We start from the raw sequence: 55,631 nt of genomic DNA, 5'->3' as shown, positions 1-55,631 counted from the left end.
TGCTCGAACCAGTATTTGGCGACCATGCCTGCATAGAAGCTGGTCCCGCAGGCGACGATGGTGACGCGCTTGATACCCGACAGGTCGAACTCGGGAATGGGCAGTGCGACCTTGCCCTCCAGCCGCTGCAGATACGAGCGCAGCGTCTGGGCGACGACGATCGGCTGCTCGTAGATTTCCTTCTGCATGAAGTGGCGGTGATTGCCCTTGTCGATCAGGGCGCCGGTGACGCCCGACAGGGTAACGGGCCTGTCGACGGGGTTGTTGTCACGGTCATAGACCTGCGCGCCCTCGCGGGTGCAGACGACCCAGTCCCCTTCGTCCAGATAGGCGATGCGCTGGGTCAGCGGCGCCAGCGCCAGCGCGTCGGAGCCGAGATAGGTCTCGTCTTCGCCGTAGCCGACGACCAGCGGCGAGCCGAGCCGCGCACCGATCAGCATGTCGGGCTGGTCGCGGAATAGGATAGCGAGCGCGAAGGCGCCGTGCAGGCGCGGCAGCACCTCTCGGACGGCGGCGACGGGATCGAGTCCCTGTTCAACCTTCTCGCTGACCAGATGGGCGACCACCTCGGTATCGGTTTCGCTGGTAAAGACCCGGCCGCGGCCGATCAGTTCGTCACGCAACGCCTTGAAATTCTCGATGATGCCGTTGTGGACGACCGCGACATGATCGGTGGCGTGGGGGTGCGCGTTGTTGGTCGTCGGACCGCCATGGGTTGCCCAGCGCGTATGCGCGATACCGATGGAGCCGGGCAGCGGATGCGCGGCCAGTTCCCTGGCCAGATTGACCAGCTTGCCCGAGGCGCGGCGGCGCTCGATCTCGCCATGGTCGATCGTCGCGATGCCCGCGGAGTCATAGCCCCGATATTCCAGGCGACGCAGCCCGTCGAGCAGGCGCTCGGCAACGTCATCTCCGCCCAGGATTCCTACGATACCGCACATAAGCTACTTACTCCCCAGTCTTTTTCGCGGCCTTCTTGGCCGTCATCATGTCTCTGAAACGCTTGGCCCAACCCGCCTTGGTCTGCCGCCCGGCACGGACGAGCGCGAGGGCATCGGCCTCCACGTCGCTCGTCACCACCGAACCCGCGCCGACGATCGCGCCCGCGCCGATCGTGACGGGAGCCACCAGTGCCGAGTTGGAGCCGATAAAAGCGCCCTCGCCTATCACCGTCCGATACTTCAGGAAGCCGTCGTAATTGCAGGTGATGGTGCCCGCGCCGATATTCGCACCCGCGCCCACCTCGGCGTCGCCGAGATAGGTCAGGTGATTGGCCTTGGCGCCGGGGCCGAGCACGGCCTTCTTCATCTCGACGAAATTGCCGACCCGTGCGCCCTCGCGCACATCCGCACCGGGGCGAAGCCGGGCATAGGGGCCGATATCCGCGCCGGTGGCGACGGTCGCGCCCTCCAAATGGCTGAAGGCGTGGATGGTCACGCCGTCGGCCACATGCACCCCTGGGCCGAACACGACATGCGGCTCGATCACCACGTCGCGGCCCAGCCGCGTATCGTGCGAGAACCAGACCGTATCGGGCGCGATCAGGGTCGCGCCCTCGGCCATGGCGCGGGCGCGACGACGAACCTGCCAGTCCCCCTCGACCACCGCCAGTTCGCCGCGGCTATTGACACCTGCGACCTCACCCGCGCCGGTCTCGATGACGGCGGAATGGCGACCATCGGCGGCCGCCAGCATCACGATATCCGGCAGATAATATTCGCCCGCCGCATTGTCGTTCCCGACCCGATCGAGCAGGCCGAACAGATCCTTCGACCGCACCGCCATCAAACCGGAATTGCAGAGGGTTACGGCGCGCTCTTCAGGATCGGCGTCCTTGAACTCCACCATCCGGGCAATCCGCCCGCCCCGGTCGGCGATCACCCGGCCATAGGCGGCGGGATCGGCCGGACGGAAGCCCAGCACGACAGCGGCGGGGGCGTCGGCCTCGCCCAACCGGTCGATCATCGCGCGCATGGTCCGCGCCTCGACCAGAGGAACGTCGCCGTAGAGGATCAGCACGTCGCCATCGAAATCGGCCAGCGCCTCGCGCGCCTGGGCGACCGCATGGCCGGTGCCCAGCTGCTCGGCCTGAAGCGCGGTGGCGACGCCCAGCGGGGCGACCGCCGCCTCGACCTGTTCGCGCCCGGCGCCCGTCACCACGACCATGCGTTCGGGCGACAGGGCCTTCACGCTGTCGATCAGGTGCAGCAGCATCGGCCGCCTGGCAATGGGGTGGAGGACCTTGTGCAGGTCCGACTTCATGCGGGTGCCCTTGCCCGCGGCGAGGATGATGGCGGCGATCGGTCTCGTCATGACGGTTGCGCCTGCCATGGATTTTCGGTCAAGGCCAGTTGGAGACTGCACCGGGACCGAATATGGACGCCAATTCATCGCATGGTTTTCCCTTCTCCATTGTCGGCTTCGACCTGGACGGTACGCTCTTGGATACCAGCGGGGACCTGACCGCCGCCGTCAACCATGCACTGGGCTCGATCGGACGTGCGCCGCTGACCGTCGAGGCGGTTAAGCCGATGATCGGGGGCGGCGCCCGCGCAATGTTGCAACACGGGCTGGACGCAACCGGCGGGTATGATGCCGAGACGCTGGATCGGCTGCACCGCCTGTTGCTCGACTATTATGAGGCCCATCTGGCGGTCCATACCGTGCCCTTTCCCGGCGCGATCGAAGCGCTGGACGAACTGGCTGCACGCGGCGTGACGCTCGGCATCATGACCAACAAGCTGGAGCGCTTTGCACGATCCATCCTGGGCGAACTGGGTCTGACCGATCGGTTCGCGTCGATCATCGGCGGCGATACGCTGGGCGTCGCAAAACCGTCACCCAAGCCCATCCAGGCGCTGGTCAAGCAATGCGGCGGCGGGACTGCCGCATTTGTCGGCGATTCGATCTTCGATGTTCAGGCCGCCCGTGCGGCCGGGCTGCCGGTAATCGCCTGCTCGTTCGGGTTCCTGAGCCAGCCGGTCGAGGCGTTGGGAGCAGGGGCGATCATCGACAGCTATGGCGAGCTTATCCCGACCCTGACGCGGCTTTCCCCTTCCGCCACTTGATCCACAAATGCCGGATGAGCATCGGCAGCGGCATTCGAATAAGGTGCGAGCGGATATAAAAGACCATCCGCAACGCCTTTTGCCGCTCTCGCCCCCATCCGTCGCGCGTAATCATGCGGCGTCGGTAAAGGCGATCGATCATGGTCAGCCTTTGCCACCGGGGCGGAACGGACGTGCCATAAAGCGCATGGGTCAACCGCAATGCGCGATCGACGGCGGACGACAGGCCATGATGCGCTGCCCGCGCGTCCAGCCCCTGCATGCCCCGCTCCTCGATCAGCGCATGGATATCCCACAGGTTGCGCAGCCCACCGGCCAGTTCGCCGTCGGCAAACAGATGCGTCGCCGCGTGGACGATCATGTCCGTATGGCACAATATCGCCAAACCTCCCTCCAAAGGCTCCGCACCGGCGATCAGTGCCTGCGCATCCGGTTTCGGCCCCGCCGTCGGCGGCAGGATGGTGTGATGCACATCGACCATCCGCCCCCGCTCGCCATGGACCAGCGGGGGAAGCTCATGCATCCATTTGCGATAATAGAGATCGTCATAGGGATCGGACTTCATCCATTCCCACCCGGCATCGATCAGCAGCTTTTCGGCATGGCCCAGCAGCGCCTTGGGCAGCAGGATGTCGCAGTCACCGATGCCGCGCCCCTGCCCCGCTGCCAGCCCGGCGGCGGCGAAGGCGGTGCCTTTCAGCAGGATGACCGGGTGCCCCAGCGGCCGCAGCGCCATTGCGACGCGATTGGCCTCCCACAGCGCCGTCCGTCGCGCTTCGGCGGCATCGACGCGCGCTTCCGTCAGCGCCCCGTCGACCATAGCGGGGAGCGGCATACCGTCCAGCCGGTGCGCCAGGGTTCCCGCCAGCGTCTCCGCCCGCGCAACGGCCAGTACCTCGGTCCAATGCGCCAGATCGACCATCGCCGCCTGCGCGGGATCACGCAGCAGCGCGACCAGCATATCGACTGCCGTCACAGAGCCTCCCAAAGGGCTTCGACGGCGGCGACACCCGCTTCGCCATCGGGATAATCGAGCGCCACCGCCGGCACCTGCGCCCGCAACCGGGTCAATGCCCGGAACCCGGCCTCCCCCATGGCGACATAATTGGTCGATGCCTGGGTCAATCGCATGAAGGTTTCGGTGGGTGCCAGGCCGCTCAGGGCAGAAGGAAAACCGAAGCGCGGAAAGATCAGCAGCGCAGGCTGTGCGGGTTCTTCCATGGCCGCAACGGCGGCCGCAGGTGGCGCGACATGGCGTACATCGCCCTTAGGCGTCCCCGTGAGCAAAGGCCCGACCCGATAGCCTTCGGGAATGAGTGCAAGGCTCTCGTTCTTCAGGCTGACCGGTCGGGGAAAGGGATATGCCAACCCGGTATCCGGATCGATCATCGCGAATTCGTCGCCCAGGAAGCGCCAGCCCCGCTGCGACAGCATCAACGCCAGTGTCGACTTGCCCGCCCCCGACACGCCGCTCATGAGGATCGCCCGATCCCCACGGGCGACCACGGCGGCATGGAGCAGCAGGTGGCGACGATGCCCGAGCGCCACCTGCAGGTTCATGCCCATCTCGGCTGCCAGCAGCCCTTGCGCCAACGGCAATGGCGAAGCGTCAGCCAGCCAGTAATCCCCAGCCACCCGGACGGATGGCCGCACCCAGCGCCGCCAGGGCGATACGGCCTCCAGCCGGACGTTGTAGTCGGCGAATTCGGATCGCGGATAGTCGCGATACAGCGTATCCAGCGCTGCGATCGGCGCCTGCCAGTCGGACCCCACCCGGAAGCCGACTGGCCCGACCCGCAAGATGATCTGATGCCTCACGCCCGGTCGACCAGTCCGGCCGCCTCCAGTTCGCCCAGACGGGCGTCCATCACGGCTGTACCGTCTATGTCACCCAGATCGTAACTCCGTGCCAGCCGGGCGAGCAGCGCATTCCTGTCCAAAGGTTCGCGGGCCAGCGCCTCCAATATCTGGGGCGCCGGTTCGTTCAGCAGATGGGTGATGCCGGAGGGACGGTGGAAAACGGCCGTGAAGATATCCAGCGGCTCGACGATCAGCAAAGCCGCTGCCGCCGCGCGGTAGCGCGGATCGGCCACGGGATCAGGTCCTGGGGTTCTGGACGGACAGGAAACAGGTATAGCCACTCTGGCCGCCGCTCAACTTCCTGATATATTTGAGATAGGCGTCATTGGAATAATAAGTGGTGCCGGGCAGCGACATGCCCTTGTACAGCGCATTGCGCACTTCCTCACCGGTAAAGGGTCGCGACGGTGGCGGGTAAGGCCCGCCGAACAGCGCCCCCAACGGTCCCAGTGGCCCGGGATTGACGACATTGCCGTTCCGGTCGATGTACTTTCCCGCATCGCCCGGACCGGGCACGGGGATCTGACAGTTCAGCACCGAGGCGGTCGTCTGGGCCAGCGCCGGGCGGACGGCGATGACCGTGCTTGCCCCGACCGCGCCCAGCATCAGCATCCGGCGGCTGGTCACGCTGGAGGCGGTCGCATCGGCCTGCGCTTCGGGCGCGGAGTCGGATGCGGGGCCGGGTTTGGAGGGCGTATCGTCCATGACGAAGCGATCTCCCATATTCGTCGTCTTGTCACAAGAACCTGTGCGACCGCGGTCGCTTCCCAAAATTGGAAGACGGGTCCGGGCAGGTCCGCCACTCAGCGTTGCAGACAGCGCGCGCGTGCGCCGCTACATCGACATGCCATGGGATTCGGCATTCGCACTTTATGGGCCATCGTCGTGGTCGTGGTGGCTGCCGCCGTTGTGTTCCTGACGGCAGGCCCCGCGCCCGCGATCATTGCGCTGGTCGGCGGGATCGCGGCCGCCTTGGTCGCCAGTGAGGGCGTGCCGACCGAAGCCGGGGACGATGTCACCGCCGAAGAGGGCCATGACGGCCTTTCCCCTTTGCTCGAAGAAGCGCTGGATGCGATCGTCGAGCCGGTTCTGCTGATCGAGGGCGGACGGGTGATCCTGGCCAATCGCTCGGCGCGCGGACTGCTCGGCACGCATATCGTCGGCGAGGATGCCCGCATCGCCATCCGCCATCCGGCGGCCGCCGAGCGGCTGCTGACCAAGGAAGGCGCGCCCGATCCCGATCATCCGATCTCGCTTGTCGGGCTCGGGTCGCTCGAACAGCGCTGGGAAATGCGCGTCGCCGATACCACGAGCGGCCAGCGCATCGTCCACCTGATCGACCAGACCGCCCATGACGCGGCCGAGCGGATGCGCGTCGACTTCGTGGCCAATGCCAGCCATGAGCTGCGTACACCGCTGGCGTCGATCCTGGGGTTCATCGAAACACTGGGCGACGAGGCAGGCGAGGATGCGGAAATTCGCGCGCGCTTCCTGAAGGTGATGTTCGACGAGGCGCGGCGGATGCAGCGGCTGGTCGAGGATCTGATCTCGCTCAGCCGGATCGAGGCGGACAAATATCGCCTGCCCGCCCAGCCCGTCGATATGGCCGAACTGGTCGACCAGGTGTGGGAAGAGTTCCTCGACTCCGGTTCGCCAAGGGCCGACGATATTGCCTGCGAACTGGCCGACGACCTCACGCCGGTTGCGGGTGACCGTGCGCAATTGTCGCAGATGCTGCACAATCTGATCGGCAATGCGATGAAATACGGAAAGGCCGATACACCGGTGCGGGTCAGGCTGGATCGCGACGGGCCGATGCTGCGCCTGAGCGTCGCCGATCGGGGCGAAGGCATCGCCGCCAGCCATTTGCCGCGCCTGACCGAGCGTTTCTATCGCGTCGACTCGGGGCGCAGCCGCAGCATAGGCGGTACGGGCCTGGGCCTCGCCATCGTGAAGCACATCGTCGAACGGCACCGCGGAAAGCTGGAAATCGTCAGCGAGGTCGGCGTCGGGACGACCGTGACGGTCCGCCTGCCCGCATTGAAGCCACCGGAAAAGAACGCTTTCGAGACCGCTGTCACAAAAATACAATAAAAATGTCACACGGAGGTATGGCGAGCGTGGCAGCGCCGGTTCGCACCCGTTCCGGTGTTGCCAAGGATCTCGATGCGCCTGCCCTGCCTTCTCGCCGCGATGTTCTCGCTGGCGGCCTGCCACGATCAGGCCAATGGCGGCGGCGCGGGCGTGCGGGACCAGATTACCGCCGTGGGCTCGTCGACCGTCTATCCCTTCACGACGATCATTGCCGAGCGCTTCGTTGCGGCCGATCCCGACGCAAAGGCGCCGGTCATCGAATCGACCGGCACGGGTGCGGGCATGAAGCTGTTCTGCGCCGGGATCGGCGCGGGGCATCCTGATCTGGAAGACGCCTCGCGCCGGATGAAGGCCAGCGAGTATCGCGACTGTGCGGCACATGGCGCGGCCGAGCTGCTGGAAATCCAGATCGGCATCGACGGCATCGCCTTCGCCGAATCCAAGCGCGGACCGCATATGGCGCTGACCTCGGTCGACATCTACCGCGCGCTCGCGGCGCACCCCGGCGGCAAGCCCAACGCCGCGCGCACCTGGGCCGACGTCAATCCCGCGCTGCCCGCCATCCCCATCCAGGTCTATGGCCCGCCCGCGACCAGCGGTACGCGCGATGCGCTGGCAGAACTGATCCTGGCCAAAGCATGCGACGCGGTCGAGCCGGGCGCGCCCGCGCTGGCAGCCCGCGATCCCGAAGCGCATCGCCTGTTCTGCACCCGCGTCCGCGAAGACGGCGCCTATATCGATGCGGGCGAGAACGACAATTTGATCGTCCAGAAGCTTCAGGCCAATCCGGATGCGCTCGGCGTCTTCGGCTATTCCTATCTCGAGGAAAATCGCCAGACGGTCGACGGCGTGACGATCAACGGCGTGAAGCCGACCTATGACGCCATCGCCGCCGACCGCTATCCGGGATCGCGCCCACTCTATATCTACGCAAAGAAGGCGCATCTCGATGCCATTCCGGGGCTGCGCGCCTTCCTGCGGCTTTATGCCGACAATTGGGGCAAGGACGGTCCGCTGGTGCGTCGCGGCCTGATCGCTTCGCCCGAAGCGATCCAGGCCCGGTCGCGCGCGATCATTGCCCGCGAAATCACGCTCGATCCCGCGAGGCTGCCGTCATGAACGGTGTCGTCCTTCTCGTCCTGACGGTCGGGCTGGGCATCATCGCCTGGGCCTCGACGCGGATGCATGCGCTCGGTTTCCGGCGGCGGTCGGGAACGCGGGCCAGTTCGCTGCCGCATCATTATGGCTGGTATGTCGCGCTATGGACGGCCGCGCCCCCGCTGATCTTCCTCGCCATCTGGGCCGCCACCTCCCCCGCGCTCGTCACCGACATGGTGCTCCATGCCCCGGCGGCCGCGCAGCTTCCCCCGCCCGGCTTCGAACGGGCAGCGATCCTGTCCGAGGCGCGGGCGCTGGCGGCCGGGCAGGCGCAAGGCGCCTTCCATACGCTGTCACGGACGCTCTCGCCCGCCTATCACGCCGCGCAGGCACGGATCGACTGGATCGCCACCGCAATCGTCCTGTTGCTGGCGCTGGCGGGCGGGGCCTATGCCTATCTGCATGTGCGCCCCGAATTTCCGGCACGCACCCGGATCGAACGCGTCGTACTCGGGCTGCTGCTGGGCGCGTCGCTGATCGCGATCCTGACCACCGCCGGGATCGTCGCCTCCCTGCTGTATGAGGCGGGACGGTTCTTCTCGGTCGTGCCGGTCACCGACTTCCTGTTCGGCACGCATTGGAGCCCCCAGTCGATCGATCCGCGCCATCCCGGCGCATCGCTCGGCGCAGTGCCGCTGTTCTGGGGCACCTTCTTCATCGGCGCGGTCATCGCCATGGCGGTCGCCATCCCGTTCGGCCTGATGAGCGCCATCTATCTGACCCAATATGCCGCCCCGCGCGCACGCCGGATCATGAAGCCCGTTCTGGAAGTGCTCGCGGGCATTCCGACCGTCGTCTATGGTTATTTCGCCGCGCTGACAGTGGCCCCTGCCGTCCGGCAGTTCGCGGTCTCGATCGGCATCGACTGGGCGTCATCCGAAAGTGCTTTGGCCGCCGGTCTGGTGATGGGGGTGATGATCATCCCCTTTGTCTCGTCCATGGCCGATGACAGCCTGGCCGCCGTACCCAATTCGATGCGCGACGGCAGCCTGGCGATGGGGGCCACCCCGTCCGAGACGATCACCCGCGTCATGCTGCCCGCCGCCCTGCCCGGCGTGGTCGGCGGCGTGCTGCTGGCGGTCAGTCGCGCGATCGGGGAGACGATGATCGTCGTCATGGCGGCGAGCGGCGTCGCCACGCTGACCGCGAACCCCTTTGCCAGCACGACCACCGTCACGCGCCAGATCGTCGACCTGCTGACCGGCGAGGCCGAGTTCGACAGCCCCAAGACGCTGGCCGCCTTCGCGCTGGGCCTGACCCTGTTCCTCATCACGCTGTTGCTCAACATCGTCGCGCTCAACGTGGTGAAGCGATATCGGGAAACCTATGAATAAGCCGCCCGCTCCGCCTTCGGCCGCTGGCTGGAACAGCCCCGCCATGGCCCGTCGCCTGCGTCGGCGCTATGCCGCCGAGCGTCGCTTCCGACGGCTGGGCGCGGCGGCGGTCGCACTGTCGGCGGCATTCCTTGCCTTCCTGCTGATCACCATGCTGGCGCAGGGACTTCGCGGCTTTACCGAGACACGCGTGGCCATGCCGGTCAACCTCGCGGCCGCCGAACTGCCGGTCGAGCCCGCGCGCCTGAAGGGGCGCGGGGCCGATCTGGCGCTGGCCGGGGCCGGGCTGGAAAATGCCGTCGATACCGCTGCGACGACCGCCTTCGGCCCGATGGGAACGGACCTTCTGTCGCCCGGCGCCTGGCTTGTCGTGCGCGACGCGATCAAGGCTGACCCGGGCATGCTCCGTCGCACCGTCCACTTCGAACTACCGGTCGCCAGCCGCTACGACGTCGCCGCCAAGGGTATCGGCACGCCCGAGGCTGAGCGCGTCGTCGCGCGGTTGCAGGCGCGCGGCGTTCTATCGACCGGTTGGGATATGGGCTTCCTGAAGGATGCCGACGCCACCGATCCGACGCGGGTCGGCATCTGGGGCGCGGCGAAGGGCTCGCTGCTGACCATGCTGGTCACACTGGCGCTGGCCTTCCCCATCGGGGTGCTGGCCGCCCTCTATCTGGAGGAGATCGCGCCGAAGAACCGCTGGACCGACATGATCGAGGTGTCGATCAACAATCTGGCGGCGGTCCCCTCCATCATCTTCGGCCTTCTCGGGCTCGCGGTGTTCCTCGGCACCTTCGGCCTGCCGCGCTCGGCCCCGCTGGTCGGCGGCCTGACGCTCGCGCTGATGACCATGCCGGTGATCGTCATCGCGGGGCGCAACGCGATCAAGGCGGTGCCGCCCTCGATCCGCGATGCCGCGCTCGCCATCGGTGCGTCGCGGGTGCAGGTGATCTTCCACCATGTCCTGCCGCTCGCCCTGCCGGGCATCCTGACCGGCACGATCATCGGCATGGCCCGCGCGCTGGGTGAGACCGCGCCGCTGCTGATGATCGGGATGCGCGCCTTCATCGCCGCGCCCCCGCGCGGGCTGACCGATCCGGCGACCGTGCTGCCGGTCCAGATCTTCCTGTGGTCGGATCAGGTCGACCGCGGCTTCATCGAGAAGACCTCGGCCGCGATCATCGTCCTTCTCGTCTTCCTGCTCGCGATGAACGGGCTGGCCATCTACCTCCGCAATCGGTTCGAGACACGCTGGTGAGTACCCCCAAGATAACCGCGCGCAACGTCAGCGTGTCTTACGGTGCCAAGCAGGCGATCCACGACATCTCGATCGATGTCGACATGGATCATGTGATCGCCTTTATCGGCCCGTCGGGCTGCGGCAAGTCGACCTTCCTGCGCACGCTCAACCGGATGAACGACACCATCCCGTCGGCGCGCGTCACCGGCGATGTCCGTCTGGACGGGCAGGATATCTATGCGCCCGAGATGGACGTGGTGCAGCTGCGCGCCCGTGTCGGCATGGTGTTCCAGAAACCCAATCCCTTCCCCAAGTCGATCTACGAGAATGTCGCCTATGGCCCGCGCATCCATGGCCTGGCGACGTCGCGAAGCGAAATGGACGCCATCGTCGAGCGCTCGCTGACCCGTGCGGGCCTGTGGAACGAGGTGAAAGACCGTCTGTCGGAAAGCGGCACCGCGCTGTCGGGCGGCCAGCAGCAGCGGCTCTGCATCGCGCGCGCCATCGCGGTCGACCCGGAGGTCATCCTGATGGACGAGCCGTGCAGTGCGCTCGATCCGATCGCGACCGCGCGGATCGAGGAGCTGATCCACGACCTGCGCGGTCGCTACGCCATCGCGATCGTTACCCACAATATGCAGCAGGCCGCCCGCGTCTCGCAGCGCACCGCCTTTTTCCACCTCGGCACCCTGGTCGAGTACGGCAAGACGTCCGACATCTTCACCAACCCGAAGGAAGAGCGGACGAAGGACTATATTACCGGCCGTTACGGCTGAGGACGAGGATCATGGACCACACCGTAAAAGCCTTCGACAACGATATCGGCCGCCTGCGCGGGCTGATCAGCCAGATGGGCGGATTGGCCGAGGAGGCGATCGCCAATGCCATCAAGGCGCTGCAACGCTCCGACCTGGAACTGGCGCGCAAGGTTCGCGAGGACGACAAGGCGATCGACCTGATCGAGGCGGAGGTCGAGCGGCTGGCGGTACGTACCATCGCCCTGCGCGCGCCGATGGCCAACGACCTGCGCGAGGTTGTGGCGGCGCTGAAGATCGCCAGCGTCGTCGAGCGCATCGGCGACTATGCCAAGAACATCGCCAAGCGCGTGCCGATGATCGAGAGCGAGGACCGGATCGAGCCCGTCTCGATCCTGCCCGCCATGGCCAAGATCGCCTCGGCGATGGTGCATGACGTGCTCGACGCCTTTGCCGCACGCGATGCCGAGGCGGCAATCCGGGTCCGCGACAGCGATAACGCGCTCGACGATTTCTACGATTCCATCTTCCGCACGCTCGTCACCCATATGGTCGAGAATCCCAAGACGATCGGACAGGTCGCGCACCTGCTGTTCATCGCCAAGAATCTCGAACGGATCGGTGACCATGCGACGAACGTCGCGGAAATGGTCTATTTCGCCGCCACCGGCACCCAGATGGGTGAGCGGGACCGCGGCGGCACATGGCCTTCTTGAGGGAACAGGCACGATGGCACGGGTAAAGATGTTGCTGGTCGAGGACGACGCCGCGCTCGCGGAACTGCTCGTCTTCCATTTCAAGCGCGAGGATTTCGACGTCACCCATACGGTCGACGGCGAGGAGGCATTGCTGCTGGCGCGGGAGAGCACGCCCGACATCGTCCTGCTCGACTGGATGGTCGAGGGGATTTCGGGCATCGAGGTCTGCCGCCGCCTGCGCCGCTCGGCCGAGACGGCGAACGTGCCGATCATCATGCTGACCGCGCGCGGCGAGGAAGAGGACCGGGTGCGCGGGCTGGAGACGGGCGCGGACGATTATGTCACCAAGCCCTTCTCCCCGCGCGAACTGGTCGCGCGTGTCGGCGCGGTGCTGCGCCGTGTCCGCCCGGCGCTGGCGGGCGAGGCGCTGACCTATGCCGATATCGAGATGGATACGGTCGGCCACAAGGTCCGCCGTGCCGGCGAAGTCGTCTCGCTCGGCCCGACCGAATTCCGCCTGCTCAAGCATTTCCTGGAGCATCCGGGCTGGGTCTTCTCGCGCGAGCGGCTGCTCGACGCGGTATGGGGTCATGACTCGGATATCGAGAGCCGGACGGTCGACGTGCATATCCGCCGCCTGCGCAAGGCGATCAATATCGGCGACCGGCCCGACATCATCCGGACCGTTCGCTCGGCGGGCTATTCGCTCGACGCGGGGGGGTGAGCCAACATCCTGAAAAGCCTGTCAGGATCGGGTCGCAAGCGAAACGAGGGAGCCAAGTGCGGCATGGGACGTTCTGCCCCACGCGCTAACGCACTTGCGCTTCTGAACAGGAGATTCGCATGAAGCTCGTTTTTCTGGCCGCCACCGCTCTGATGGCGGCGCCCGCTCTCGCCCAGCAGACCCAGACCGACACCACCGCCCAGGCGGGGATGCAGGCCGGTGCCTCGACCGATACGACCACGACGCAGACCCAGACCGACACGTCGGGATCGATGCAGGCCAATGCCGCCGCGACCGCCGGCACGATGACCGCCGGTGGCTATCAGCCCGCCCAGCCGCCGATGGCCGCCCCGCCCGCCCCGGGCGCGCCGGTCGTGTTCCAGCAGGCACCAAGCCCGTCCCAGGCCTATCCAGCCCCGGCGCCGCTCAAGAGCTATCCGATCTGCAAAAAGGGTCAGTATGACCAGTGCCGTCAGCGTGGCGGCAAGTAACAGGCGCATCACCCGGCTGTGAAAAAGGCGTCGGTTCCTAATGGGGACTGACGCCATTTCTTTTAGACTGCGAGACATTGCGTCGAACCAACGCAAGCCCCTCCCCTGAAGGGGAGGGGTGAGGTCATCTCATGTCATCCTGCTATAGAGCATCTATTCCTCGACCAGTTTCATCAGACGCCGCTCGACCGGGGCCAGAACCGGCCCCAGCTCATGCCCCCGCTTCAGCACCGCCCCGCCCTCACCGATCAGTGCCCACATGCCCTGGCGGTTGCGCAGCGCCGGGCGCTTCTCGATCCGGAATTCGGGACGTTCCGCCGCACGGCGAAAGGCGGAGAAAATGGCCGCATCGCGTCCCATATCCATCGCATAGTCGCGCCAGTGTCCGGCCGCGACCATCCGGCCGTAAAGGTCGAGGATACGGGTCAGTTCCGCGCGGTCGAACCCCACCTGCCCCGCCGTCTTGGGAAAGGGTACGACCCCCATCAGGCCCGATCGCGCTCTTCGCCCTGCTCGGCCAGCACTGCGTCCAGCCGTCGCCGCATCGTCTCCAGCTCGCAACGGAGCATTTCGATCTTCTGGGTCTGGGGATCGAACATCTCGGAACAAGGCGTGCCGTAAGGGACGAAGCGCTTCTCCGGCGCAGCGCCGCCCTCGACGATCGTGGGTCGAGCGGGAATGCCGACCATCACCGCACCCTCGGGCACGTCGCGCGTGACGACCGCGTTCGCCCCGACCCGCGCGCGCGGCCCCACGATGATCGGCCCCAGCACCTGCGCACCGGATCCGACGATCGCGCCGTCCATCAGCGTCGGATGGCGCTTGCCCGCCACGCCATTGTCCGGGCTGGTGCCGCCCAGGGTCACGCATTGATAGATCGTGACGTCGTCGCCGATTTCCGCCGTCTCGCCGATGACGACAAAGCCGTGGTCGATGAAGAAATTGCGCCCGATCTTGGCACCCGGATGAATATCGATCGCGGTCAGGAAGCGGGTGAAATGATTGACCAGCCGGGCGAGGAAAAACGCCCGCGACCTGTACAGCCGATGCGCGACCCGGTGCCCGGCCAGCGCCCAGACGCCGGGGTACAGCAAAATCTCCGCACGCGAATGCGGAGCGGGATCGCGAGCCCGGATCGAATCGAGATAAGCGGCCAATCGGCTCGGCATGAGCATGTCCCCAGATGCGATACGCGCATTTAGGCATAGGCTCGGGCAAAATCCAGATCGCCCCCCTCGATTGACCAACGCTTGCCTGGCACCGGGCAAACTCTATCGCGGTTGCAGCGTTGCTTGAGAAACGGCATGGCCGCCGGTCATTAAGCACAGGAGACATGATGGACCCGACCAGTACCGAGCTGATCCACATCCTGCCATTCGTGGCCGTGGGTTTCGCCGCGCAGGTGGTCGACGGTGCGCTGGGCATGGCCTTCGGGGTGATCTCCAACACGCTGCTCATCAGCCTGGGCGTTCCGCCCGCCGCCGCCTCGGCGGGCGTCCACAGTGTCGAGACCTTTACCACCGCGGTCTCCGGGATCAGCCATGTGGTGCATCGCAACGTCAACTGGCGGCTGTTCCTGCGACTGATGATCCCCGGCGTGATCGGCGGCGCGCTGGGGGCCTATGTCCTGTCCAACATCGATGCGGCCGTCGTGAAACCCTTCATCCTGGCCTATCTGACCGGCATCGGCATCTACCTGCTGATCCGCGCCTGGCGGCACAAGGCGGCGACGCGCGAGCCCAGGATCGTCGAGCCCTTGGGGTTCCTCGGCGGCTTTCTGGACGCCGCAGGCGGCGGCGGCTGGGGGCCGGTCGTGACGTCCAACCTGCTGGCCCAGGGCGCCGCGCCGCGCACGACTATCGGAACGGTCAACACCGCCGAGTTCTTCCTGACCGCGACCATCTCGGCGACGTTCATCACCCAGCTGGGCTGGGGTGCCTTCACCATGGCGACGGTCGGACTGCTGATCGGCGGGATCTGCGCGGCCCCGTTCGGGGCGATGCTCGCCAAGCGGGTTCCGGCGCGAACCCTGTTGACGCTGGTCGGGGTAATCCTGACGCTGACCAGCCTTTGGGGATTGTACCAGGCGATCACGCGGTAAATCCTCCCCTGCAAGGGGAGGTGGCAGCGCGTAGCGCTGACGGAGGGGTGTCACGGTCTGTGGCGACGCCCCTCCACCACCGGGCTGCGCCCGGCGGTCCCCCTCCCCAAGCTTCGCTTGGGGAGGATTTGGGCTACGCGACGGCCGAGTGAACGGTCGCCACGGCCTGCATCACCGCTGCGATCCGAACGGCGGTCTGGATGACCTCGGCCGAAATCCCGGCCTTCTTCAGCACCGCCTCATGGGCATCGATGCACATGCCGCAGCCGTTGATCGCCGACACCGCCAGGCTGAACAGCTCGAAATCGATCTTGTCGATGCCCGGGGCGCCGATCACGTTCATGCGCAGCTTGGCGGGCATGTTACGATATTCCTGGTTCCCGGCCAGGTGCGTGAAGCGGTAATAGACATTGTTCATAGCCATCACCGCCGCCGCCGCGCGCGCAGCATTGGCCGCCTCCGGCGACAGCTTGGAGGCGCATTCCGCCTCGGCCGCGTCGACCAGCGGCTTGTGGCCGGTGCCATGCGCGCAGGCGAGCAGCAGGCCATATTTACGCTGGTCGTTCAGCACTGGCTCGTTGAGCAGCGAGCCGACGTTCAGGCGGATATCCTTGGCGAAGTCGGGCAGCTGCCCGGCAAATTCCTTGAGGGACATGGGATTGCTCCAGATAGACGACGCCCCAGTCCGGGCCTCCGATCCGCGGTGGACCAGCGACCCTCGCCGGGGCGTCGGGAATGATGGGCACGGGGACGTCACCGCCCCCGGGCCGACAGGATTACTCGGCGGCGAGCTGGAGGACGTCGTCGCCCTTGTTCCAGTTGCACGGGCACAGCTCGTCGGTCTGCAGCGCGTCGAGGACACGCAGCGTCTCGGCCGGGTTGCGGCCGACGTTCAGGCCGTTGATCGTGACGTGCTGGATGACATTGTCGGGATCGATGATGAACGTCGCGCGGTAGGCGACGTGCTCGTTCTTGTCGACGATGCCCAGCGCGTCGGCGAGGACGCGACCATTGTCCGCGATCCAGGGGAAATCGGCAGCGGCCAGATCCGGGTCCGACTTGCGCCAAGCCAGGTGGACATGCGCGGTGTCGGTCGACGCGCCGATGAGCACGGCATCGCGGTCCTCGAAGTCACCCTTCAGCTCGGAATAGCCGACGATCTCGGTCGGGCAGACAAAGGTGAAGTCCTTCGGCCAGTAGAACAGGACCTTCCACTTGCCCTCATAGGAGGTGTCGCTGATCGTCTCGCCGGCGGGCAGCGCGTTGGTGCCCTGCTGGACGGGAACGGTGAATGCGGGGAGCTTGTCTCCAACGGTCAACATGGCAATCTGCCTCCTTCTTTCATAAAATTCGGCTTCAGCCATCCTCTCGCACGACCGGCGGTTGGCCCGCCTGTATTCGATGCCGCAACAGATATGGGGACTGGCGCCTTTGATCCAACAAGCTATTTGTCACATCGCAATCGACTGAGACGATCAATGGCCGCGACCTATCTACCGACCCTGAAACAGTTACAATATCTCGTGGCCCTGCAGGACCATGGCCATTTCGGCCGGGCGGCGGATGCGTGTTTCGTCACGCAATCCACCCTCTCGGCGGGCCTGCGCGAGCTGGAGACGCTGATCGGCGTGACGCTGGTCGAGCGGACGCGGCGCGTCGTGCGCTTCACGCCGCTGGGCGAACGCATCGCCGACAAGGCGCGCCGCGTCCTGCGCGAGGCGGACGAGCTGGGCGACATGGCCCGCGCCGCCGGACGGCCCCTGTCGGGGGAGATGCGCATGTCGGTGATCCCGACCATCGCACCCTTCATGCTGCCGCGCATCCTGCCCCGTCTGCGGCGCGACTTTCCCGACCTGAAGCTGTTCCTGCGCGAGGAGCCGAGCGGCCCGGCTTGCGAGCGCCTGCACAATGGCCGTACCGATTGCGTCCTGCTCGCGCTCCCCTATGCCTGTGGCGAGGTGACGGCCGAGCCGTTGTTCGACGACCGACTGTTCGTCGCCTTCCCGACCGACGAGGAGGTGACGCCGCCTGCGGCCTTCCCGGCCTCCGCGATCGACGAGGCGCGGCTGTTGCTGCTGGAGGACGGACATTGCCTGAAGGACCATGCGCTGGCCGCGTGCAACCGCCCCGAACTGCGCGCGGAGGCGACGATGCTGGGCACCTCGCTCCACACCATCGTCCAGATGGTCGACAATGGCCTGGGCATGACGATGCTGCCCGAAATGGCGCTGCGCTCGGGCATTCTGGATAATACCCATATCACCGCGCGGCCGCTTGACGCCGAGAATGCGGTGCGCAAGATCGCGCTGGTCTGGCGTCGCGCCAGCCCCCGGGAAAAGGATTTTCGTTTGTTGGCACAGGTGCTTGCGGAAGCAGCTTGATCGGCACCCTGCGCGTCCCCTTCGATATCATCCCATCTTCAGGAGATTTCGCCCATGACCCATAATGCACGGCGGCTGGTGGCCGTTCTGCCGCTCATCGCCATGATCGGACTGGGTGGCTGCGGGCGCGGGCGGGATCAGCGCGAGGCGCCCGCCGCTCCGTCCAGCGCGCCGGTCGTCGCGCCCCCGGCAGCGCCGCAGCCGGATCAGCCGATGGTGCCCACCCGCACCATTCTCGACAATGCGACGGCCACGCCCTCTCTTTCGTCGCTGGTCGCCGCGATCCGCGCCTCCGGGCTGGCGACCACGCTGGCAGGTCCCGGTCCCTATACCCTGTTCGCGCCGTCGAACGAGGCCTTCGCGCGGCTTGCTCCCGGTGTGCAGGAGCAGTTGCTGCAGCCCGCAAACCGGGATTCGCTGGTCAAGCTGATCCGCTTTCACATGGTCCCCGGCGTCGTGGGCATCGCCGACCTGCAACAGCAGATCGCCGCTGGTGGCGGCACCGCCAAGCTGATGACCGTCCAGGGCGAGTGGCTGACCGTCAGCATGACCCAATCGGTCATCACCCTGACCGACAGCAGCGGTAACAAAAGCTATATCGAAGCTGGCGACATGCCCCAGGCGAACGGCGTCATTCACATCGTCAATGGTGTCTTGGTGCCAAAACTGGATTAAGTGCGTTACTCCCGGCAGGACGGCCGTTTCGCTTCGGGAACGGCTGGCCTGCCCTTCACCATGCGGCGCGATGCGACCCCGCTCCGCCGCCAGAAGAACGGGAGTATGCTTTTAATGTTGAAGACTTTTGCCATTCTCGTGTCCGCCACCGCCCTGACCGGCGCGGGTGCCGCCATCGCCCAGACGGCGCCGCAGACCACCCCGATGCAGCCCGCACCTGCCCAGACGGCCACCGCCGCCCCGGGCCAGGCTGCTCCGATGGCCCCGGCCACCGCGACGCCCGCCGCGACCGGCACCATCGTTCAGGTCCTGGCCGCGACGCCGGACCGCAGCACGCTGGCGCGCCTGGTCACGACGGCGGGACTGACCGCCGACCTGTCCGGCCCCGGCCCCTTCACCGTCTTCGCACCCAGCAACGAGGCGTTCAGCCGTATGCCCCCGGGCGCGCTCGACACGCTGAGCAAGCCGGAGAACAAGGCCACGCTGGCGACGATCCTGAAATACCACGTCGTCTCGGGCAAGGTGACCGCCGACCAGCTGAAGGCGCAGATCGCGGCCGGTAACGGCACCACCACGCTGACGACGCTCGCCGGTCAGCCGCTGACCGCGCAGCTCGGCCCGAACGGCAACATCATGCTGACCGACGTGAATGGACAGAAGGCCTATGTCGACAAGGCCGACGTCCAGGCGACCAACGGCGTCGTGCATCTGACCAACGGCATCAACGTACCGAAGATCGGCTAAATCGCCGGATCGTCGAAACAGGGAAAGGCGGGGCTTCGGCCTCGCCTTTTTCTATGCGGTCCAGCGTTCGGCGGCCGCCGTGTCGCTTTCGCGTGCCTCGACCCAGCGGGCGTCATGCCCCCGCGTCTCGCGCTTCCAGAAGGGCGCGTCGGTCTTCAAGCGATCGATCAGATACGCACAGGCATCGAGCGCGTCGCGCCTATGAGGGGCCGCCGCCAGGACCAGCACGATCCGCTCGCCCGGCCGCATGGGGCCGACCCGGTGGACGATCGTTGCCGCCTGAAGCGAGCAGCGATCCACCGCCTCGCGCGCGATCCGCTCCAGTGCCGCCTCGGTCGCGCCGGGGTAATGTTCCAGCTCGAGGCTGTCGACTCCGTCATCGGCGCGAACCAGCCCGCAAAAGCTTGCCACCGCGCCGACGTCCTGCCCTTCGACCCGCGCCATTTCCTCGGCCAGGTCGATGGGCGCGCGCGATACCAGGACGCGGATCATCCGCCCGTCACCGGCGGAAAGATCGCAACCTCACGGGCATTGCCGATGGCGGCATCGAGACCGACGAAATTCTGGTCGACCGCCGCGCGCAGCCGCTCCGGCTCGGCCATAGCCTCGGCATAGCCGCCACCCCGCGTCGCCAGCCATGCGACCAGATCGGCGACCGTCGCGACATGCTCGGGCAACGTCACCGTCTCTTCGGCGTGCCCGATCCGCTCGCGGACCCAGGCGAAATACAGGATCGTCAGCATCATCAGCTATCCATATGCTTGAGGCCGACGCGCAGATAGTCCCAGCCGGTGACGAGCGTCAGCACCGCCGCGGCCCAGAGAGCCGCCAGGGCCGCCCCATGCATCCACGGCCAACCGGGCAGCGCGCCGCCCAGGATCAGACCGCCGAGCGCGATCAGTTGCAGCGTCGTCTTCCACTTGGCCAGTCGCGACACCGGCACCGAGACCTGCAACTGCGCCAGGAATTCGCGAAGCCCCGACACCGCGATCTCGCGCAACAGGATGACGAGGCCCGCGACCACGCTCAACCCGCTCAAGACCTGCACGGCGACCAGCACCAGTATGACCGAGGCGACCATGATCTTGTCGGCGATGGGATCAAGAAAGACGCCCAGCTTCGACACAGCCCCCTGCGCACGCGCCAGATAGCCGTCGAAATAGTCGGTGATGCCCATCAGGCAGTACAGCGCAAAGGCGATGCCGTAGCCCAATGCCCAATCGGGCTGCCACAACAGCCCCGCGAGCAGCGGCACGGCCAGGATTCGCGAGAGCGTCAACAGGTTGGGCAGCGTCAGCATGTCGCCTTCTAACCGCTCGTGCGCCCATGACAAACCGCTTTAAGCGGTTGGCGATATGGGTACGCATAGCTATGTTGGTGTCATCCTGTTGCCACGATCGGGCCATTTTTCGTTATGCTCAATGCCCTCGGGCTTCTCAAACAGCGTCGCTTCCTGCCGCTGTTTGCCACCCAGTTTCTCGGCGCATTCAACGACAACCTGTTCAAGACGTCGATGGTGCTGTTCGCCACCTATGCGATCTTCACCGACCCCCATTCCGAATTCTACTTCAACTGCGCCGCGACCGGCGCCGCCATCCTGCCCTTCGTCTTCCTGTCGGCGCTGTCGGGACAATTGGCCGACAGCCATGACAAGGCCAAGATCATCCGCATCGTGAAGACGGTCGAGATCGGCATCATGCTGGTCGGTGCGGGTGGCCTGCTGATCGCCAAGGCGGGTTATACCACGGCCGGACTGGCGCTGATGCTGGGCACGGTGCTGGCGCTGGGTGTGCATTCGACCTTTTTCGGGCCTATCAAATACGCCATCCTGCCCCAGCATCTGGAAGCCGAGGACATATTGGGCGGCACCGGTCTGGTCGAGGCGGGGACCTATCTGGCGATCCTGCTCGGCACGGTCGCGGCGGGCTGGATCCCGATCGAGGCGGCGGCCGTCGGCGTCATCGTGGTCGCGGTGATCGGCTGGTTCCTGGGCCGCCAGGTGCCCCCCGCCCCGCGCGAAGGGCCACCGCTGAAGCTCAACTACAACCCCTTCACCGCCTCGTGGCGGCTGATCTCGGCGACGCTGCATATCCGCCGCCTGTTCCTGGCGATCATCGCGATCAGCTTCTTCTGGACGATCGGCGCGGTCCTCATCATCATCTTCCCCCCGCTGGTGAAGAATGTCCTGACGGCGGACAAGGAAGTCGCCAGCCTCGCCATCGCGATCTTCTCGATCGGTGTCGCCATCGGCTCGGTGGTCATCAACACGATGCTGAAGGGTGAGATTTCGGCGCGCTATTCGCCCATGTCGGTGATCGCGATGGGCGCGTTCGTCGTGCTGTTCTCGTTCCTGTGCCGCAACTGGACCCCGGCGGCGGGGGGTGGCCTGTATAGCTGGCAGGCGTTCCTGGCCGAGCCGCGGGCGATCGGCATCCTCGCCACGCTTCTGGCGATCGCGACGACCGGGGGCATGTTCGTCGTACCGCTCTATGCCTTCCTGACCACCACGGTCGAAAAGGACCAGACGGCGCGCACAGTGGCGGCGAACAACATCGTGAACTGCTTTGCCATGACGATCGGCTCGGTCCTGGCCTTCGCGATCAGTGCGGCGGGCGTTTCGTCGGCCGACATGCTCTTCGTGGTCGCGGCCATGTGCCTGGTATCGGCCTGGCTCGCGCTGCTGCTGCACCGCGCCTGTGACGATGTTTCCGCCGAACCGGCTTAAAACAGAAACGTATAGATGCTGATGAAGAAGGCCGTGAAGCTGAGGACGAACAACCGGATATCCTGATCGTCGTCCTGCCGCCGCCGTGTTTTGACGGGGGGCGGCAGCGTGCGCCGAACGGGGTGACGGGCAGCTTCGTTGGTCAGGACAAGGCGGCGTCTCATAGCCCCCTGTTAACGCCTCGTTTACCATTTCGGCAGCGGCCCGATATCGGACCGGCTGTCCCCGCTGCCCCGTATCGAGACAGCGGGGACAGGGGATCAATGGTCGTGTGCGCCCGATGCGCCGATGCCCGTCTCCGAGCGGATGCGCTGCGCCGGATAGCCCGCCTTGTCGATCGCCGCCCGGCCGCTGCGATCGGTGATCGACACCAGCCAGATGGTCAGGAACGCCAGCGGCATCGAGAAGATAGTCGGCGAGCCATAGGGGAAGATCGGTGCGGCATGGCCCAGCACCGTCACCCAGATGGCAGGCGACAATATGGTCAGCACCAAAGCGGTCAGCAGCCCGACCAGGCCGCCTGCAACCACGCCCCGCGTCGTGCAGCCCGACCATAGCAGCGACAGGAACAACACCGGGAAGTTCGCGGACGCCGCCAGCGCAAAGGCCAGGCTGACCATGAAGGCGACATTCTGCTTCTCGAACAGGATGCCCAGCAGGATCGCGATGACCGCCAGCACCAGCACGGTGATCCGCGACACTTTCAACTCGGAGGCGGAGTCCGCCTGCCCCTTCTTGATGACGGTCGCATACAGGTCATGGCTGACTGCCGAGGCCCCCGACAGGGTCAGGCCCGCCACCACCGCAAGGATGGTCGCGAACGCCACCGCCGAGATGAAGCCGAGGAACAGGTTGCCGCCGACGGCCTGCGCCAGATGGATCGCCGCCATGTTGCTGCCACCCCTCAGCGCACCTTCGGCATCAAGAAAGCCCGGGTCGGTGGCGACCAGCACGATCGCGCCGAAACCGATGACGAAGGTCAGGATGTAGAAATAGCCGATCCACCCCGTCGCCCACAACACCGAGCTGCGCGCCGCCTTGGCGTTCGGCACGGTGAAGAAGCGCATCAGGATATGCGGCAGGCCCGCCGTGCCGAACATCAGCGCCGCCCCGATCGAGATGGCGGAAACGGGATCCTTGATGAACCCGCCCGGCCCCATGATCGCCCGGCCCTTCGTCACCGCCTCGTCCGGCCCCGCGCCCGCCAGAGCGGCGAGCGCCGTCTTCACCTCGATCGCGCGGGCGAACAGTGCCTCAGGGCTGAACCCGAACCGCGCCAGCACCGCGATCGCCATGAAACTGGCAGCACCCAGCAGCATCATCGCCTTGACGATCTGGACCCAGGTCGTCGCCGTCATGCCGCCGAACAGGACGTACATCGTCATCAGCACGCCGACGATGATGACCGCATAGCCATAGGGCAGACCGAACAGCAGGCGGATCAACTGCCCCGCCCCCACCATCTGCGCGATCAGATAGAACAGGACGACCAGCAGCGTCGAACAGGCAGCCACCATCCGCACCGGCGTCTGGGCGAAGCGGAAGGACGCGACATCGGCGAAGGTGAACCGCCCCAGATTGCGCAACCGCTCGGCCATCAGGAACAACAGGATCGGCCAGCCGACGAGAAAGCCGATCGAATAGATCAGCCCGTCATAGCCATCGGCATAGATCTGCGCCGAAATGCCCAGGAACGAGGCGGCGGACATGAAGTCGCCCGCAATCGCCAGGCCGTTCTGAAACCCGGTGATCCCGCCCCCGGCGGTGTAGAAATCGGATGCCGTCCGGGTCCGCCGCGCGGCCCAGCGGGTAATGGCCAGCGTCAGCGCGACAAAGGCCGCGAACATGCCGATAGCCGTCCAGTTCGTCGCCTGCTGGACGGCCGGGCCGATGGCATGAGCCTCAGCCGCCGAAACCGGCAGCAGCGTCAAGGCGGCGGCAAGCGGAATCCCGCCGCGCGTCATGCACCATACTCCGCCCGGAGTGCGTCGATGACCGGATCGAAATCGCGATTGGCCCGCCATACATACAGGCCGGTCAGCACGATCGCGAGCGCGATCACCCCCAGCCCGATCGGTATGCCCCAGCTCGTCGCCCCGCCGCTGACCGAACGGGCGAGCAGCGCCTTGTCGAAGGCGATGGTCAGGATGAACCCGAAATAGACGATCAGCATGATGACCGTCAGGACCGTCGTGAAACGCCCTCGCTTGCGAACCAACGCGATATAGCGCGGATCGCTGGCCAGACGGGCTGCGGCATCCTCCATGGCAATCTCCTAACCCCCGCACCGTAGATCGGTGTCGTGGCCGCCATGCTCCCTTGCCCGTGACGCGGCGTCAAGCGCGATTGGGGCGATAGGCGTTCAGGTCGATGCCGTGCCGCGCGACCTTGTCGTAAAAGGTCTTGCGCGGGATGCCGAGCACGGCGAGCGCCGCGCGGACGTCGCCCGCCACCTCCTCCAGCACGGCGCGGATCGTCGCGCCCTCGAACTGCTCGACCCGTTCGGGCAACGGCAGCGGATCGCCCGCCTCCCGCGCGTCCCCGAACAGGCCCAGCGCGACGCGATTGGCATAGTTGCGCACCTCACGCACATTGCCCGGCCAGTCATGCGACAGCAGCCGCGCCTGGATACTGCCGTCGATCATCGGCACCGGCCGCCCGAACCGCTCCGCCGCCTCGCGAAGGAAATGGGCAAAGAGCAACGGCACATCGGCCCGCCGCTCGCGCAAGGGCGGCACGCGCAGCCGCACCGCGTCGAGACGGTAGAGCAGGTCGGCGCGGAACCGCCCCTCCTCCACCGCCCGCGCCAGATCGGACTTGGCGGCCGCGACGATGCGCAGGTCGAGCAATTGCGGATCCTCCGCCCCGATCGCGCGGACCTCCCGCTCCTCGACCACGCGGAGCATCCGACCTTGCAGCGCAGGGGCCATGCTGTCGACCTCGTCGAGGAACAACGTGCCGCGATGCGCCGCCGCGATGCGTCCCGGCGTCCGGCCATGCGCCTGGCCGAACAACTCGTCCTCGGCAATCACCTCGGGCAAGGCCGCGCAGTCGACCGCGATGAAGGGCCGCGTCCGCCTGGCGCTCCAGCGGTGGAGCAGCAGCGCGACCAACTCCTTGCCCGTCCCCGTCTCTCCCTCGACCAGCACGTCGACATCGGCCTGGGCGACCTGTCGCACCGTATCGCGCAGCCGCATCATGACCGGCGTTTCCCCGATCAGCGGATAGGCGCCCTGCGCCTCCTCCGCCGCCCGTCGCAGCCGCCGGTTGTCGAGAACCAGCCGCCGCATCTCCAGCGCGCGTTCGGCGCTGGAGATCAGGTGATCGGCGGCGAAGGGCTTGGCGACGAAGTCATGCACACCCTGCTTCAGAGCGGCGACCGCCATGGGCACGTCGCCATGCCCGGTCATCAGGATCACCGGGATCTCGGCGTCGATCGCGGCCACCCGCTTGGACAATTCGATCCCGTCCAGGCCGGGCATCCGTATGTCGGACACCACCATGCCCGGAAAATCGGCGCTGATCACCGCCAGCGCCGCCAGCGGATCGCCATGCGCCTCGACATCGATACCGGCCAGTTCGAACGACTGGGCCAATGCCTGGCGCAGCACCGTGTCGTCATCGACCAGCAGAACCCGCAACGTCTCGCTCATGCCCGGCGCATCCTCAAACGAAAGCCTGCGCCGCCCAGGCTTGAAGGGATAGTTTCCAGCACGCCGCCAAACTCCGTCATGATATCCCGCGCAATCCCCAGACCCAGGCCCAGCCCATCGGGCTTGCCGGTCACGAAGGGGGTGAAAATCTCGGTCGCAATGGCCGGGTCCAGACCGGGGCCGTTATCCTCCACGGTCAGTTCGACGCTATCGGGATGCTCGATAACCGTCAGTCGCACACGCGGCGATGGCGTCTCCGCCACGGCATCCAGGGCGTTCTGCAGAAGATTGACCAGCACCTGCTCCAGCCGAACCCGCCCGGCCACGACCCGGGGCAGCGCCTCGCCTCTCGGTCGTTCCAGCGCGACCCCGGCCGTGCGGAACCGATCGCCGATCAGCAGCATGGTGCCATCCAGCACCGCCTCCAGCGATACCGGTCCCAGGCCATGCGTCCCGCGCCGGACGAAGCGCCGCATCTCCTGGACGATCGATCCGATCCGCTCGGTCAGCTCGACGATGGTGGCCAGGTTGCCCGCCGCCTTGTCCGGCTTGTCGCGCGACAGGAAGGTGCGGGCATTGTCGGCCAGCGTGCGGATCGCCGCCACCGGCTGGTTGATCTCATGCGCCACGCCCGCCGTGATCGAGCCGAGCGAACCCAATCGGTTGGCCTGCGCCAGCTCCTCGCGCGCGGCACGGAAACGCTGGTCGGCGCGAATACGCTCGGAAATCTCGACGGTCAGCTGATCGTTGGTCGCGCGCAATTCGGCAGTCCGCCGGGCGACCTCCTCCTCCAACGCCTCACGCGCCATCGCCGCGCGTTCGGCGCGTGTCCGTCGCCAGATCGTCAACAGGGTCAGGCCGATCAGCCCGACCGCGATCAGTGCCGTGACCGATCGGACCCAGCCGTCAGCTTCCTTCAGCGCAGGCTTGGAGGGAAGGATATGCACCAGCTGCCACCGGGGGAGCGGTGCAGGCGTGACGCCGACAACATAGCGCGCGCCCTCGCGGTCGGTCGCATCGATGCCCACGATCCTGTAGGGGCCGGGGCGAAGGGCCATCGTACCGAATTGCTGGCTTTCGCGGATCGCTTTCTGGGCAGAAGGGATCAGCGTGCGGGTCAGCGTGAATTCCGCGGCAGGATCGGTCGTGACCACGACCACGCCATGATCGTCGAGCAACAGGGTCTGCCCCGCATCGCTCGCCCAGGCCTGCACCATATGGGCGAATTCGACCTTTACGACGACCACGCCGTCCGGGGCCGCCGCAGGTCCGATCCGTCGGGCGAGAAAGAGGCCAGGCCGGTGGCTCGTATTGCCCAGGGCGAAATATTCGGACGTGCCGGTTCGCATCGCTTGCCGGAAATAGGGACGAAACCCGTAATCGCGCCCGACAAAGCTGTCCCCAAGGCCCGCATTGGAGGCCGCGACCGTCCGCCCTCGCCTGTCGATCGCGTAGATGACCGGCGCACCCGTGCGCTCGGCCAATCCACGCAGCTTCTCGTTCAGTCGCGCGGCAGCCTCGACCGACCCGTTGCGCAGGGCGTCGCCGACATCGGGATATTCAACCAACACGATGGGCAGCAGCCGAAAGCGCTGCAACTCGCTGTTCAGCAGCCTTTCTTCCTGTCGGGCGATGCGAACGGCTTCGCCACGAAGGTCGGAGATCGCCTGCCTGTGGGCATAGAGACGCAGCAAGGAACCGGCGACGATCGTCAGCAGCACGACCGCGATCAGCGGCAGCGCATGGCGCCGAACCTGGGCGCGGCCGAGATGGGGCGGCGGTGACATATGTGCGAAATATCGCAACCTGCTTCCAAATACCATGCGGATTTTCGCGCGACACAGGTCCAACCCGAATAATTTTTCGTTATTTTACAATGTGATGAAGGCCATTTTGAGAAAATTGAAATCCCCGGCGGCATTCCGCACACTGACGACAATTCGGAAGCGCGGCCTACCGCGTCCGGCCCACTTTTTTGTAGAGGATGCTGAAAAGTCATGATCGCCCAAGATTATGCCGTGGCAGAGGCGCCCCGCCGGGCGCGTATCTGGTCCCATCTATATGTACAGGTTCTGTTCGCGATCGCGCTGGGCGCGATCATCGGTCATTTCTGGCCCAGCTTCGGCGAATCGCTGAAGCCGATCGGCGATGCCTTCATCAAGCTGGTGAAGATGATCATCGCCCCCGTCATCTTCCTGACGGTCGTCACCGGTATCGCTGGTATGCGCGAACTGGGCTCGGTCGGCCGCGTCGCCGGTAAAGCGTTCTTCTACTTCATCACTGTCTCGACCTTCGCGCTGATCGTCGGCCTCATCGTCGCCAATGTCGTCCAGCCCGGCGCGGGCATGAACATCGATCCCAGCACGCTGAAGGTCGGGTCGATCGCCGAATATACCGCCAAGGCGCATGACACGACCGTCACCGGCTTCCTGCTGGGCATCATCCCCGATACGCTGATCAGCGCGTTCACGCAGGGCAACATCCTGCAGGTGCTGATGGTCGCCATCCTGTTCGGCATCTCGATGGCACTGGTCGGCGAGCCTGCCCGCCCGCTGCTGAACAGCCTGGAGCGGATCAGCGTCGTCGTCTTCCGCATGGTCGGCATCCTGATGCGCGCCGCCCCGATCGGTGCCTTCGGCGCCATCGCCTTCACCATCGGCAAGTACGGCGTCGGCAGCCTGGTCAATCTCGGCGCGCTGGTCGCGACCTTCTACCTCACCTCGATCCTGTTCGTGGTCGTCGTGCTGGGCACCATCGCCCGCGCCAACGGCTTCTCGGTCCTGAAGCTGATCCGTTACCTGAAGGCCGAACTGCTGCTGGTCCTCGGCACCTCGTCGTCCGAGGCCGCCCTGCCGAACCTTCTCGTGAAGATGGAAAAGGCCGGTTGCGAGAAGTCGGTCGTCGGCCTGGTCGTCCCGACCGGCTATTCCTTCAACCTGGACGGCACCAACATCTACATGACGCTGGCCGCGCTGTTCATCGCTCAGGCCTGCGGTGTCGACCTGTCGCTCGGCCAGCAGCTGGCGCTGCTCCTCGTCGCGATGCTGTCGTCCAAGGGTGCCGCGGGCGTCACCGGCGCGGGCTTCATCACCCTGGCCGCCACCTTGTCGATCGTGCCGGACGTGCCGGTCGCGGGCATGGCGCTGATCCTGGGCGTCGACCGCTTCATGTCGGAATGCCGCAGCCTGACCAACTTCATCGGCAACGCGGTCGCCACCGTCGTGGTCGCCCGTTGGGAAGGTGCTCTCGACAAGGACGCCCTCGACGCCGCGCTGAGCGGCAAGCCGATGCTCTCCACCGCTGCCCCGGTCCAGCCCGCCATCGCCTGATACCAAACCCGGCCCGGCCGACGGCATCGGCCGGGTCATTTGTTTACCAGGATGTTATAGGCAGTCGCCGCGACGACATATTGGTCCGATTAAGGGGGGACATTTTCATGAAAACTCTATGGCTTGCCGGCACCGCCTTGGTGACGGCGATGGGGGCGGCGATTTCCCCGGCGACGGCACAGACCGTCACCCCGAAGGCCGCGGCCGAACCCGCCAGCCCTGCCAGCACCGCCTATCCCACCAGCGCGGCGGGCGACGGCAATACCGTGGCGGGCTATAACCAGTCGCGCTGGGCCGAGGACTGGCGCAAATATTGCGATCCGTCCAAACGCGACGACGTCATCGACGCCCTGAAATGCGTGAAGCTGACCGAGGACGGAAAGTCCTATGTCACCTTCTCGGGCGAGCTTCGCACCCGCGTCAACATCACCACCAATCCCAACCTCCGCGAAGTGCAGCAGCAGCGTCAGGATATCGCCCGCATCGTCGGCGGCGCGGACGTCCATCTCGGCGATCACTTCCGCGTCTTCGGGGAACTGGGCCGCGCCGAACTCCAGGGGATCAACCTGGGCGCACCGGGCGGCAACCTGCGCAACCAGCTGGCCGTGCAACAGCTCTTTGCCGAGGTGAAGGGCAAGGCTCTGGGTCTCGACGTCGGTGTGCGTGCCGGTCGCCAGGAATTCTTCGACGGGCCGCAGCTGCTGACGGTCGGTCGTGACAACAACACGTTGTTCTTCGTACTCGACGGCGTCCGCGCCTATGCACGCGGAAAGGATGCCCGCATCGACGTGTTCGACCTGAACTATGTAACCTATGGCTTCAAGGGCATCGGCGACGACAGGACCAACCCGGACGTGCGGTTCTCGGGCGCGACCTTCGGCTTCCGCCTGTCGCCCAAGCTGTTCGGCGGGTCCAAGCTGTACGTCGATCCCTTCATCTGGCGGTTGCGAAACCGTCGTGCCGTCTGGGGACCGACGACCGGGTTGGAGGAACGCTATTTCCTGGGCCTTCATGCCTATGGCGATGCCGGGCCGATCAATATCGACTGGACGGTCAACAACCAGCGCGGCACCTTCAACAACCGCCCGATCGAGGCATGGCAGGCGTTCGTTGCCCAGACCTATCGCCTGGGCAATAAGCCCGACGCGCCGCGCGTCGGCGTGCATTTCGACTATGGCTCGGGCGGCGGCGCCTATCAGCGGACGGGCGAGTTGAACACGACCAACGGCCTGTTCGGCAACAACATCTATTATAGCTACGGGTTGTTCCTGACGCCGACCAATCTGCTGTACACGGCACCCAACTTCACCTTCTCGCCGTTCAAGGGCGTGCGTCTGGCGACGGAATATGGCTTTGCCTGGCGGCCCAACGAGTTCGACGCCGTGTACCGCGCCAGCGGCGCGCCTTGGGCGGGCACGCAGAATGTGCGCGGCAAGAAGGTGGCCGAGGTCGCCCGCCTGCAGGCGACATGGACCATCACGCCACGCCTTTCGTTCGTTGGCCGTTACGAACACTTCAAGGCGGACACGGTGCTGCAACGCGCCAATCTGAAAAGCTCGGACTTCTGGGCAGGATGGTTGAGCTTCCGCTTCTAACAAGCCGGCAGAAAACGAAAATTAGGAAAAAGGGGAAATACGACATGACCAGTATCACCGCCGATCCCGGGCGCGAGCGGCTGAAAGCCATCATCGGTGGCTCGACCGGCAATCTCGTCGAATGGTTCGACTGGTATGTCTACTCCGCCTTTACCCTGTACTTCGCGCCGCATTTCTTCCCGTCGGCTGATCGCACGGCCCAGTTGCTGAGCGCGGCGGCCGTGTTCGCGGTCGGCTTCATCATGCGGCCGATCGGGGCATGGGTCATGGGCATCTATGCCGATAGCCGCGGACGCAAGGCGGGGCTCAGCCTGTCGGTCACGCTGATGTGTGCGGGCTCGCTGATCATCGCGGTGACGCCGGGCTATCAGACGATCGGCCTGGCCGCCCCGGCACTGCTGGTGCTGGCGCGCCTGATGCAGGGTCTGTCGGTCGGTGGCGAATATGGCGCCAGCGCGACCTATCTGTCGGAGATGGCGGGCAAGGACCGGCGCGGTTTCTTTTCGTCCTTCCAATATGTCACGCTGATCTCCGGCCAGTTGCTCGCCATCTGCGTCCTGCTGATCCTGCAATCGACCATGAGCGAGGCGGCGCTGGACGAATGGGGCTGGCGCATTCCGTTCGCGCTGGGGGCGGTGCTGGCGGTCGTGGTCTTCTACATCCGCCGCGGTCTGGCTGAAACCACGAGCTTCAAGAATGCCAAAAAGGAAGGCGCGCCCAAGTCGGGGCTGGTCCAGCTGTTCACCAAGCACCCGAAGGAAACCATGACGGTCATGCTGCTGACCGCCGGCGGGACGCTCGCCTTCTATGCCTATTCGATCTACATGCAGAAGTTCCTGGTCAACACCAGCGGCTTCAGCCGCGAGGTCGCCAGCCAGATCAACGCCGTGACCCTGTTCGTCTTCATGCTGCTGCAGCCGCTGGCGGGCGGGCTGTCGGACCGGGTCGGCCGCAAGCCGCTGATGGTCGCGTTCGGCATTGCAGGCGTGTTGCTGACCTATCCGATCTTTTCGACGCTGGAGACGACGCGCGATCCGATCGTCGCGGGGGCGCTGGTCATGGGCGCGCTGATCATCGTCACCGGCTATACCTCGATCAACGCGGTGGTGAAGGCCGAGCTTTTCCCGGCGCACATCCGTGCGCTGGGCGTCGCCCTGCCCTATGCGCTGGCCAACACCATCTTCGGTGGTACGGCGGAGTCAGTCGCCCTGCTGTTCAAGAAGGCGGGCTTCGAGCAGGGCTTCTACTGGTATGTCACCGCGATGATCGGCGTCTCGCTGATTGTCTATCTGCGGATGCGCGACACCCGCAAGAACAGCCAGATCGTCGAGGATTGATCCCTACCCGCCCCGTTTGGCGAGGACACGCGATACGATCGGGCCGAGGCTATCCGCCTTGGCCCGATCCATATGTGAGACAGGCGTGATAAGCGCCTGATCGAGCACGGTGTCGATCGGCGACGCGGTCCGCTCCTCGGGCAGCATGGCAGCCAGTTCTGCGACCAAAGCCCGCGCGGTCGCCGCATTCCGGCCCAGTTGCGCGAGGATCGCATCGACTTCGACATGTGCCTCGTCCTCACGCCAGCAGTCATAGTCGGTGACCATGCCGATCAGCGCGTAAGGCAGTTCCGCCTCGCGGGCCAACTTCGCTTCGGGCATCGCGATCATGCCGATCACGTCGGCGCCCCATTGCCGATAGAGATGGCTCTCGGCACGGGTCGAGAATTGCGGCCCCTCCATCGCGAGATAGGTGCCGCCATGGACCATGCTGGCCCCCGCCCGCTCTCCCGCCTGCGCCGCCAGGGTCGACAGACGCGGGCAGACGGGATCGGCCATCGAGACATGGGCGACCAAGCCTTCGCCGAAGAAGCTGGTGTCACGGTGGACGGTCCGGTCGATGAACTGATCGACCGCGACGAAATGACCGGGCGGCAGTTCCTCGCGCAGCGACCCGATGGCTGAGATCGCCAGTATGTCGGTGCAGCCTGCCAGCTTCAGCGCATGGATATTGGCACGTGCATTGACCTCGGTCGGCGACAGGCGATGCCCCCGACCGTGGCGCGGCAGGAAGACGAAACGGACATTCCCGATGCGGCCGCGCACCAGCGTATCGGACGGTGCACCCCATGGCGTGTCGAGCAGCAGCATCTCGACATCCGCCAGCGCATCGATCGCATAAAGGCCGGAGCCGCCGATGATCCCGATCGTCCAGCCCGTCATATCACGCTCCTGTTGCATCGCCTCGCCGGTTAGGCGCTCCTTTACACAAAGCAAAGGGGCGCACGGGGGGAGGATCCCGTACGCCCCTCGCTCAACCGCGTCGGCCGGGGGTTCGGGGATTTAGCCGGACGCGGGAACCGTGGACGCCGCCCCTGTCTCGCGCAGGCCACCGCCCAGCGCAACATAGAGGGTGACGTCGTTCTGAAGGGCGGCGCTGCGCAACGTCAGCAACTGCTGCTCGGCGGAGAACAGGTTGCGCTCGGCATCCAGCACTTCGAGATAGATGGCGATGCCGTTGGTATAGCGAAGCCGCGCCGTGCGGGCGAGCCGCCGCTGCGCATCGACCGCGCGGGTCTGCGCCTCGATCTGTTCGGCATAGCGACGCCGGGCGACCAGCGCGTCGGCGACCTCGCGGAAGGCGCCCTGCACCGCGCGCTGATAGGCGGCGGTCAGCTCGTCGGCCTGCGCCCGGCTGAGCTTCAGCTGCGCGTTACGACGCCCCCAGTCGAAGATGGGGAGCAAGGCTGCCCCCTGCACCTGATACTGCCGCGAATTGCCGTCGATCAGGCTGCTGAGCGCAGGCGAGACGAAGCCCGCCAGCCCGGTGAGCGAAATGCTGGGCAGGAACGCCGCGCGCGCTGCGCCGATATTGGCGTTGGCGGCGCGCAGTTGCTGTTCGGCCTGAAGCACGTCGGGCCGGTTGACCAGAAGGGCCGACGGCAGACCGGGCTCGATCGCCGCGAACTGGTTCTGATCGCCCAGGCGCCGCCCCGCCGGAAGCGGCGTGGCGATCGGACCGCCGACCAGCACCGTCAGCAGGTTCTGCGACTGGGCCACCGTACGGCGCAGCTCGGCAAGCTGCGTTTCCGCCTGGGTCAGCAGCGCCGCCGCCTGATCGTAATCGACGCTGGACGTCACACCCGCATCCATTCGCCGCTTGGCGATGCTCAGCCCATCGCGGCGGCTGGTGACGGTCTGCTCGGCGAGCGCGATCTGCTCTTCGGCAGCGCGAATCTGGAGATAGGTCGCGGCGACCTGTCCGACCAGCGACAGGCGGAAGGCGCGTTCGGCCTCGACCGTCGCCAGATATTGCCGTCGCTGCGCCTCGGCGAGGTTGCGGACCCGACCCCAGAAATCAAGCTCGAAGCTCGACACCCGCGCGCCCAGCGAGAACTGGTTATAGGTGATCGAGGTCGGGTTGTCCGCATTGCCCGCTCCGGGAATGGCGTTGCCGAAGCCAAGTGAGTTAAGCGGCACCCGCGTCCGGGATGCCCCAGCCGTGGCATCCAGCGCCGGCAGACGCTGCGCATCCTGGATACGATATTGTGCCCGCGCCTGCGCCACCCGCGCCACCGCTTGGGCGAGGTCGCGATTGTTGGCGAGCGCGGCGGCGATATAGGCCTTGAGCTGCTCGTCGGCGAAGAATTCGCGCCAGCCGATCTCCGCCGCCGTCCGGGTGCCGCTGGCCGCCTCGGGATAGGTGGCGGACACGGGTGCGATCGGCTGGCGATATTGCGGCGCCAGGTTGCAGCCTGCCAGCGCGCTGGTCAGCGCCAGCGCGGCGGCCGCACGGGAAATCCCCTTACGCATGGGCCTGGCCCTCCTCTTCGCCGGTTCGCTCGTCACGCTCGCGCGCTTCTTCCTCGGCATCCGCCGCCTCATGGTCATGTTCGCGCGCCAGCCATTTCTTGGCCGCAATGTAGAAGACCGGCGTGAAGAAGATGCCGAACGCGGTTGCCGCGATCATGCCGCCCATCACGCCGGTGCCGACCGCACGACGGCTGGCCGCACCCGCCCCCGTCGCGATGAACAGTGGCACCATGCCCAGGATGAAGGCCAGGCTGGTCATCAGGATGGGGCGCAGACGCTGGCGAGCCGCCTCCAGCGTCGCCTCGAACGGCGAACGACCGCCCTCCTCGTCCTCGATCGCGAATTCGACGATCAGGATCGCATTCTTCGCCGCCAGGCCGATGATCGTGATGAGACCGACGTTGAAATACACGTCCGCCGAGAAGCCCCGGAAGATGGTCATCAACACCGCGCCCAGCACACCGAACGGCACCACCAGCAACACCGCCAGCGGGATCGCCCAGCTTTCATACAGCGCGGCCAGCAGCAGGAAGACGACGATCAGCGACAGGCCCAGCAACAGGCCGATCTGGCCACCCGCCTGCTGTTCTTCATAGGCGGTGCCGGTCCACTCGAAGCTCATGCCCGCGGGCATCACTTCGCGTGCGATCTTCTCCATTTCCTTCAACGCGGTGCCGGTCGACTGGCCGGGCGCGGCCATGCCCGAGACGGTCAGCGACGGATAGCCGTTATACCGCTCCAGCTGCTGCGGCCCGTTCTGCCAACGAACCTTCGTAAAGGCCGAGAACGGCACCATATTGCCCTGGCTGTTGCGGACACGCAGCGCCAGTACGTCGTCGGGGGACATGCGCTGAGGTGCATCGGCCTGAAGATAGACGCGCAACACATTGCCTTCGCGAACGAAGTCGTTCGCATAGGCCGAGCCGAAGGCGATCGACAGCGTCTGGTTCACGTCCGCGATCTGAAGCCCCAGCGCGCGCGCCTGGATCCGATCGATGTCGACATAGAGCTGCGGCGCCGGTCCCAGACCTTCGGGGCGAACGCCCATCAGCGTCTTGTTCTGCGATGCCTTGGCCAGGATCGCGCCCTGGGCCTGCTGCAACGCCGCTGCGCCCAGGCCCGAACGATCCTCGATCTTCATCGAGAAGCCGGTCGCATTGCCCAGCGCCTGGATCGGCGGCGGGTCGAGCGCGAAGATGGTCGCCTCCGGGATCGACTGGACGAAGCCCATCGTCTTGCCGACCAGCGTGGTCGAGTTGTTCTCGGTCCCCTTGCGGTCGTGCCAGGGTTTCAGGTTGACGAACGAGATACCCGCCGCCTGGCCCTGACCGAAGAAGTTGAAGCCGGCGACCGACACGATGTCGGACACCTGCGGCTGGGCGTGGAGGAACTTCTCGACCTTGGTGATCGCCTCGCCCGTCCGCTCCAGCGTCGCGCCGGGGGCGGCATCATACGATACGAAGATATAGCCCTGGTCCTCGGTCGGCAGGAAGCCGCCGGGGATACGCGTGAACATCAGGCCGGTGACGACGACGACAACGGCGAACACCGCCAGCCAGCGAACCGGCCGCGACATCATCCGCTTCACGCCGCCCGTATATTTCTCCGTCCCCCGGCCGAACTTGTCGTTGAACCAGTTGAAGAAACGCTGCGGCAGGCCGCGAACGCCCGGCTTGGGCTCGGGCCGATCCTCCGGATGCGCGTCCTCCTGCTTCAGCAACGTCGCGCACAGCGCAGGCGTCAGCGTCAGCGCGAGCACGGCCGAGAAGAAGATCGACACCGCCAGCGTCACCGAGAACTGGCGATAGATTCCGCCGGTCGAGCCTGGGAAGAATGCCATGGGAATAAACACCGCGACCAGCACCAGCGTGATGCCGATGATCGCGCCGGTGATCTGCCCCATCGCCTTCACGGTCGCGCGGCGGGGGCTCAGCCCCTCCTCCGACATGATACGCTCGACATTCTCGACGACCACGATCGCGTCGTCGACGAGGATGCCGATCGCCACCACCATGCCAAACAGCGACAGTGTGTTGATGGAAAAGCCGAAGGCCAGCAGGCCGATACACGCGCCGCCCAGTGCGATCGGCACGACGATCGCCGGGATCAGCGTAGCGCGCCAGTTCTGGAGGAACAGGAACATCACCAGGAAGACGAGGATCATCGCTTCGACCAGCGTATGGATCACGCTGTCGACCGAAGCGGTGATGAACGGCGTCGTGGTGAAGGGAACGCTCCACGTCACATCGGCGGGGAAGCTTGTCTGAAGCTGCTTCATCTTGGCGGTGACCGCGTCCGCCGTCGCCAGCGCATTCGCGCCACTGGCCAGCTGAACGGCCAGACCCACGGTTTCCTTGCCGTTCAGGGTCAGGCGGAACCCGTAATTGTCCTTGCCCAACTCGACACGCGCCACGTCACCCAGCCGCACGGCCGAGCCGTCCGGGTTGGCCCGGATGATGATCTGGCGGAATTGCTCGGGCGTGGCAAAGCGGTTCTGGGTGATGATCTGCGCGGTGAACTCTGCAGTCCGGTTCAGCGGCTGGGCGCCGATCGAACCGCCCGCCGTTTGGCTGTTCTGCTCCTGCACGGCAGCCAGCGCTTCGGACGCCGAGAGGCTATACCCGGCCAGCTTCTGCGGATCGAGCCAGATACGCATCGCATAGGGCGAGCCGAACAGCTGCACGTCGCCCACACCATCGATACGGCGAAGCTCGTTGCGGATGTTGTTCTCGGCAAAGTTGCCCATCGCGACCGGGCTGGTCTTGCCCGACTTGGAGCTGAGCGTGATGACCTCGAGGAAGCCCGCCGAGCCCTCGGTCACCTGAATGCCGAGCGCGCGGACCTCCTGTGGCAGGCGCGGTTCGGCGCGGCTGAGGCGGTCCTGGATCTGGGTGCGCGCCACATCCAGGTCGGTGCCCGGCTTGAACGTGACGGTGATCTGCGCGGTGCCGTTGGAACGGCTGGTCGACGCCATATAGAGGAAATTGTCGACGCCGTTCAGTTCCTTCTCGATGACCGCGGTCACCGAACGGTCCATCACCTCGGCATCGGCACCATTATAGGTGACGGCGAGGTTCAGTGCGGGCGGCGCGACTGACGGATAGCTTTCGATCGGCAGCAGCCGCAGCGAAATCACACCGAACAGGGCGATGAAGAGCGCGATCACCCAGGCGAAGACCGGGTGATAGACGAAGAAACGGTTCATGATGCTCTACTCCGGCGATCAGCGGGCAGCGGCGTCAGGGCCGGGCTGTCCGCCCGTCTGGCCCTGTGCCTGTGCGCCACCGGCTTGCCCCGGTTGCCCGATGCGAACCTTCTGGCCCGGCTGGACCTTCTGCCAGCCCTCGGTGATGACCTTCTCGCCCGGTTTCAGACCGGACAGGATCACCCAGTTGCTGCCGACTTGACCGCCCAGCGTGACCGGGCGCGGCTGGGCCGTGCCCGCCCCGTCGACCACCATGACGGAGGCCGCCTGATTGCTCAGCTGGACGGCGCGCTGCGGCACCGAGATGCCGTTGCGGATCGTGCCCGCATTGACATGAGCGCGGACGAACTGGCCGGGCAGCAGGGCACGGGTCGGATTGGGGAAGCGTGCGCGCAACTGCTGGCTGCCGGTCGTCGGGTCCACCGTCTGCCCGGCAAAGTCGAGCTGGCCGGTCGGACCATATTCGGATCCGTCCTCCAGCGTCAGGCGCACGGTGATATGCGACAGGTCGGGCAGCGCCAGACCACCCGAGCGGGCCTGCTGGATCAATTCGCTCAACGCCGCGCTCGACTGGGTGAAGACGGCATAGATCGGCGACATCTGGTCGACCTGGGTCAGCGGCGTCGCCTGGGTTGCGCTGACCAGCGCGCCCTCGGTCACCTGCGCGCGACCGACGCGGCCGGCGATCGGCGCGCGGACGATGGTGTAGCTCAGCTGCAACTGCGCACGCGACAGGGCGGCGCGGGCATCCGCGACGCTGGCGTCGGCCTGGCGCAGGGTGGACTGGGCCGCGTCGAATTCCTGCGCGCTGACCGCGCGTTCGGACACCAGGGGCTGGTAACGGCGGACGATCGACGCGGCATTCACCCGCGCGGCCTCGGCCCGAGCCAGTGCGGCCTGAGCCTGTTGCACCTGTGCACGATAGTCGCGCTGGTCGATGCGGAACAGCGGCTGACCCTCGGCGACGTCGGTGCCTTCGCGATACAGCCGCGCCTCGACGATACCGTCGGTCCGCGCGCGAACCTCGGCAGTGCGGATCGCCTCGATCCGGCCGGGCAGTTCGATGACGTTGGGAACGGCAGCGGACTGAACGGTGATCGCGGTGACGAGGGGCGGTGGCGGAGCAGCCTGCTGCTGCTGCGACGCCCCCTGCCCGCACGCCGCCAACGCCAATGCCATCGCAAGCGACGGCCCCAGGACGGTAAATTTGGACACCCCGTGAAACTCCCTGAAGCACCTGACGTTTAAGTCATTCGGTTCCCCTGTACCTCGCACCTGCAAAAAAGCAACGGGCAGGTGCAATTAAATTTGACCAATGCCTTTTAAGGACGCAAGAGGGGAACATGACAGTCACCAAACGGACCGCTGGACGACCCACGCGCGAGCAGGCGCAGCACATTGACGACATCATTCTGTCCGGCGCGCGCGAGGCGTTCTGCAGCCGCGGGATCGAAGGCACCTCGATGGAGGAAATCGCGTTATCCGTGGGGGTTAGCAAGCATACCATCTATCGCCGATACGCGGGAAAGATGGCGTTGCTCGACGCGGTGGTGACGCGCGACCTGGACCGGTTGAACCAGACCATGCTGGACGGCAGCAGCGGCGCCAATCCTCTGGAGCGATTGAAGAATTCTGCGCGCCGTTTCTTCTTTTTCTGCGTCGAGCCGGATTCGGTCCGGTTCATGGCCTTTCTGACATCGGAGGCGATTTTCTCCGAGGAGCTGCGTCAGCGATTCGCGACCTGGGACCGCGTGCTTGCCGATCCGATCATCGCCTGTATCCAGGCGTCGCAGGATGCCGGGCTGTTGCGGCGTGACGATAGCGCCATGGCGCTGTTCAGCCTCCTGGCCGACATCCTGGACGGACCCGGCCGCCGGATGCAGTTCGACCTTCCCGACCGCTTCAACGGCATGACGCCGGACGCCTTTTTCGAGCATCGCTGGTCGGTGTTCCTGAAGGTCGCGACGGCGGGTTGAGCGATCGGGTACGATCTTCATCGGGAACGCGAGGATATGGCGGGCGTTGGCGGGCCATGTCCGACGACCTGCTGATCTTCCGCCCCGATGATCTCGATCTGTCCCGCTCCCCGCTTCGCCGCGGCATATCCGAGCCGACCTATGTGCTGGGGGCGTTCAATCCGGGCATGACCCGGCTGGCCAACGGCAACATCCTGCTGATGGTTCGCGTGGCCGAGGCGCTGAGCCAGCCGGTCGACGGCGATCATGTCCGCGCGATCCGCTGGACGGACAAAGGCTATGTTCTCGACCGCTACCCGCTCTCGGCGGTCGACATGACCGATCCGCGCCAGTTCGCCATTCGCGGCAGCGCACACCGTATCCTTGCGCTCACCTCCCTGTCCTGGCTGCTGCCGGTCGAACTGTCGGGCGACGGCTCGACAATTGTCGCGGTCCATTATGATAAGGCGATCGAACCTGCCGCGACCTGGCAGGATTACGGGGTCGAGGATGCCCGGATCAGCCGGGTCGGCGACCGGTGGTACATGACGACCTGCTCAGTGTCTGCCGAGCGGCATTCGACCACGCTTCATATCTCTGACAACGGCCTGGATTACCGGCTGGCGGGGATCATCCTCGATCATCAGAACAAGGATATGCTGTTCTTCGAGGGACTGGTCGACGGCCGGTTCATGGCGCTGACCCGACCGCTGGGCGAAGTGTATTTCGCCTATCCCGGGGACAGCCCCTTTGTCGGGGGACCGTCGATCAATTTTGCGACGTCGCCAGACGCGCTGCACTGGAAACCGCTGGAGGCCCCCGGCATCCGGGCACGCAAGGGTTCGGTATCGGCGATGAAGGTCGGCGGAGGCACTCCGCCGATCCTGACCGAACAGGGTTGGCTGACCCTTTATCACGGTGTCGAGCGGCGCGAGTCGGTCGGCATCTATCGCAGCTTCTGGGCGCTGTTCGACAAAACCGACCCGACGCACATCCTGCACCTTGCCGACGATCAACCGATCCTGGAGGCCGCGCCCGAGCTTACGGCCTCCATCGCCCATCAAATGTACCTGCCGACGCCGGTGGTCTTTTCGACCGGCATGATCGACATGGGCGACCATTATCTGGTGGCAAGCGGTGAAGCCGACTTGGCCTGCCGCATGACCCGGCTGCCCAAGGGGCTGTTCGCATGAGCGCGCGCCCCTGGTGGCAGTCGGCGGCCCTCTATCAGATTTACCCCTGGTCGTTTCAGGACAGCGATGACGACGGCGTCGGCGACCTGCGCGGCATCGAGCGCCGCCTTGACTATCTGGTCGAGCTGGGCGTGGATGCGATCTGGCTTTCACCAATCTTTCCGTCACCTATGGCCGACTTCGGCTATGATGTGAAAGATTACTGCGATGTCGATCGTCGGTTCGGGACGCTGGCGGATTTCGACTCGCTGCTGGCCTCGGCGCATGCGCGTGGGCTGAAGCTGCTGCTCGACTTCGTACCCAATCACAGCTCGGACCAGCATCCCTGGTTCGTCGAGAGCCGGTCCAGCCGCGACAATCCCAAGCGCGACTGGTATATTTGGCGCGATGCAGCCCCGGACGGCGGCCCGCCCAACAACTGGATCAGCGATTTCGGCGGTCCCGCTTGGACCTGGGACGAGGCGACCGGCCAATATTATTATCACGCCTTTCTGAAGGAACAGCCCGACCTCAACTGGCGCAATCCGGATGTGCGCGCCGCGATGCTCGACGTGTTGCGTTTCTGGTTCGCGCGCGGCGTCGATGGGTTTCGGATCGATGTGCTCTGGCACATCGTCAAACATGCGGGCTTCCCCGACAATCCGCTCAACCCGGACTGGGACCCGGCGACCGGTGAGATGAACCGGGTGTTCCAGCTCCATTCGACCGACCAGCCCGAGGTCCATGACATCGCCGCCGACATGCGTGCCATCGCCGATATGTTCGGCCGCGGGGACAATGAGCGCGTGCTGATCGGCGAAATCTATCTGCCGGTCGAGAGGCTGATGCGCTATTACGGTCAGCGCGGGGAGGGCGTTCACCTGCCCTTCAACTTCCAGTTGATCGATGCCGCTTGGGATGCGCGCCATCTGGCGCGGATGATCGCGGACTATGAGGCCGCCCTGCCCCCAGGCGGATGGCCGAACTGGGTACTGGGCAATCACGACCGCCCGCGCAGCGCGACCAAGCGTGGTCCGGCACAGGCGCGGGTAGCGGCGATGCTGCTGCTGACGCTGCGGGGTACGCCGACGCTTTATTATGGCGATGAGCTGGGTATGGAAAATGGCGTCATTCCGCCCGACCGCGTTCGCGATCCGCGCGAGTTACGCGAGCCTGGGCTGGGCCTGGGGCGTGATCCTGTGCGCACGCCAATGGTTTGGGACGCCAGCGACCAGGGCGGCTTTACGACGGGTGAACCTTGGCTGCCGCTCGGCGAAGGCTGGCGACAGCGCAATGTTGCTAACGAACTGGCCGAACCCGACTCCATGCTGACGCTCCACCGGGCCTTGCTGGCGCTTCGGCGGAGCAGTCCGGCGCTCGCCACCGGAGCGATCCGGCTGATCGAGGCGGAGGGTTCCGTGCTCGCCTATAAGCGCGAACAGGATGGTGAACGCTTCGTCATCGCGCTCAACCTGAGTGCGGAATCGGCGCCGATCCGCCTGACTGGCCGCCCCATACTGTCCACGCTGGGTGATCTGCCGAGCGATAACCCCGTCCTGCTTCGCCCCGATGAGGGCCTGATCCTGAAAGTCGACACGCCTGCATGAAGATCGCGATGATTGCCCCTATCGCATGGCGTACCCCGCCGCGCGCCTATGGCCCCTGGGAATTGGTGACGAGCCTGCTGACCGAGGCGCTGGTCGCGCGGGGCGTCGACGTCACCCTGTTCGCGACGCAGGACAGCATCACCACCGCCAAGCTGGCTGGCCCCGTCCCCGCCCCCTATTCGGAAGATCCATCGGTCGATGCCAAGGTCTGGGAAATGCGTCACCTGGCCAGCGTGTTCGAGCGGGCGGGCGAGTTCGACCTGATCCACAACCAAGCCGATTTTCCCGCCCACGCCTTTTCCGGGCTGGTTGATACGCCGATGGTGACGACCATCCACGGCTTCTCGTCGGAGCGTATCGTGCCGATGTACGCGCCCTATCAGGATCGGATACGCTACGTCGCGATTTCGGACGCCGACCGGCATCCCCGACTACGCTATGCCGACACCATCCATCACGGCATCCCGATCGAGGATTTCCCTTTCGATCCAGTGGGTAGCGATGACCTTCTGTTCTTCGGTCGCATCCACCCCGACAAGGGGGCCGCCGAAGCCATTGCCGTCGCGCAAGCCGTCGGCGACCGCCTGCTGATGGCAGGGATTGTGCAGGACCAGGGCTATTGGGAGCGCGAGGTGCAACCCCATGTCGATGACGACCGCATCGTCTATCGCGGACCCGTCGGCGGCGTGGAGCGGACTGCGGCGCTGGGACAGGCCAAGGCCTTGCTCCACCTCATCAACTTTGACGAGCCGTTCGGGCTTTCGGTTGTCGAGGCGATGGCCTGCGGCACGCCGGTCATCGCGATCCGGCGTGGATCGATGCCGGAACTGATCGAGGACGGGGTCAACGGCTTCCTGGTGGATAATGTCGAACAGGCCATCGAAGCGGTCCGCCGGATCGGCGAGATCGACCGGGCCACCTGCCGAAAAGTGGCGGCCGATCGCTTCTCGGTCGACCGCATGGCCGACCGCTATCTTCAGCTTTATCGAACGATCCTGGGCTGATCGCGCTGCGCCAGCGCGACGCTGTCGATCCGGTGGAGCATCGTCACGAACGCCTCCAGTTCGTCCGGCGTGAACCCGGCGAATAGCTGCGCCTCCAGTTCCAGCGCCTTTGGCGCAACATCGGCATAGAGTTCCCGCCCCGCCTCGGTCAGGACCAGCAGATGCGAGCGGCGGTCGCCGTCATGCGCGTTTCGGGCAAGGAGGCCACGCCCCACCATGGCGATGGCGGCGCGCGAAACCGTCACCTTGTCCATCCGGCTGCGCTCGCACACCGCCGACTGGGCGACTGCGCCCTCCTCCGCGACGATCGCGATCAGCCGCCACTCCGGGATCGTCAGCCCGAACAGCTGTTGATAGGCGCTGGCGATATGATCGCTGACCAGGTTGGACGTGATCGACAGGCGATAGGGAAGGAAGCCATCCAGCCGCAATTCGCGAGATCGTAACATTTGACACCAATTCCCTGTTCTGCGATCTAGTAACCGAAGATACTGGATCAGGAGTTGGACGTCATGGCAACCACCCCGAACAATCCGCTGGGCCTGGACGGCTTCGCATTCTGCGAATTCACGACGCCCGAGCCCGACACGCTGGCCCGTCAGTTCGACATGATGGGCTTCGTCCCCACCCATCGGCATCCCGAAAAGGCGATCACCCGTTACAAGCAGGGCCGCATCACCCTGCTGCTGAACGCCGAGGAGCAGGGCCAGGCGGCGGACTTCCGTGCCGAGCATGGCCCGTCGGCCAGCGGCATGGGCTTCTACGTCGCCGATCCGGTGGAGACGTTCGACCACGCGATCAAGGGCGGCGCCACCCCGGTCGACGCCGCGCGGGGATGCCTGACCCCGGATGCCCAGGCAATCGAGGGCATCGGCGGCAGCTATCTCTATCTCGTCAAGGCGGGCAGCGACCTGTTCGCCGACTGGAACGAGGTCGAAGGCTGGCAGCAGGCCGAGGCGGAGAACAATGTCGGGCTCGACCTGCTCGACCACCTGACCCACAATGTCCGCCGCGGCGAAATGCGCACATGGTCGGGCTTCTACTCGAAGCTCTTCGGCTTTGAGGAGCAGAAGTATTTCGACATCAAGGGTAAGGCGACCGGCCTGTTCAGCCAGGCGATGATCGCTCCCGACAAGGCGATCCGCATCCCGCTGAACGAGAGCCAGGACGAGAAGAGCCAGATCGAGGAATTCATCCGCGAATATAATGGCGAAGGCATTCAGCATCTCGCGCTGACCACCGATAATATTTACGACACCGTCGAGAAGCTGCGCGCGCGCGGCGTGCGGTTGCAGGACACGATCGAGACCTATTACGAACTGGTCGACAAGCGCGTGCCGAACCATGGCGAGGACCTGGAACGCCTTCGCAAGAACCGTATCCTGATCGACGGCAATGTCGGCGAAGAGGGTATCCTGCTCCAGATCTTCACCGAGAACATGGTCGGGCCGATCTTCTTCGAGATCATCCAGCGCAAGGGCAATGAAGGCTTCGGCAACGGCAATTTCCAGGCGTTGTTTGAGTCGATCGAGTTGGACCAAATCCGGCGCGGCGTCATTACCGTCGACGCCTGAGATTTTGCCGAACCAAGGGGCTTCCTCCCCTCCCCTTCAGGGGAGGGGCCGGGGGTGGGGCGCTTCCGAAAACCGCCGGCGCGTGGAGAGGCCCCACCCCAACCCCTCCCCTAAAGGGGAGGGGCTTGCTTGGAAGGAGAGGAAAAGAGATGACGACATCCTACATCCCCGGCTTCGGCAACCATGTCGCGACCGAGGCGGTCCCCGGCGCACTCCCCATCGGCCGCAACTCGCCCCAGCGCCCGGCTTACGGGCTGTATGCCGAGCAACTGTCCGGCACCGCCTTCACCGCGCCGCGTCACGAAAATCGTCGCTCCTGGCTCTATCGCCTTCGCCCGACCGCCGAGCATCCGCCCTACGAGCCCTATGACGGCGCGCCCCGCTTCGCCCCCGGCACCAGCGACAGCCCCCTGCCCCCCAATCGCCTGCGCTGGGACCCGGCGCCGATGACGCCGCCGGGCACCGACTGGATCGACGGGATGACGACGATGCTCGCGAACCGCGACCCCGCCGATCTGGAGGGTGTCGCGGTCCATGTCTATACCTGCAATCGCAGCATGGAGCGGGTGTTCGTCGATGCGGACGGCGAGCTGGTCTTCCTGCCGCAATCCGGCCGCCTGACCATCCTGACTGAGCTGGGTCGCATCGACATCGCCCCCGGCCAGATCGCGCTCGTCCCGCGCGGCGTGCGCTTTCGTGTCGAACTGCCCGATGGCGAGGCGGCGGGCTATGTTGCGGAGAACCATGGCAGCCTGTTCCGCCTGCCCGATCTGGGGCCGATCGGCGCGAACGGCTTGGGCAATCCGCGCGATTTCGAAACCCCCGTCGCCTGGTTCGAGGATCGCGACGAGCCGACACAGGTCGTCCAGAAATTCCTCGGCTCGCTCTGGACGATGACCCTCGACCATAGCCCCCTCGACGTGGTGGCCTGGCACGGCAATCTCGTGCCCTGGCGTTACGACCTGTCGCGTTTCAATACGATCAACACGGTCAGCTTCGACCATCCCGACCCCTCGATCTTTACTTTGCTCACCTCACCCAGCGACGTGCCCGGCCGGGCGAATGCCGATCTCGTCCTGTTTCCGCCACGCTGGATGGTCGCGGAGGACACGTTCCGGCCGCCCTGGTTCCACCGCAACATCATGTCGGAAGCGATGGGCCTGATCACCGGTGCCTATGATGCGAAGGCCGAAGGATTCCGTCCCGGCGGCCTGTCGCTCCACAATTTGATGGCGGGTCACGGCCCCGACCTTGCCAGCTGGCAGGGGGCGAGCAACGCCGACCTCAGGCCGCACCGGATCGAGGGCACCATGGCCTTCATGGTGGAAAGCTGCTGGCCCTATCGCCCGACGACCCACGCATTGTCCCATGCCCAACTCGATTACGATGCCGTGTGGAAGGACTTTCCCAAGGCCAGGCTGCCCCTATGAGCCTGACGCTCCACGGCTATTGGCGTTCGAGCGCCGCCTATCGCGTGCGACTGGCGCTGGCGCTGAAAGGCCTGTCCTATGACGGCGTCGCGCACGACCTGCGCACCGGGGCGCAGCGTGCCGCGGACTATCGCGCGCTCCAGCCCCAGGGCCTCGTGCCGGTGCTGGAAGGGCCGGACGGACCGTTGATCCAAAGTCCCGCCATTCTGGAATGGGTGGAGGAACGCTATCCCGATCCGCCACTTCTCCCGGACGACCATGCCGGGCGCGCCGTTGTGCGGGCGATGGCGGCCATCGTGGCGTGCGATATCCACCCGATCAACAATCTGCGCGTCCTGACCATGCTGCGTCAGGACATGGGAGCCGACGACGACGCGATCGATCACTGGATCGGTCATTGGGTGACGGAGGGCTTCGCGGCGCTGGAAATGCTGATCGAACGGCACGGCGCGGGCTATGCCTATGGCGACACGCCGACGCTGGCCGACTGCCATATCCTGCCGCAGGTCTATAACGCCCGGCGGTTCGCGGTCGACCTGTCGGCCTTTCCCCTGCTCGTCGCGGCGGCCCAGCGCCTGCGCGACCGCGTACCCGAGGCATCACCCGAGGTTCAGGGCGACGCGGCATGAGCGACGAACGCCTGACCGCCACGCCCCCCGGGATCACGCTCGGCCCACTCGACACCATTGCCGACGGCGCGGCGCGCAACTTCGTGCTCCAGATGCGCGCGGGCCGTTTCCATGGCTTTGTCGTACGGCACGGCGAAACGGTCCATGGCTATGTCGACCGCTGCCCGCATATGGGCCTCCCGCTGGCGCAGGAACTCGACGCCTATCTGACCCCGAATGGGGAGCGGATCGCCTGTTCATGGCACGGCGCGATCTTCGGCGTGGCGGACGGCCAATGTCTGGGCGGCCCCTGCATGGGACAGCGTCTAACGCCCTGGCCGGTCGCGGTGCGCGACGGAGCCATCGTTACGGCGTGACGCCCGTCACCTCGGCATGGGCAATCGCCTGCAACCGACCAATGAGGCGGGGTTCCAGCCCCAGATCGATCCCCGCCCGCTCCTGCTCGCCCAGCCGGCGGACGTCGAACCCCGTGATCTTCCCGAAGACGACCAGCGCCTCGAGATAATAGCCCGCTGCGCTGGCGTGATACTGGTCCCAGGTCCACAGATCGACCTGACCGAAGGCGATACCGTCATAGGGGTTCGGATCGGCGACCCGCTCCGCCCAGGCCCTGTTCCACGCCTGCCCGACCGGGATCGTGCCCGAGATTTCGGGATAGCGCCGCAATGCATAGGCATTCCCCGCCGCCAGATCGTCCGCCATCGCGTTGATCGTCTTGCCACGCCAGGGACTGGCGGTGCGATAGGTCAGGTCCGCGCGACTCCAGGTGGATACCAGCTCGACCCTGACGCGCGGATTGGCTCGGCGCAGCATGGCGGTCAGCAGCCCTGCCGCCTCGGCGTGGCGCGTCGGATCGCCCGGCCGCTGCGCGTCGAGCGTGCTATAGCCCTGCAGCACGACGACATCCCAGCGCCGATCGATTTCCTTGCGTTTCTTCTCGTAATGATAGGCGAGGTCGCGGCCGGGCGCGGTTTCCAGGCTGACCTGCCAGTCCTGGCCCGCCTGCTTGGCGAACGTCTTGAACAGCGCGGGCACGCCGCCAATGCCTTCGCGGTTCAGGTCGCGGACCAGGTCGGGGCGGTAGCGCATGACCGGCGAATGCGCGCCGAAGGTGAAGCTGTTGCCGACGAACAGGATCGACTCCGCAGCGGCCGGGGCGGATGCGGTCAGCGCCACCGCTATCAAACCCCAATGCCGAAACTTTCCCATCATGCCCGTCCCCTTGTTCTTCATGGCAGCCCTTCTGACGGATGCCCCCGCGGGTACGCAACCCGGTTGATCGAAATTCCGATATACCCTATACCCCTATCCATTATGGCTCATGTGACGACCAGCAAGGAAAAGATCATCGCGCGCGTCCGACGGATCGCGGGACAGGTCGCGGCGATCGAGCGGTCGGTGACGGCCGATGCCGATTGCGCCGAGACGCTGCACCTGGTCGCAGCGGTGCGCGGCGCGGTGGCGGGATTGATGGACGAACTGGTCGAGGATCACCTCCACGCCCATGTCGCGGCCCCCGACCTCTCCGACGAGGAGCGCAAGGCCGCCGCCACCGAGCTGGCCAAGTTGCTCCGCCGCCATTTCCGCTGATTGCCGATCAAGGACGCCTTGCCGTGAACAGCCCCGTGAACGCCTCCATGAACAATCACAGCCACGATTATCTGGGCCATGCCCATGACGAGAATGCGCGCCGCACCCGCCTGGTGGTATGGCTGTCGACGGGGATGATGGTCGGCGAGATCGTCGCGGGCTATCTGACCGGATCGATGGCCCTGCTGGCCGATGGTTTCCATATGGCGACCCATGTCGGGGCACTGGGGATCGCGGCGATCGCCTATTCCTATGCCAAGCGCCATGTCGCCAATCCCCGTTATAGCTGGGGCACCGGCAAGGTCGGCGAGCTGGCGGGCTTCGGCTCGGCGATGGTGCTGGGGCTGGTATCGCTGGGCATCGCCTATGAATCGATCATGCGGCTGGCCGATCCGCATGCGGTTGCGTTCGGGGACGCGATCTTCGTCGCGGTGCTGGGTCTGCTGGTCAACATCGCCAGTGCCTGGCTGCTCGGCCATGGTCACGGGCACGGGCATGATCATGGACACAGCCATTCCCACAGCCATGGTCATTCGCACGATCATCGCGACCAGGACCATGGGCATTCGCATGACCGTTATGGTGGCGACACCAACATGCGCGCGGCCTATATCCATGTCCTGGCCGATGCGCTGACGTCGGTCATGGCGATCCTGGCTTTGGTGGCGGGGCGCTATCTGGGCTGGGTCTGGCTCGATCCGGCGGTCGGGCTGTTGGGTGCGGCAGTCATCGCCAACTGGTCGGTCGGCCTGATGCGCCAGGCCTCGACCGTGCTGCTCGACGCAGCCGATCCCAAGCTCGCCGGTCAGGTCCGCGACCGGGTGGAGGCGCCCGGCGACCTGCGCATCCACGACTTCCATATCTGGCGGATCGGACCCACGGCCCATGCCGTGGTCCTGTCGGTCGAAGGCATCGACACGGTCCTGACGAGCGCCGCAATCCACCAGCGACTGGAGGGCATGGCGGCGCTCGGTCATGTCACGGTCGAAATCCGCTAACACCTTATTGAAAAAGGGATGGTAGAGGGCGCAGGATGAAAGCGCTGCAAATTCTGGCCGGAGCCATCCTTCTGGGCGCGGCGGGCGGCGGCGTGATGCTGGCCCGCCACGCCTCTCGCAATGACGCGCCCCGGCCCGCCAGGACGACAGCGCCCTGGATCGCTTCCCGGCCACCGGTCGCGGCTCCCTCCCCCTCTCCGACGCCTCCGCCCTTCGTCGTCCGCCATATCCTGGACCTGAAGGGGCCATTGAAGCACGGTGACTTCGTGTGGGACGAAAGTGGCGCGCCCGGCGGCCCCATCGTCATCACGGTGGATCTGGCCGCGCAGGTCGTCTCGATCTTCCGGGACGGCTATGAGATCGGTACGGCGGCGATCATCTATGGCGCGGACAATATGCCGACGCCGCTCGGCGTGTTTCCCATCCTGCAAAAGGATGCGACCCACGTCTCCAACCTCTATGACGCGCCGATGCCCTATATGCTGCGCCTGACCAATGATGGCGTCGCCATCCATGCCAGCGATGTTCGCTACGGCAATGCCACCCATGGCTGTATCGGCGTGCCTACCGACTTTGCCAAAAAGCTGTTCGCCGCGACGAAACTGGGCGACCGGGTGATCGTGACCAACGGCAAGACGATGACGCTGGGCCAGTCGATCCTGGGCTGATCGCCCCCAAGAAATTTGGTCGCACCCGCTTGCCAAATTCCTGTGGCTTGAATAGGCAGCATCGCAACGCGGGTGTAGCTCAATGGTAGAGCAGCAGCTTCCCAAGCTGAATACGAGGGTTCGATTCCCTTCACCCGCTCCATCACCGCACTGAACCCTCGGATTTCCGCCATTCCGGCGTCCGGCCGCGCTTCGCGGGACACCTGGCTGTAGCACCAAGCTGCGCACACGCCGCCGTCGTCCGCCCGCAATCCAAGCCCGTGCCGGCGACCGGACGAGACGTGGGACGTGGCCTCGATCACCTATCTGTGCCGGCGTGGCGCGCGCTATTACTACCGCCGCCGCCTGTACCAGCGGAGCGTCGTCAACCATCCTATAAGCATCTCGCTCGGTACGGCCGACCCGGTCGAGGCACGTCGCCTCGTCCCCCGGCTGTCCGCCCGATGGGAGATGATGGCGATGCAAATGTTCAACCGGACCAGCCGCGGTTTCCTCCAGGCGCAGGAACTAACGCGCATCTTCCGCGCGGGGCTGGACGAGGAGTTGGGGCTGGCGATGGCCTCCCATTTCGATGCCCCAGACGCGCTGGAAGGGAACCGTCGCACATTGCGGGTGCTGGAAGCGGCCTATCGCATCGCCGTGCGTCTGCCCGCCGATGCGGACAGCGTGCCGGAAGTCATCGTCAACGAGCTGACCGAGGGCTTCTCGGATGAGGATCGTGCCGCCGTCGTGATGATGCTCCGGTCGCTGGCGCCCCATAAGAGCGCGCAACGTGATGCCGAGAGCGCGTTGACGGCGATGTCGGCGCCGACGACCCCGTGCGCGATCAATGACGCGCGCGTCCAACTCCTCCGCGCACGGGCAGAAGCGCAGGCGCGCGCAGCGCTCGCCGATCATCCGCTCGCGGCCAGCCGGGGCGATCCCTACACGGCCCTGCTCGACGACGATGTCGTCGCGGCGATCCGGCGCCAGCCGGTTGCGCCTTCAACCCTAACGCCATTCGATCAGGCTGATCCGCAGCGGCTCTCTAGCGCGGGTCAGCCCGACTCCCCGTTCCTCACCCAGGACACGCGGCGGTTCAGCGAGATCATCGAGGACACCATCAAGATGATCCAGAGCGCGGGCGACTGGGACGAGGATTTGGACCAGCGTCGGCGTGTGATACGCAGTTTCGGGTGGATCACCGGCGACAAGCGCCTATGCGACTATGGCCCCGCCGATGCCCTGCATTATGCCCAGACCCTGAGGAAGCTACCCACGGAATTCAGATGGGGAACGCCCGAGGCGGGCGCCATGAGTCGTCCGCTGAAGGAGGTGCTCGTGGAAGTCGATGCAATGGCGAAGAAGACGCCGCGCAGCGATCGAACGTACAATCGCGATCTGACGATCATGGCGCGGTTCTCGCGGGAGTTAGCCAAGGCGTCGTGGCGGCCGAAATTTGGCAAGGATCTCATCGTCGACTTCAACGAGCATACCGCCAAGATCCAAGATGATCCCACCGATCCTGACCGGATGCCGTGGACGGAAGCGCAGTTGGTCTGCGCCTTCAAGGCTCCCATTTACACCGGCGGCGGCGGGTGCAGCCGACGGTTCAAGACCGGTTCCGACAACAAGGTGTGGCAGGACGCTGCATACTGGGTTCCGCTGCTGTTGGCCTACACCTTCATGAGCCGCGAAGAGGCGTGCGGGCTCGAATGCAGCGAGATCGTGTTCGACGTCGATACGCCCTTTCTGATCGTCAAGGCCAACATGACCAAAAGCAAGAATGGCGAAACCGCGGCGGGCCTGAAACGTCGTTCGCGCCACCGTGTCATCCCTCTGCATCCAGAGCTGCTACGGCTCGGCTTCAAGGAGTATGTCGCCGCGATCGAGGCGGAAGGTCACTGCATGCTGTTCCCGGAATTGTACCGGGGTGATCTCAAAAGGCGTGGTGGGACCCGCTTCTACGCGGGCGCTGGTCGGTACCTGCTCGACTATGTCGATCAAAATGTACCGCTCCTGCGAACCTCCTCGGGCAAGCGCGCCGACCTCCATTCGATGCGTACCGCCGGGGCAAGCTTCCTCGAGGATTCAGACGCGAAGCAGGTCTATATGGATGATATCCTGGGCCATGTCCGCGAGGGCACGGGGCCGCGCAAATACTGCAAGGCTTGGTTCGTTAAGGGCGGTGCGGCGATCATTCAGAAGCGGCTGGCATTGATGTGCGACGCGACGCCGAACCTGACGGCGCATCTCACGCCCGGACCGCTGGCCCTGCTGCCGCTTGAGGAAAGGTCGCGGACGGGATCGTACAAGGAATGCGCATCGCGGCGGAAGGCGTGATGACCCAATTGTGGTTGTTCAGGCGGACAGCGGCTCAGCCAGAAAGCGTGTGCTCGTTCGTGTCAACTAAGTATGCCGAAGGGCACAGCGAAGGGCTGGGAGTGGGACTTACCTGCCATTGACGGGGATCCGTCAAATTCCGGGTTTGGCCAAAACCGGACGTAAGCTCTCTAACCCTGCGCACTCTCACCAGTAAATCGCGACAACCTCCACATCCAGCATGCGTGACTTTTTCGGCTCCAGTAGGACTGGGGGCGTCGTGACATCGTTCGCCTCAGAAACGGACACATCCGGGAAAAATGGGAGCTTCATGACCTTTCGTGCTCGTTCACGAGCGCTGAAATCTATCTTCGGAGTTACGTTCTGGCCGGTAAGCTCTTCGATCAGCGCCTTCACCTGAGAAAATGCGAGACGTTGCCCTTCCGCAGTATCTGAATAGAATGCCATCTGTGAAATTCGTTCGTCTATACTTTCTAATAATGCATCTGGGATTTCATCGGTGATCTTGGATAGAATAATATCTTTGTATTTGCTAACTGCAAAAATGAGCTGCGAGTGAAGCGGATCAGGGCTTTGCTTCGATGTATCCTTGGATGACGCCATCATTGCCATCTTACTGGACTCCTCTATCTGGGCCGCCAAATCCGGAACGAAATCCCGAAAAATGTCCGCAGCTTTGATAGGGTTCCATTCAGTCTGCAGGCCCGACTTAGAAAGCCGACACAGTACCGTGAATTCATTATTCGCGAACAGCACCCGCCTGATGTCTTTCCAATAGGCAGAATGCTCCGTCACGCCGACAACCTTAAGCGGAATAGAATCGATCCCCAAATGGTTTATTATTGTATTTTCTATAATATACTCATCTATACCATCTATTACTACAGAATATCCAGATGCAATCCCGTCAATTGGTACCAAGCCGGCCAGCAACCTATTTATAATTTTATTGGCGTTCTTTGCATTATACAGGTCGGCAAATCTTACGTTTTCGATGAAAAGGGCTGGACTTTCATCGAACATATCCGAAAATTCAGCAATCATCGTACTCATTTGGAAAATCCACGACGCCGATAGCTGAACGTGAAACTCCACAAGGTCCCCCCTAATGAGTTCTGAGGCCTTGAATGCTGCATATTTTTCCGGATAGGAAAACAGGTCATCCAAATTGTCGGGTAGATCTTCCTTATTATTAGGTTGTATTTTTCTTAGGTTTTGCAACATGTGCAGTTCGCGGAACAAGGATTGCGCATTTGCCTTGCGAACCGTTTGAACGGCATTGCTGTTGGTACTCTGGAGTCTCGATGTGACCTCTGCGGACGCGCCAGGTATTGGCTTTGCCGAGATCTTTCCACCAATCTCAGCGAGAAGGGCTGCTTCCGATTTTGCCGTTATATTGTCCGTGATCTCGCCCTTCTGTGACGCTAGAAGGCTTGCTAGGCTTATTTCATCAAGATAGATAAATTCGCGTAGTGGAGATTTCTCGTCATTGCTGGTCCGCAGCACTCGGGCCGGGCGCAAGCGGATGTAGGGAAATCTGGAACTGAAAGTGAGCCTACCCAACATCATCTTATTTATCTCTTTCCGGACGCTGTGCCACGCGTTCATAAGCTTGGGCGATGTCTTCACCAGCGACCCGGCTTCGCTCGTCAGATGCTGCGATAAGGGCAGCCTCGGTCCAAATCGCGGTTAGGCGTGCTGCGGACCAATTATGCGTTCGCAAAGCCACGTCGAGGATCGGGAGGTCGTCATCGCATTGAATGCGGCGCATTCCCACGCGCATAATTTCTAGCCGATCAATTACGTCCGGCAAACCGAATTCAATTTCCCAGTCAAATCTACCCGGTCTGGTCAATGCCGGGTCCAACGAATCTACGCGATTCGTTGCAGCAATCACGATAGTTGTGCTTTCGCGATTGCTGAAACCGTCCATGAGTGTGAGCAGTTGTGCGACGATTTTTCGAGAAGATTCATTACTGTTCCCAGATCGAGCTTCCGCGATACTGTCGATCTCGTCGAAGAATATGATTGATCGACCCGACCTGGATTTTTCCGCATGCTCGAAAATCTTGCGGAGCATCCCTTCCGAATCACCCACCCATTTGCTCACGATGGCAGGGCCGCTGATGCTGTAAAAATCCGCATTGGCTTCGTTAGCGATGATGCGCGCCAGGTGGGTTTTCCCGGTCCCAGGCAAACCTGTAAACAGAACCCCCTTCACGGGGCGCGCGCCAATCACTTTGAGCTCATCGTGGCGGTTTAGTTGCGTATTGATAAGATATTTTGCTCTCGATACGACATGGTTGTAACCACCGAAATCATCGAATGAAAGACCGTCCACATCCGGCTTTACCAAAAACGATGATGCAGATATTTCGGAATCGTCAAGATTTAGCCGTACTCGGATTGGCTCCTTCGACAAGATCCGCCGGATATCCGAAGATCCGTCTATTTCGACAGTAAAATTTGCCGAGACTGGAATGCCTTGGGAATTTCCTAACGTCAGCAGAGCGTTGCCCGATTCGCCAAGTACAGTCCCGTCCTCAAGCACGTCACGGACAACGGATGTCAGGAAGGATGTGGGCCACAGTTCATTAGGCACAACCCTCCATTCGCTTCCATCGCTGAGAATGACATCATTCTTGTGAAGGGTGCCTTCAGCCAACCCTGTTATGCGAGACGTACGACCGTCGAACAAACGAAGATAAACGGTTCCCGATAAGTCATCGACGTGGATGACCTTCATCAGGTCACCTTTAAGAATTCCGTTGCTACCGTCAATATCATCACTCATCGTGATGATATTAAGCATAAATCACAGTCCGGACCAAGGGCGCCGGTAGCGCGATGCAGCACATATTTGCACACAATCGGCGGCTCGAGCGGCCACTGAAGCAGCGGGGGATCTTTCCCATCGTAAGCGCTGTTAACGCACCACGCGGGCGGCGTATGCCCATGGCATGAGGTCGCCGAGTGCATTGATGCGGTGGCCGCCCGCAAGGCGCTTGAGAGTGTCGGTCAGCCAGGCCTGTGGGTCGACGCG

At 64.8% G+C, this 55,631-nt stretch carries 56 protein-coding genes and 1 tRNA gene (1 of these 57 running past the window's edge); 30 read left to right on the top strand and 27 right to left on the bottom strand.

Going from position 1 to position 55,631, the window contains the following annotated elements:
- Both glmS and glmU read right to left on the bottom strand, forming a co-directional pair.
- Positions 1-941, bottom strand: partial view of a glutamine--fructose-6-phosphate transaminase (isomerizing) gene (gene glmS / locus BSZ14_RS09860; RefSeq protein WP_076710771.1) — the 5' portion only. Its footprint begins 883 nt before the window's first position; 941 of the gene's 1,824 nt are visible here — the first part of the coding sequence; it begins with the start codon at positions 939-941; its stop codon lies off the left edge, out of view.
- Between the two features lie 7 nt (positions 942-948).
- Positions 949-2,313: a bifunctional UDP-N-acetylglucosamine diphosphorylase/glucosamine-1-phosphate N-acetyltransferase GlmU gene (gene glmU, locus BSZ14_RS09855; protein WP_076710770.1), complete on the bottom strand. Its 1,365-nt coding sequence runs from the start codon at positions 2,311-2,313 to the stop codon at positions 949-951.
- Positions 2,314-2,375: 62 nt separating this feature from the next.
- Here glmU and BSZ14_RS09850 point away from each other — a divergent pair, with 62 nt between their 5' ends.
- Positions 2,376-3,068, top strand: a complete 693-nt coding sequence (locus BSZ14_RS09850) for an HAD family hydrolase (protein WP_076710769.1) — start codon at positions 2,376-2,378, stop codon at positions 3,066-3,068.
- Here the strand turns inward: BSZ14_RS09850 and BSZ14_RS09845 are convergent.
- The 4 genes from BSZ14_RS09845 to BSZ14_RS09830 are packed head-to-tail and all read right to left on the bottom strand — an operon-like array spanning position 3,028 to position 5,633.
- A complete protein-coding gene (locus BSZ14_RS09845; protein WP_076710768.1) occupies positions 3,028-4,029 on the bottom strand; it encodes a nucleotidyltransferase family protein in 1,002 nt (333 codons plus the stop codon). The two genes, BSZ14_RS09850 and BSZ14_RS09845, sit on opposite strands and share 41 nt — an antisense overlap.
- 11 nt (positions 4,030-4,040) lie before the next feature.
- A complete protein-coding gene (locus BSZ14_RS09840; protein ID WP_076710767.1) occupies positions 4,041-4,886 on the bottom strand; it encodes an HprK-related kinase A in 846 nt (281 codons plus the stop codon).
- Positions 4,883-5,161 (bottom strand): HPr-rel-A system PqqD family peptide chaperone, encoded by a 279-nt coding sequence (locus BSZ14_RS09835; RefSeq protein WP_076710766.1) that lies wholly within the window; start codon positions 5,159-5,161, stop codon positions 4,883-4,885. Before BSZ14_RS09835 ends, BSZ14_RS09840 begins: the two co-directional genes overlap by 4 nt.
- A gap of 4 nt (positions 5,162-5,165) precedes the next feature.
- Positions 5,166-5,633: a hypothetical protein gene (locus tag BSZ14_RS09830; protein ID WP_076710765.1), complete on the bottom strand. Its 468-nt coding sequence runs from the start codon at positions 5,631-5,633 to the stop codon at positions 5,166-5,168.
- A gap of 144 nt (positions 5,634-5,777) precedes the next feature.
- On the opposite strand from BSZ14_RS09830, the gene BSZ14_RS09825 reads away from it, so the two are divergent.
- From BSZ14_RS09825 to BSZ14_RS09790, 8 genes are all read left to right on the top strand, one after another.
- The gene (locus tag BSZ14_RS09825) at positions 5,778-7,022 is read left to right on the top strand and encodes a sensor histidine kinase (protein ID WP_076710764.1); all 1,245 of its coding nucleotides are present in this window, start codon (positions 5,778-5,780) and stop codon (positions 7,020-7,022) included.
- A gap of 72 nt (positions 7,023-7,094) precedes the next feature.
- On the top strand, positions 7,095-8,141 hold the full coding sequence (locus BSZ14_RS09820; protein WP_076710763.1) for a substrate-binding domain-containing protein: 1,047 nt from the start codon (positions 7,095-7,097) through the stop codon (positions 8,139-8,141).
- Positions 8,138-9,514, top strand: a complete 1,377-nt coding sequence (gene pstC / locus BSZ14_RS09815; protein WP_076710762.1) for a phosphate ABC transporter permease subunit PstC — start codon at positions 8,138-8,140, stop codon at positions 9,512-9,514. The genes BSZ14_RS09820 and pstC overlap by 4 nt, the downstream gene beginning before the upstream one ends.
- Positions 9,507-10,772 (top strand): phosphate ABC transporter permease PstA, encoded by a 1,266-nt coding sequence (pstA, locus tag BSZ14_RS09810; RefSeq protein WP_076710761.1) that lies wholly within the window; start codon positions 9,507-9,509, stop codon positions 10,770-10,772. Before pstC ends, pstA begins: the two co-directional genes overlap by 8 nt.
- Complete coding sequence (gene pstB, locus BSZ14_RS09805; protein ID WP_042488975.1) at positions 10,766-11,530, top strand: phosphate ABC transporter ATP-binding protein PstB; 765 nt, start codon at positions 10,766-10,768, stop codon at positions 11,528-11,530. The genes pstA and pstB overlap by 7 nt, the downstream gene beginning before the upstream one ends.
- 8 nt (positions 11,531-11,538) lie before the next feature.
- Positions 11,539-12,225, top strand: coding sequence for a phosphate signaling complex protein PhoU (gene phoU, locus BSZ14_RS09800; protein ID WP_042488972.1), 687 nt, complete (start codon positions 11,539-11,541; stop codon positions 12,223-12,225).
- Positions 12,226-12,238: 13 nt separating this feature from the next.
- Positions 12,239-12,931 carry a phosphate regulon transcriptional regulator PhoB gene (phoB, locus tag BSZ14_RS09795; protein WP_042488715.1) on the top strand — a complete coding sequence of 231 codons (693 nt, stop codon included), beginning with the start codon at positions 12,239-12,241 and terminating at the stop codon, positions 12,929-12,931.
- A gap of 119 nt (positions 12,932-13,050) precedes the next feature.
- Positions 13,051-13,422, top strand: coding sequence for a hypothetical protein (locus BSZ14_RS09790; RefSeq protein WP_042488712.1), 372 nt, complete (start codon positions 13,051-13,053; stop codon positions 13,420-13,422).
- A gap of 153 nt (positions 13,423-13,575) precedes the next feature.
- Here BSZ14_RS09790 and BSZ14_RS09785 read toward each other — a convergent pair whose 3' ends face one another.
- Both BSZ14_RS09785 and epsC read right to left on the bottom strand, forming a co-directional pair.
- Positions 13,576-13,908 (bottom strand): DUF2794 domain-containing protein, encoded by a 333-nt coding sequence (locus BSZ14_RS09785; protein WP_042488677.1) that lies wholly within the window; start codon positions 13,906-13,908, stop codon positions 13,576-13,578.
- Complete coding sequence (gene epsC, locus BSZ14_RS09780) at positions 13,908-14,591, bottom strand: serine O-acetyltransferase EpsC (RefSeq protein ID WP_042488703.1); 684 nt, start codon at positions 14,589-14,591, stop codon at positions 13,908-13,910. The genes BSZ14_RS09785 and epsC overlap by 1 nt, the downstream gene beginning before the upstream one ends.
- A 167-nt stretch (positions 14,592-14,758) precedes the next feature.
- Between epsC and BSZ14_RS09775 the strand changes: the two genes are divergently transcribed.
- Positions 14,759-15,523, top strand: a complete 765-nt coding sequence (locus tag BSZ14_RS09775) for a sulfite exporter TauE/SafE family protein (protein ID WP_089413618.1) — start codon at positions 14,759-14,761, stop codon at positions 15,521-15,523.
- Positions 15,524-15,656: 133 nt separating this feature from the next.
- Here BSZ14_RS09775 and BSZ14_RS09770 read toward each other — a convergent pair whose 3' ends face one another.
- Both BSZ14_RS09770 and BSZ14_RS09765 read right to left on the bottom strand, forming a co-directional pair.
- Positions 15,657-16,178: a carboxymuconolactone decarboxylase family protein gene (locus BSZ14_RS09770; protein ID WP_042488672.1), complete on the bottom strand. Its 522-nt coding sequence runs from the start codon at positions 16,176-16,178 to the stop codon at positions 15,657-15,659.
- A gap of 121 nt (positions 16,179-16,299) precedes the next feature.
- Positions 16,300-16,845 carry a peroxiredoxin gene (locus BSZ14_RS09765; RefSeq protein ID WP_042488670.1) on the bottom strand — a complete coding sequence of 182 codons (546 nt, stop codon included), beginning with the start codon at positions 16,843-16,845 and terminating at the stop codon, positions 16,300-16,302.
- A 156-nt stretch (positions 16,846-17,001) separates the two neighbouring features.
- Between BSZ14_RS09765 and BSZ14_RS09760 the strand changes: the two genes are divergently transcribed.
- From BSZ14_RS09760 to BSZ14_RS09750, 3 genes are all read left to right on the top strand, one after another.
- Positions 17,002-17,904: a hydrogen peroxide-inducible genes activator gene (locus tag BSZ14_RS09760; RefSeq protein WP_042488667.1), complete on the top strand. Its 903-nt coding sequence runs from the start codon at positions 17,002-17,004 to the stop codon at positions 17,902-17,904.
- Between the two features lie 54 nt (positions 17,905-17,958).
- A complete protein-coding gene (locus BSZ14_RS09755) occupies positions 17,959-18,579 on the top strand; it encodes a fasciclin domain-containing protein (RefSeq protein ID WP_076710759.1) in 621 nt (206 codons plus the stop codon).
- 114 nt (positions 18,580-18,693) lie between these two features.
- Complete coding sequence (locus BSZ14_RS09750) at positions 18,694-19,323, top strand: fasciclin domain-containing protein (RefSeq protein ID WP_083748190.1); 630 nt, start codon at positions 18,694-18,696, stop codon at positions 19,321-19,323.
- Positions 19,324-19,374: 51 nt separating this feature from the next.
- On the opposite strand, the gene BSZ14_RS09745 is transcribed toward BSZ14_RS09750, so the two are convergent.
- The 3 genes from BSZ14_RS09745 to pgsA are packed head-to-tail and all read right to left on the bottom strand — an operon-like array spanning position 19,375 to position 20,623.
- Entirely contained in the window at positions 19,375-19,815 is a 441-nt protein-coding gene (locus BSZ14_RS09745) for a molybdenum cofactor biosynthesis protein MoaE (protein ID WP_076710758.1), read from the bottom strand.
- The gene (gene moaD, locus BSZ14_RS09740) at positions 19,812-20,069 is read right to left on the bottom strand and encodes a molybdopterin converting factor subunit 1 (RefSeq protein WP_042488660.1); all 258 of its coding nucleotides are present in this window, start codon (positions 20,067-20,069) and stop codon (positions 19,812-19,814) included. The genes BSZ14_RS09745 and moaD overlap by 4 nt, the downstream gene beginning before the upstream one ends.
- Positions 20,069-20,623 carry a CDP-diacylglycerol--glycerol-3-phosphate 3-phosphatidyltransferase gene (gene pgsA, locus BSZ14_RS09735; RefSeq protein WP_042488657.1) on the bottom strand — a complete coding sequence of 185 codons (555 nt, stop codon included), beginning with the start codon at positions 20,621-20,623 and terminating at the stop codon, positions 20,069-20,071. Before pgsA ends, moaD begins: the two co-directional genes overlap by 1 nt.
- Positions 20,624-20,737: 114 nt before the next feature.
- Between pgsA and BSZ14_RS09730 the strand changes: the two genes are divergently transcribed.
- Positions 20,738-22,048 (top strand): MFS transporter, encoded by a 1,311-nt coding sequence (locus BSZ14_RS09730; protein WP_042488654.1) that lies wholly within the window; start codon positions 20,738-20,740, stop codon positions 22,046-22,048.
- Here the strand turns inward: BSZ14_RS09730 and BSZ14_RS19875 are convergent.
- From BSZ14_RS19875 to BSZ14_RS09710, 5 genes are all read right to left on the bottom strand, one after another.
- Entirely contained in the window at positions 22,045-22,212 is a 168-nt protein-coding gene (locus tag BSZ14_RS19875) for a hypothetical protein (protein ID WP_198930491.1), read from the bottom strand. The genes BSZ14_RS09730 and BSZ14_RS19875 overlap by 4 nt on opposite strands.
- Before the next feature lie 96 nt (positions 22,213-22,308).
- On the bottom strand, positions 22,309-24,012 hold the full coding sequence (locus BSZ14_RS09725) for a cation acetate symporter (protein WP_076710757.1): 1,704 nt from the start codon (positions 24,010-24,012) through the stop codon (positions 22,309-22,311).
- Positions 24,009-24,314, bottom strand: coding sequence for a DUF485 domain-containing protein (locus BSZ14_RS09720; protein WP_042488648.1), 306 nt, complete (start codon positions 24,312-24,314; stop codon positions 24,009-24,011). The genes BSZ14_RS09725 and BSZ14_RS09720 overlap by 4 nt, the downstream gene beginning before the upstream one ends.
- A gap of 70 nt (positions 24,315-24,384) precedes the next feature.
- Positions 24,385-25,701, bottom strand: a complete 1,317-nt coding sequence (locus BSZ14_RS09715) for a sigma-54-dependent transcriptional regulator (RefSeq protein WP_076710756.1) — start codon at positions 25,699-25,701, stop codon at positions 24,385-24,387.
- The gene (locus tag BSZ14_RS09710; protein ID WP_076710755.1) at positions 25,698-27,488 is read right to left on the bottom strand and encodes a sensor histidine kinase; all 1,791 of its coding nucleotides are present in this window, start codon (positions 27,486-27,488) and stop codon (positions 25,698-25,700) included. The genes BSZ14_RS09715 and BSZ14_RS09710 overlap by 4 nt, the downstream gene beginning before the upstream one ends.
- Positions 27,489-27,698: 210 nt before the next feature.
- Between BSZ14_RS09710 and BSZ14_RS09705 the strand changes: the two genes are divergently transcribed.
- The 3 genes from BSZ14_RS09705 (at position 27,699) to BSZ14_RS09695 (ending at position 31,962) form a co-directional block, all read left to right on the top strand.
- Positions 27,699-29,030, top strand: coding sequence for a dicarboxylate/amino acid:cation symporter (locus BSZ14_RS09705; RefSeq protein WP_042488641.1), 1,332 nt, complete (start codon positions 27,699-27,701; stop codon positions 29,028-29,030).
- A gap of 107 nt (positions 29,031-29,137) precedes the next feature.
- On the top strand, positions 29,138-30,625 hold the full coding sequence (locus tag BSZ14_RS09700) for an alginate export family protein (RefSeq protein WP_076710754.1): 1,488 nt from the start codon (positions 29,138-29,140) through the stop codon (positions 30,623-30,625).
- A gap of 44 nt (positions 30,626-30,669) precedes the next feature.
- Positions 30,670-31,962 (top strand): MFS transporter, encoded by a 1,293-nt coding sequence (locus BSZ14_RS09695; RefSeq protein WP_042488639.1) that lies wholly within the window; start codon positions 30,670-30,672, stop codon positions 31,960-31,962.
- 3 nt (positions 31,963-31,965) lie between these two features.
- Here the strand turns inward: BSZ14_RS09695 and mtnP are convergent, their stop codons facing one another.
- The 4 genes from mtnP to BSZ14_RS09675 form a co-directional block, all read right to left on the bottom strand.
- Positions 31,966-32,844 carry an S-methyl-5'-thioadenosine phosphorylase gene (gene mtnP / locus BSZ14_RS09690; protein WP_076710780.1) on the bottom strand — a complete coding sequence of 293 codons (879 nt, stop codon included), beginning with the start codon at positions 32,842-32,844 and terminating at the stop codon, positions 31,966-31,968.
- A gap of 120 nt (positions 32,845-32,964) precedes the next feature.
- Positions 32,965-34,434: an efflux transporter outer membrane subunit gene (locus BSZ14_RS09685; protein ID WP_042488636.1), complete on the bottom strand. Its 1,470-nt coding sequence runs from the start codon at positions 34,432-34,434 to the stop codon at positions 32,965-32,967.
- Positions 34,427-37,639, bottom strand: coding sequence for a multidrug efflux RND transporter permease subunit (locus BSZ14_RS09680; RefSeq protein WP_076710753.1), 3,213 nt, complete (start codon positions 37,637-37,639; stop codon positions 34,427-34,429). Before BSZ14_RS09680 ends, BSZ14_RS09685 begins: the two co-directional genes overlap by 8 nt.
- An 18-nt stretch (positions 37,640-37,657) precedes the next feature.
- Positions 37,658-38,854: an efflux RND transporter periplasmic adaptor subunit gene (locus tag BSZ14_RS09675; RefSeq protein WP_076710752.1), complete on the bottom strand. Its 1,197-nt coding sequence runs from the start codon at positions 38,852-38,854 to the stop codon at positions 37,658-37,660.
- Between the two features lie 128 nt (positions 38,855-38,982).
- On the opposite strand from BSZ14_RS09675, the gene BSZ14_RS09670 reads away from it, so the two are divergent.
- From BSZ14_RS09670 to BSZ14_RS09655, 4 genes are read left to right on the top strand one after another with little or no spacing between them, the layout of a single operon-like run.
- Positions 38,983-39,615, top strand: coding sequence for a TetR/AcrR family transcriptional regulator (locus tag BSZ14_RS09670; RefSeq protein ID WP_076710751.1), 633 nt, complete (start codon positions 38,983-38,985; stop codon positions 39,613-39,615).
- Positions 39,616-39,671: 56 nt separating this feature from the next.
- Positions 39,672-40,787: a glycoside hydrolase family 130 protein gene (locus BSZ14_RS09665; RefSeq protein ID WP_076710750.1), complete on the top strand. Its 1,116-nt coding sequence runs from the start codon at positions 39,672-39,674 to the stop codon at positions 40,785-40,787.
- Positions 40,784-42,373, top strand: coding sequence for an alpha-amylase family glycosyl hydrolase (locus BSZ14_RS09660; protein WP_076710749.1), 1,590 nt, complete (start codon positions 40,784-40,786; stop codon positions 42,371-42,373). The genes BSZ14_RS09665 and BSZ14_RS09660 overlap by 4 nt, the downstream gene beginning before the upstream one ends.
- Complete coding sequence (locus BSZ14_RS09655) at positions 42,370-43,377, top strand: glycosyltransferase family 4 protein (protein ID WP_076710748.1); 1,008 nt, start codon at positions 42,370-42,372, stop codon at positions 43,375-43,377. The genes BSZ14_RS09660 and BSZ14_RS09655 overlap by 4 nt, the downstream gene beginning before the upstream one ends.
- On the opposite strand, the gene BSZ14_RS09650 is transcribed toward BSZ14_RS09655, so the two are convergent.
- Positions 43,356-43,826, bottom strand: coding sequence for a MarR family winged helix-turn-helix transcriptional regulator (locus BSZ14_RS09650; RefSeq protein WP_076710747.1), 471 nt, complete (start codon positions 43,824-43,826; stop codon positions 43,356-43,358). The two genes, BSZ14_RS09655 and BSZ14_RS09650, sit on opposite strands and share 22 nt — an antisense overlap.
- Positions 43,827-43,889: 63 nt before the next feature.
- Here BSZ14_RS09650 and hppD point away from each other — a divergent pair, with 63 nt between their 5' ends.
- The 4 genes from hppD (at position 43,890) to BSZ14_RS09630 (ending at position 47,366) form a co-directional block, all read left to right on the top strand.
- A complete protein-coding gene (gene hppD, locus BSZ14_RS09645; RefSeq protein WP_076710746.1) occupies positions 43,890-44,951 on the top strand; it encodes a 4-hydroxyphenylpyruvate dioxygenase in 1,062 nt (353 codons plus the stop codon).
- 149 nt (positions 44,952-45,100) lie between these two features.
- On the top strand, positions 45,101-46,381 hold the full coding sequence (hmgA, locus tag BSZ14_RS09640; protein ID WP_076710745.1) for a homogentisate 1,2-dioxygenase: 1,281 nt from the start codon (positions 45,101-45,103) through the stop codon (positions 46,379-46,381).
- Positions 46,378-47,010, top strand: a complete 633-nt coding sequence (gene maiA, locus BSZ14_RS09635) for a maleylacetoacetate isomerase (protein WP_076710744.1) — start codon at positions 46,378-46,380, stop codon at positions 47,008-47,010. Before hmgA ends, maiA begins: the two co-directional genes overlap by 4 nt.
- Complete coding sequence (locus BSZ14_RS09630; protein ID WP_076710743.1) at positions 47,007-47,366, top strand: Rieske (2Fe-2S) protein; 360 nt, start codon at positions 47,007-47,009, stop codon at positions 47,364-47,366. Before maiA ends, BSZ14_RS09630 begins: the two co-directional genes overlap by 4 nt.
- Here the strand turns inward: BSZ14_RS09630 and BSZ14_RS09625 are convergent.
- On the bottom strand, positions 47,356-48,222 hold the full coding sequence (locus tag BSZ14_RS09625; protein ID WP_338012085.1) for a PEP-CTERM sorting domain-containing protein: 867 nt from the start codon (positions 48,220-48,222) through the stop codon (positions 47,356-47,358). The two genes, BSZ14_RS09630 and BSZ14_RS09625, sit on opposite strands and share 11 nt — an antisense overlap.
- A gap of 102 nt (positions 48,223-48,324) precedes the next feature.
- On the opposite strand from BSZ14_RS09625, the gene BSZ14_RS09620 reads away from it, so the two are divergent.
- The 5 genes from BSZ14_RS09620 to BSZ14_RS09600 all read left to right on the top strand — a co-directional run bounded on the left by BSZ14_RS09620 (position 48,325) and on the right by BSZ14_RS09600 (position 52,588).
- The gene (locus tag BSZ14_RS09620) at positions 48,325-48,600 is read left to right on the top strand and encodes a metal/formaldehyde-sensitive transcriptional repressor (protein WP_056435008.1); all 276 of its coding nucleotides are present in this window, start codon (positions 48,325-48,327) and stop codon (positions 48,598-48,600) included.
- 47 nt (positions 48,601-48,647) lie between these two features.
- Positions 48,648-49,598: a CDF family Co(II)/Ni(II) efflux transporter DmeF gene (dmeF, locus tag BSZ14_RS09615; protein ID WP_076710742.1), complete on the top strand. Its 951-nt coding sequence runs from the start codon at positions 48,648-48,650 to the stop codon at positions 49,596-49,598.
- A 35-nt stretch (positions 49,599-49,633) separates the two neighbouring features.
- Positions 49,634-50,266 carry a L,D-transpeptidase family protein gene (locus tag BSZ14_RS09610; protein ID WP_241823709.1) on the top strand — a complete coding sequence of 211 codons (633 nt, stop codon included), beginning with the start codon at positions 49,634-49,636 and terminating at the stop codon, positions 50,264-50,266.
- 68 nt (positions 50,267-50,334) lie between these two features.
- Positions 50,335-50,408, top strand: a tRNA-Gly gene (locus BSZ14_RS09605).
- Between the two features lie 146 nt (positions 50,409-50,554).
- Entirely contained in the window at positions 50,555-52,588 is a 2,034-nt protein-coding gene (locus BSZ14_RS09600) for a DUF6538 domain-containing protein (protein WP_076710741.1), read from the top strand.
- Between the two features lie 186 nt (positions 52,589-52,774).
- On the opposite strand, the gene BSZ14_RS09595 is transcribed toward BSZ14_RS09600, so the two are convergent.
- The 3 genes from BSZ14_RS09595 to BSZ14_RS09585 form a co-directional block, all read right to left on the bottom strand.
- Positions 52,775-54,094, bottom strand: a complete 1,320-nt coding sequence (locus tag BSZ14_RS09595; RefSeq protein WP_158069196.1) for a DUF6414 family protein — start codon at positions 54,092-54,094, stop codon at positions 52,775-52,777.
- Positions 54,095-54,158: 64 nt separating this feature from the next.
- On the bottom strand, positions 54,159-55,400 hold the full coding sequence (locus BSZ14_RS09590; protein ID WP_241823708.1) for an ATP-binding protein: 1,242 nt from the start codon (positions 55,398-55,400) through the stop codon (positions 54,159-54,161).
- A gap of 114 nt (positions 55,401-55,514) precedes the next feature.
- Positions 55,515-55,631: transposase domain-containing protein (locus tag BSZ14_RS09585; protein WP_139330359.1), on the bottom strand; the 117-nt coding region annotated here is incomplete at its 5' end.

Source organism: Sphingomonas sp. Sph1(2015), from assembly GCF_001970915.1.
Classification (GTDB): Bacteria; Pseudomonadota; Alphaproteobacteria; order Sphingomonadales; family Sphingomonadaceae; genus Sphingomonas; species Sphingomonas parapaucimobilis.
This window is presented reverse-complemented; position numbering and strand designations above follow the sequence as displayed.

Excerpts from the sequence above, each read along its gene's own strand:
- BSZ14_RS09730 (WP_042488654.1), top strand. The coding sequence starts at position 20,738 with ATGCTCAATGCCCTCGGGCTTCTCAAACAGCGTCGCTTCCTGCCGCTG.
- dmeF (WP_076710742.1), top strand. The coding sequence starts at position 48,648 with ATGAACAATCACAGCCACGATTATCTGGGCCATGCCCATGACGAGAAT.
- BSZ14_RS09770 (WP_042488672.1), bottom strand. The coding sequence starts at position 16,178 with ATGTCCCTCAAGGAATTTGCCGGGCAGCTGCCCGACTTCGCCAAGGAT.
- BSZ14_RS09705 (WP_042488641.1), top strand. The coding sequence starts at position 27,699 with ATGATCGCCCAAGATTATGCCGTGGCAGAGGCGCCCCGCCGGGCGCGT.
- pstA (WP_076710761.1), top strand. The coding sequence starts at position 9,507 with ATGAATAAGCCGCCCGCTCCGCCTTCGGCCGCTGGCTGGAACAGCCCC.
- BSZ14_RS09620 (WP_056435008.1), top strand. The coding sequence starts at position 48,325 with ATGGCTCATGTGACGACCAGCAAGGAAAAGATCATCGCGCGCGTCCGA.
- BSZ14_RS09750 (WP_083748190.1), top strand. The coding sequence starts at position 18,694 with ATGTTGAAGACTTTTGCCATTCTCGTGTCCGCCACCGCCCTGACCGGC.
- epsC (WP_042488703.1), bottom strand. The coding sequence starts at position 14,591 with ATGCCGAGCCGATTGGCCGCTTATCTCGATTCGATCCGGGCTCGCGAT.
- BSZ14_RS09715 (WP_076710756.1), bottom strand. The coding sequence starts at position 25,701 with ATGAGCGAGACGTTGCGGGTTCTGCTGGTCGATGACGACACGGTGCTG.
- BSZ14_RS19875 (WP_198930491.1), bottom strand. The coding sequence starts at position 22,212 with ATGAGACGCCGCCTTGTCCTGACCAACGAAGCTGCCCGTCACCCCGTT.
- BSZ14_RS09830 (WP_076710765.1), bottom strand. The coding sequence starts at position 5,633 with ATGGACGATACGCCCTCCAAACCCGGCCCCGCATCCGACTCCGCGCCC.
- BSZ14_RS09680 (WP_076710753.1), bottom strand. The coding sequence starts at position 37,639 with ATGAACCGTTTCTTCGTCTATCACCCGGTCTTCGCCTGGGTGATCGCG.
- hppD (WP_076710746.1), top strand. The coding sequence starts at position 43,890 with ATGGCAACCACCCCGAACAATCCGCTGGGCCTGGACGGCTTCGCATTC.
- BSZ14_RS09685 (WP_042488636.1), bottom strand. The coding sequence starts at position 34,434 with ATGCGTAAGGGGATTTCCCGTGCGGCCGCCGCGCTGGCGCTGACCAGC.
- mtnP (WP_076710780.1), bottom strand. The coding sequence starts at position 32,844 with ATGACGGGCTGGACGATCGGGATCATCGGCGGCTCCGGCCTTTATGCG.
- BSZ14_RS09785 (WP_042488677.1), bottom strand. The coding sequence starts at position 13,908 with ATGGGGGTCGTACCCTTTCCCAAGACGGCGGGGCAGGTGGGGTTCGAC.
- BSZ14_RS09745 (WP_076710758.1), bottom strand. The coding sequence starts at position 19,815 with ATGATCCGCGTCCTGGTATCGCGCGCGCCCATCGACCTGGCCGAGGAA.
- BSZ14_RS09590 (WP_241823708.1), bottom strand. The coding sequence starts at position 55,400 with ATGCTTAATATCATCACGATGAGTGATGATATTGACGGTAGCAACGGA.
- BSZ14_RS09790 (WP_042488712.1), top strand. The coding sequence starts at position 13,051 with ATGAAGCTCGTTTTTCTGGCCGCCACCGCTCTGATGGCGGCGCCCGCT.
- BSZ14_RS09775 (WP_089413618.1), top strand. The coding sequence starts at position 14,759 with ATGGACCCGACCAGTACCGAGCTGATCCACATCCTGCCATTCGTGGCC.
- BSZ14_RS09760 (WP_042488667.1), top strand. The coding sequence starts at position 17,002 with ATGGCCGCGACCTATCTACCGACCCTGAAACAGTTACAATATCTCGTG.
- BSZ14_RS09700 (WP_076710754.1), top strand. The coding sequence starts at position 29,138 with ATGAAAACTCTATGGCTTGCCGGCACCGCCTTGGTGACGGCGATGGGG.
- BSZ14_RS09655 (WP_076710748.1), top strand. The coding sequence starts at position 42,370 with ATGAAGATCGCGATGATTGCCCCTATCGCATGGCGTACCCCGCCGCGC.
- BSZ14_RS09850 (WP_076710769.1), top strand. The coding sequence starts at position 2,376 with ATGGACGCCAATTCATCGCATGGTTTTCCCTTCTCCATTGTCGGCTTC.
- BSZ14_RS09610 (WP_241823709.1), top strand. The coding sequence starts at position 49,634 with ATGAAAGCGCTGCAAATTCTGGCCGGAGCCATCCTTCTGGGCGCGGCG.
- BSZ14_RS09825 (WP_076710764.1), top strand. The coding sequence starts at position 5,778 with ATGGGATTCGGCATTCGCACTTTATGGGCCATCGTCGTGGTCGTGGTG.
- BSZ14_RS09625 (WP_338012085.1), bottom strand. The coding sequence starts at position 48,222 with ATGATGGGAAAGTTTCGGCATTGGGGTTTGATAGCGGTGGCGCTGACC.
- BSZ14_RS09670 (WP_076710751.1), top strand. The coding sequence starts at position 38,983 with ATGACAGTCACCAAACGGACCGCTGGACGACCCACGCGCGAGCAGGCG.
- BSZ14_RS09725 (WP_076710757.1), bottom strand. The coding sequence starts at position 24,012 with ATGACGCGCGGCGGGATTCCGCTTGCCGCCGCCTTGACGCTGCTGCCG.
- BSZ14_RS09845 (WP_076710768.1), bottom strand. The coding sequence starts at position 4,029 with ATGCTGGTCGCGCTGCTGCGTGATCCCGCGCAGGCGGCGATGGTCGAT.
- phoB (WP_042488715.1), top strand. The coding sequence starts at position 12,239 with ATGGCACGGGTAAAGATGTTGCTGGTCGAGGACGACGCCGCGCTCGCG.
- BSZ14_RS09720 (WP_042488648.1), bottom strand. The coding sequence starts at position 24,314 with ATGGAGGATGCCGCAGCCCGTCTGGCCAGCGATCCGCGCTATATCGCG.
- maiA (WP_076710744.1), top strand. The coding sequence starts at position 46,378 with ATGAGCCTGACGCTCCACGGCTATTGGCGTTCGAGCGCCGCCTATCGC.
- glmU (WP_076710770.1), bottom strand. The coding sequence starts at position 2,313 with ATGACGAGACCGATCGCCGCCATCATCCTCGCCGCGGGCAAGGGCACC.
- pgsA (WP_042488657.1), bottom strand. The coding sequence starts at position 20,623 with ATGCTGACGCTGCCCAACCTGTTGACGCTCTCGCGAATCCTGGCCGTG.
- moaD (WP_042488660.1), bottom strand. The coding sequence starts at position 20,069 with ATGATGCTGACGATCCTGTATTTCGCCTGGGTCCGCGAGCGGATCGGG.
- pstC (WP_076710762.1), top strand. The coding sequence starts at position 8,138 with ATGAACGGTGTCGTCCTTCTCGTCCTGACGGTCGGGCTGGGCATCATC.
- BSZ14_RS09755 (WP_076710759.1), top strand. The coding sequence starts at position 17,959 with ATGACCCATAATGCACGGCGGCTGGTGGCCGTTCTGCCGCTCATCGCC.
- BSZ14_RS09695 (WP_042488639.1), top strand. The coding sequence starts at position 30,670 with ATGACCAGTATCACCGCCGATCCCGGGCGCGAGCGGCTGAAAGCCATC.
- BSZ14_RS09650 (WP_076710747.1), bottom strand. The coding sequence starts at position 43,826 with ATGTTACGATCTCGCGAATTGCGGCTGGATGGCTTCCTTCCCTATCGC.
- hmgA (WP_076710745.1), top strand. The coding sequence starts at position 45,101 with ATGACGACATCCTACATCCCCGGCTTCGGCAACCATGTCGCGACCGAG.
- BSZ14_RS09665 (WP_076710750.1), top strand. The coding sequence starts at position 39,672 with ATGTCCGACGACCTGCTGATCTTCCGCCCCGATGATCTCGATCTGTCC.
- BSZ14_RS09710 (WP_076710755.1), bottom strand. The coding sequence starts at position 27,488 with ATGTCACCGCCGCCCCATCTCGGCCGCGCCCAGGTTCGGCGCCATGCG.
- BSZ14_RS09765 (WP_042488670.1), bottom strand. The coding sequence starts at position 16,845 with ATGTTGACCGTTGGAGACAAGCTCCCCGCATTCACCGTTCCCGTCCAG.
- BSZ14_RS09820 (WP_076710763.1), top strand. The coding sequence starts at position 7,095 with ATGCGCCTGCCCTGCCTTCTCGCCGCGATGTTCTCGCTGGCGGCCTGC.
- BSZ14_RS09660 (WP_076710749.1), top strand. The coding sequence starts at position 40,784 with ATGAGCGCGCGCCCCTGGTGGCAGTCGGCGGCCCTCTATCAGATTTAC.
- BSZ14_RS09630 (WP_076710743.1), top strand. The coding sequence starts at position 47,007 with ATGAGCGACGAACGCCTGACCGCCACGCCCCCCGGGATCACGCTCGGC.